Raw genomic sequence first — 41,604 nt, forward strand, 5'->3', positions numbered from 1 at the left:
AAGTTCGTAAGTACTAACAAAATTTTTAATATTATTTAAAATATTCTCTAAGGTTTTTCTAGAAACTTCAAGAGTTTCAACTTCTTTTGTAAGCACTAATTCTTTTTTAAAAATAAGTTTTATTAATAAATAATCAAAACGTTCAGTGTTAGTTGAAAAAAAATTGCACTGAATAGAAAAATCTTCTAATTCAGTTGATGGAAAATGAAAAATACCGCCTTTTTTTTCAATTTCTTTAATATTATTGTTTCGTAAAAAATAGTTTATATTATCAAGAGCATTTTTTATTGATACACGAGAAAAAGGTAGATTTTTTTCCAATTCCCAAAAATAAAAAGTCGAATTTTTTAGGAGATATTTAAAAAGTATAAATTCTTTTTCACCCCATGACTTGAACATAAAATCAATCCTTTCTTTAAAATATCTTTTAAATATTTTATCATAAAGCATTTAAATTAGTGTATTAGTAATTTTTTACAAATTAAAGTATATTATTTACTAATAACAACAAACTATTAATTTATAAAGTACATGAAATTGATAGTTTTCTTCTTTTTTATTCTCATGTGGACAAAATCTCTATTCAAAGTTGAAAAATGAGGTATACTATTAATATGCTTCATACGGGGAAAAAAATAAAAATTATTGAAATAGAGTGGACATTTAAGCTAAAAAATTTATTTGTTTTATATTATAATTTTTATTAGATAAACTAGTCAAAAGGCATGCTTAAATGAAAAAACTGTTATAATATTTTTATGTAAAACTTAGGAGGGATTAAATGAGACTTTTAACAATTTTTAAGGATTTGAATGAAAATTTTTTTAATCAAGCTTTAGATATTTTTTCTATTGAAGAGAATTTAGAAGATTTAGCAGCTAAAAAATTAGAAACAGCATATTATACAAATATGAAGCTAGTTTATAAGCAACTTCCTTTTGATGCTGATATTTTCTTAAAGAAAGTTTTAAAAGATGGTAGCATTAGAAAAGATGATATTTTATATGATAATATTGAACGTATTTCTAGATTTGGTTTAATCAAAGTATCTGAAGAGAATAAAAATTCTGATGTTACTAATATCTCTTTTGATAGAAATTTTATAGTACAATTTTTACAATTCTTAGAAGATAATCCAGAAATAAAGTTAAGAGATCAAGAGATTAAAGAGGTTATATTGGGAGCGTTATTAAGTCATGGTATGATGAAATCTACTGAGGTTACAAATGTTTTAGTTAAGACAAAACTCATTGCTCAAGGAGAAATGAAATGGTTGGAACTATTCCATTTTTATATGACTAAAATTAAAGAGAACGAGATTCAAATGTTTCAAAATAATACTGGAATAATGTATCTTGCTTCATCTCCAGTTTATAACTCATGGGAAGAACCATTTTATGTTAAACCTAAAGTATTTCACTCTAAAGAAATTTATAAATCTTTAGGTCGTATTTTAGAAGGTCCTGAAATAAATAATATTATAAAAGAAGTTGAAAATTTAGGAGTTAAAAATCACTCGTTAGATTTGGATATTGTTTCAAACTTAATTAAAGAAATTCCTTTTGAAAAAACTCTTGAACAAATTGAAAATAAAGTTGGACATCCAATAATAAATAATGCTCTTTTCAAGCATAATTTAGCTAAACTTTATAACAAAACTCCAATTATTTCAAAAGGTGGACTTATTAATCCTAATAGAGTTGCTTTATCTTGAAAAAATTAAAAAAATAAACATATGTGATAAAGTGCTCTTAATAGCATATTGAATTTATTTAATATAAAATATATGGAGGTATAGTGTTAGTAAAATTTTCTAGAATATGATTTAATATTTAAAGGATATTTTCATTTATTTTCGAATAGATGTCTAATTAAAATTAGTTGTCTTTTGGGGTATTTTTTATTCTTTATATTGGAATAGGAGGATGATAATGAAAAAATTATTCTTAATGTTTTTAATTGTATTCCCATTTGTTTTTGCTTCTGGCACTTCTGATGAAGAGACTCAAAAATATCAATGTGGTGTGTGTGGTTACACTTACAACCCTGCAAAAGGAGATCCTAAGGCTAATATTCCTCCTGGAACTTCTTTTAAAAACCTTCCAGATAATTGGAAATGTCCAAGATGTGGTGAATCTAAAAGTGGTTTTAAAAAGAAATAAAATATTGTAAATTAACTTCTTAGTTATCAAATTTTAAATGTTTAAATGGGCTATCTTAGATATTAAGATAGCTTTTTTATTGATTAAAAAAGGAATGAAGGAGAAATAGCGAAGTTAAGTATTAATTAATTTTAATATAATTTTTATTTATATAAGAAAGGTTGTGAATATGGAAAATGTTGAAACTATTTTTTATGGAAGTGAAAAAAATGACTATTTAATTGTTAAAATGAAAGGTGAGAAAAAACTTAGAGTTTTTTTAAAAAACAAAGAGATTTTTCTAGAAGAAACATTTATTTATAATGTCTATTCTTCTCAGATATCAAATCTAACTTTTAAACTATCAATAATTTCAAATTGTTTTTATTTTAAAAATATAAAAATGCAAAATATTTATTATAGTATGATTGCTTCGGTTATTTTTTTATGCTTAATTTTAAATAATTCTAGTCAAAATGAATTAAAAAGAGAGATAAACAATAAAATTAGTTATATTGATGAACAATTAACTGATGAAATAATTTCAAATAATAAATTAGCTTATCTATTTACTTATATTTTATATTTTGCTATTACCTTAATCATAATTTTAATTATTAGATTTAAATTTGGTAAATTTGATGATAATTTACTAAAAAATAATATTTATTTTCTTATGAGTATGAATATAATTATGGCTGGAATAGGAGGGTTAATTGCTCTTTATTATAGACTTACTAATACTGAAGCCTTTAAATACTCTTTTTTAGTACGAAATTATATAATTCTTTCTTTAGTAAGAGCATCTTATTCTACTTGTGTAGGAGTATTGGTTTATTACATTTACAATCCAGAATTACGTAACTCACATCTTCCTATGTTTATAATTGCAATGGTTTTAGGGTATAGTACAAAATATCTTCCTTCTATTTTTAATAATACTGTAAAAGATAAATTAGATAAAAAATAAAAATATAATTTAAAATTAATTAAAATTTTCTTAAATAAGAAAGGTTGGAAATATGGAAAATATTGAACATATTTTTTGTGGGAATGAAAAAAGTAGTTATATGATTCTTAAAATGAAAGATGAAGAAAAGCTTAGAATTTTTTCAAAAAATGAAGAGATTTTTTTAGAAAAGGAAGAGCATTCTTGTGTGTATTGTTCTGAAATTTCAGAAATTCTTTTTAAATTGACAATAGTTCTAAATTCTATACAATTTAGAAAAAAAGAAATCCAAAATATTTATTATAATTTGATTGCCTCAGTTATTTGTCTATGTTTAACTCTTAATAAATCAACTGATTCTAATTATGATGAATTGAAAAAAAATATAGATGATGAGCTTAATTATATTTCTGATAAATTAGATGATGAAATAATAGCAAATAATAAATTAATTTATTTTCGAACTTATATTATTTACTTGGTAATTTTTACATTAGTTTCAATAATAATTTCAAGAATATTTTTAGTATCAGATTCAAAATCAATTAGTTTAATTTTTAATGATCCAATATTTAGTGATTCAATATTTAGTGACTCAGTATTTTTTGATTCAAACTTAATTAAGATATTAAATTCAAAAAAAGCAGAACCAGGAATGGTAAAAATTATAAAAAGTATGTATATGTCTACTTTAGGAGGATTAATTGCACTTTATTTTAAAATGAGTGATAAGCAATTTTTTAAATCCACTTTTTTAACTAAAAATTATGTACTTTTTTCATTGATAAGAGGAATTTATTCAACTTGTGCGGGAATAGCTGGATATTATATATTTATAAATTTTTTAAGTTATCTAGATAATACTAAAACGATAGATGAATCACAATTGTATATTTTTGCTGCAGCTTTAGGGTATAGTACAAAATTTATTCCTTCTTTTTTTAATAAAATTTCAGAAGAAAAATTTGGTAAAAAGGATCAAAAGTAGTTTATTGAAGTTTTAAAATGGATTTTATGTCAAAGACATGATAAAAAAAGCTGGTTTCTATATTTTAAATATTATTATATAAAAAAAGATCCTATAATATGGAATTGTTTTTACATGTCCACCCTATAGGATCTATTTTATTATTTTAGAATAAAGGTTCTATCAACAAGGTTATCAACTTCAACCCTACCGGTAATTATACAACTAAACATATGATTAAAAAAAGCTTCTTCAACTAAATAATTGTGACCCATGAGATCTTTTTTATTGATTTTTTTAGTAGTATCATAGTCATAATTATTGATATTATCACAATCAATAGAAAAAACATTTTTTTTACATTTCTCAATATTCTCTGGACCAGTATGCCCTAATCTTCTAGAAGCAAGACCATTTGCTAAATTTGCAACCTTACTTCCCCTTAGTGCTAAATCATCAGCAGAAAAGTAAACTACTACGTTTCTAGAGAAATCTGATATATGTTGTCCTTGTTTACCGATTTCTAAAGATTCATTTTCTATATCAGCAGCAACAAGAAAAGTATTTCTTGAAACTAAAGGAACCCCTTGACGTTGATAATATTTTTGCCATTCAAATAAAGCTTGTCTAAGAACTCTATTTCCCATGGAATGAGCTAAAATATTTATTCTTTTTAAACAAGGAATATCTTGATTTTCATCTGTTTTCCCCCATTTTAAAAAATCATTTAAGGCATTTACTAGTGATGTAGCAGATCTATCAGCAGCAACTTGATCATCATAATAATCTTTAATTTTTCCTGGATCATTATCACAAGGCCAAATAAAAGGGACTACAAGAACCTCTTTATCTTTTTTCAAATCACATAAATTTTGTAATTTAATGGTTTGTTCGAAAATTTCTTCAGGAGTGTTACTGTAACCATGAATAAAAAATAATAAACTTTTATATGAAGAATTTTTAAGTTCCCTAAAAAAATCACTCCATTCAAGAAGAGAGTATTTCATGGCACTATTTTTCTTACAAAAGAAGATGATTTGACTTGGATCAACATCATCTAAGTTAAAAGTAAAATTTTTTAATTTTGGATTTTTAAAATCTTCGATTGGATAACGATTTGTTAAAAATAACATATTAAACCTCCGTTTAAAAAGAAATAACTACGTATGTACTTACTACTTTAGATAATCTTAATTTCTTTTTTTGAAATATTAAAATTTTTGTAACACATAGAAATAAAAAATTCTAGAGAGGACAAAATCTCTATTCAAAGTCAAAAAATGAGGTATACTATTAATATACTTCACACGGGGAAACAAAAATAAAAAATTCGGAGGTATCAAATGGGGATTTTAGAAAATTTGGAGAATTTAAAAAAAGAGGATTTAGAAAGAGTTATTGAGATATTTTGTATTGAAAAAAACAGAAATAATGAAAAAGTATTTCAGGAGATTGAAAAGGTATATTTAGAAAATTTGGGAAAATTATATCACTATCTTCCTATAGAAACTTATAATTTTTTAGAACTTTATTTTGAAAATAATGGAGTAGTGCCAGATTCAGAGAGTTTATTTGAATGTGTTATGGACTTTGAAAAACTTGGACTTTGTCCATTTGAAGAAGATGATGAAGATAGCGAATTTATAAAAATTGATTTAGATACTAAAATTGCAAAACCTTTATATGACTTTTTAAATAATAATAAAGAGTTAATATCTAAAGAGATTGAGTTGTATAATGTTGTATCTGGAATTTTAAATACTTATTTGGGATTAAAGTTTACAGATTTTTTAGAGATCTTAAAAACTTTAAATATATTTAAAGCTGAGCATGAGATAATGGATTTTCTTAAATATAAGATAGGTAGCGATATATATGATTTTTACTTTAGCCCTAATGATGAACTATTTATAGCTAATAGATATATTCATAATTCAGAGGATATAATTGAGAAAGTTCTTTCATACAGAGGGGAAAGAAAGATACACTCTTTAAATCAATATATAAATCTATCTTATGACAATATAATAGAGGATGAAATAGAAAATATTTTAAGTACGATTAATTCAGAAGATATAAGTGATTATGATGATGCTTATATAGGATTTTACTTAATGAAGAATGCTTTGTTTGATTTACCTTGTGAAGAATGCTTGAAAGATATTAAGAATATGGTACCTGCAATTGATACTGACAATTCTGTTGTAAAAGAGAATATTGCTAAGTTTTATAATAAGGTTCCATTAGCTTTTGAAGGTGGAGTTATAAAACCTAATAGAGTAACACTATAAAAAAATTAAGAACCCTTATAAACTAAGGGTTCTCTTTAATTAAAACGATAATTTATAAAAAGTAGGATTATTAATAGGCGATTGAACAAATCCTTTAACTTCTTCTCTAATACCAGCACTTGCAGGCATAAAGTAGATTGGTAGAATAGGAACTTCTTCATTCATGATATTTTGAGCTTGAGCATAAAGTTCAGATCTTTTTGTAGAATCTAATTCAACTTTTCCTTTATCTAAAAGAGCATCAAAAGTAGGATTATCAAAGAAACTTCTATTTCCAGAAGAACCTTTCATACTACTATGAAGAACAGAGCCTATACCGTAGTCAGCATCTCCAGATGAGTTAGACCATCCAAGCATAAAAAGATCACTTTTTCCTGTTCCAGTTGCACTTAGAAATGCAGCCCACTCTAAGATTTCAATTTTAACATCGATTCCAATCTCTTTTAATTGAGCTTGTATAATTTCAGACATCTGTTTTCTAAGTTCATTATTACTTGTAACTAAAGTTAGGCTTAAATCTTTATAACCAGAGTCTTCTAAAAGTTTTTTAGCTTCTTCAGGATTGTATTCAAATGGAGTAGTTTCTTTAGAATACCCAACTACTCCAGGACCTAAGATACTATTAGCTTTTTCAACAGCACCATTTAAAACAGATTCGATAATAATATCTCTATTAATTCCCATTGCAATTGCTTTTCTAACATTTTTATCTTGAAGAGCACCTTTCTCTGTATTAATCCCCAAGTATCCAACTCCAAGAGAACTAATCTCCTCAACTCTAATATCTTTTCTATCTCCAAGAATTTTTCTACCAATAGAATCAATATCACCTGTAATATGATGCTCACCAGTTTCAATAGCAATAACTCTACTGTTTTCTTCTGGAATTCCTCTAACTTCAACTATTTCAATAGCAGGTTTACCTCTAAAGTAATCATCATTTCTTTTTAATGTCATATATGATCCAGGTTTCCACTCTACTAAAGAGTATGCCCCAGTTCCCATAGGAGCATGGTTTACATCTTTTGTGTTTTCGTAATAATTTTTATTTAAAATAGAAGCTGTTATGTGTGTTAAATGGTGTATTAATGAACCTGATGGAGCTGATGTTTTAACAATAGCTGTATATTTATCAGGAGTTTCAACAGTATCAATAGCTGAGTAAAGAGTCCCAACTTTAGATGACTTTTTAGCATTTTCTAAAGTATACTTTACATCTTCAGAAGTTAATTCATCACCATTTTGAAATTTAACTCCTTTTCTTAAGTTAAATTTTAACTCAGTAGGTGATACTTGTTCCCAACTTTCGGCTAATCCAGGAACTATTTTTAAATTTTCATCTGTTTCAATAAGTCTATCAAAAATATTTGAAATTATTCTTCTAGAATACACATCTGTAGCTTCGTGAGGATGAAGGGTTACAGATTCACTACTTTGAGTATAAATTAATTTATTTTCTTTAGGTGTTGCTACTTGCTTTGTAGATTCTTTTTCTTTTCCACAACTAATAAAAAGTGTAACTAGTAGTAATAATTTAAATATTTTTTTCATAGAATTCCCCCTTATTATTTAATGATTATTTAAATAAGGGTATCAAAAAAAAAAAGCTATGTCAAATTTTATTTTCAATATTTATAAAAATAAAAATAAATTACCAAAAATGTATTAGAATATCATTAGTTGTTTCAAATAATTATGAATGAAAAAGAAAAAATGGAACGTTTAAATAAAAAAATATATATGGTATTATTTTTACAGCAAAGGACAATTGAAAATTTTTATAGCCTAGAGCCGAGTTTAATTTTACTTTTTTTACCGTTAAATAGTTAAGGGGGAGACTAATGGATGAAAGAGATGTGATGTTGGCAAAAAGTGGTGATGAAGAGGCCATGGAAAAAGTTTTTTTAAAATACAAAAGTGATATTTTAAGAAATAGTAAAAAATTTTTTATAAAAGGCGGAGATATTGATGATCTACTTCAAGAGGGGTATATAGGTCTTATGAAGGCAGTGAAGTCATTTGACGAAACAAGAGAAGTGTGTTTTAGTACTTTTGCAAATCTATGTATAAAAAGACAGATTATTACAGCAGTAAAATCGTCAAATTCAAATAGAAACCAAAAGTTAAATACATCAATAATTGGAGATAGTGATACTAATTTAGATGATTTAGTTCAATATGCAAAACCATCTGTAAACTTTTATTCTCCAGAAGATATTCTCATAGGGAAAGAATTGATAGAGATGTTAGGAGAGTTTTTAAATAAAAATCTAACAGCTTTAGAAAAGAAAGTACTTTTCTACACTTGTAAACAGTATAAATATAATGAGATTGCAGAGCTTTTAGAAGAACCTTCTAAGAAAATCGATAATGCAATTCAAAGAGCAAGAAAAAAAATTCTAGAATATTTATCAGAATACACTAGATATTAGTATAAGAATAAAGGGTGAAAGATAAACTTTCACCCTTTTTATTTATAAAATTAATAATATAAAAGAACTAAAAGCAAATATACAAATGAATTTGGGGAATTTTTTGATAAAGAAAAAAATAGCAGCCTAGGAAACTGCTATTTTTATCAATAAAGCTTTTAATAAGGGGCAATAGGTTTTCTTTGGGGAGAAACACTATCTTGCTTTATAGTTACGTATTATTTAAGAAAATTCCTTTTATTTTTTTCTAGTATAGAAAAAATCAAGTATCTCTTTAAATGGTTCTAAAGAAAGTTTCACATTTAAACGATTGAAACACCAAGATCTTTTTCTAGGAATACTAGTTACTCCTTTAAGAATAGCTAATCCAATGAGTGCTATAATACCAATTATTAAAGAAACAGCTCCTGTTATAAAGTTTATTATCAAATCCATATATTCTCCTTAATTTCCCTATATATATCTAGCTAAAAACTATACCAAGAAATATTATTGCTACTAAAAATGGAATTAAATATGTTAATAGAGCTCCAAATAATACAGCCACAGCTCCAAATAAGAAAAGTAATATAGGAACAAGTACTACTAATAAAATTATAAGCAGAATAATCATTAGATTCCTCCTCCTAATAGGTTTATAAGTATTAATATAAAAAATAGAACAGCGGAAGAAATAGTAAATACTTTTAGACCCCAAAAGCAAAGACATATAATAACTAGCATGATACTTAACTTTCCAATAAAAAATAGAATTACTCCAATAAGTCCCAATAGTGCCATTGTTATCATTTAAATCACTTCCTTATTTTAATAGATTGAAATTTTTTTGATTTGTTCTACTTAAGATATTATTACATCATTTTATAAATTATAACAATCTTTTTTCTTCAGAGAATTTGAATTTGTACCATAATTTTTTTGATTAAATCATATAAGTAAAGGATATTATTCATAGATTTGTAGAAAATTTTCTTAATCTTGAGATTAGAGACTGTTTAGCTATTGTGAGGCTTCAAAGTTGACTAAAAAGTTACTACAAAATTTAAAACTAAAAGCATTGATTTTAAAAGAAAACCTAGTAAAAATATAGAACAAATTAGGAAAATAGAGTTAAAAAAGTATTGATGAACGCTTTAAAATGTTGTAAAACTAAAGTCAATAGAACAAATTTAAAATCAAATTGGAGGAATAAAAGTATGAAAATATTAAAATTTAATGTAAAAATTCTTAAAACAGTTTTGATTATAAGTTTAGGTATAGCTTCAACTTTAGGTATGAGTAGTTTAATGATACATAATTTTACAGTTAATTATGGAGAGATTTTAAAAAGCATAGAGAAAAATATGGATGTTATTGAGAACAAATTAATAGATAGGGAAACTTCAATAGAAGATAAAAAAGAGTTAATAGCAGCAACAAATTTATATTTCTTAAGTAGAGAGTGCATGGAATATTATAAGATAGAGAGTATAGATAATTATATGATATTGCAAGAAAAAATGTACAAGATAGTTGATTTTAGAGAAAACTATGGAAGATATAGTGAAATGAAAGAAAAAAAATTAAAACTAAAAAAAATACTTGATTTTTAAAATATATTGGATAAATTTGATAAAAAATAAAACATAAATTGCAATAAAAATGCAATTGTTTACTTAAATTTAAAAAAAATATTGTAAAACTATGTAAAGTGTAGTAAAAAATATATAGATAGAACAAATTATAGAGGTGGAGAATGATAAAGTTAAGAGTCACAGTTCCAAAGAATATAGCTTTGATTTTAAAACGAGATCAGGAAGATTTTGAAATTAATGAAAATAAGCACTATAACATAATATACAAAAATATGAATTTTGATTATAGTGAAGATAAATCAAAATCAGTTTATAAAGAGGATACTGAACTTCTTCAATTTACTTTAAGTAAAGAAAACTTTATAAAATTTGATACTTTAGAAAATAAAAAACTAAAAAAAGCAGATTTTTTTCGACAATTGATAACAGAATATGCTATGAAAAGTTCTTATGAAAGAGAGTTAATAGTTTTTAAAGAGCATTTAGAGCGTATAAAGGTAGCAATAGAGAATAATAAAAGAATAGAGATTAAGTTTAAAAATCGAGATGATATTTTAGATCCATATTTTATAGCCTCTTTAGAGAAAGAGAATAGAAATTATTTAGTTAGCTATAGTTATTATAAGGAGAAGATAGTTAATTACAGGATAAAAAATATTAGTAATATTATTATAACTAACTTAAATCGAGAACCTTTTGATGAAAAGTACATTAAAGATTTAAGTGAAAATTTTAATCCTTTTCTTTCTTTTGGTAACGAAGTAAAAGTAAGATTTACACGAGAAGGTGAAAAATATTATAAGCAAGTTATAAGTAATAGACCTAAACTCAAAGGAACTGAAGGAGATATTTATATTTTTGAAGCTAACGATTACCAAGCAATGCTTTATTTTGCTGGATTTATGGAAATGGTGGAGATATTAGAACCTTTGAGTTTAAGAGAGAAGATGATTGAAAGAGCAAAAATGATGATTGAAAACTATTTAACTAATAAAAGTAAAAAAGGAGATTAAATGGCGTATTTATATGATAAAGATTTAGAATTTTTGAAAAATTCTACAAATAATGAACTTGATGCAATTGTTCAAATTATAACAAGTAATGGAAAAATTACAGAGCAACTATCAAAGAAAGAAAATTTTAGAAACCATTTTCCAAATCACGATAAATATATTGAGGATATCTTGGAAGAAATACAAAGTTTTGGAGGAAATTCTGTTTTAAATTTTATTAGAAAAAAAGGAGTTTTATATAAAGAGATTTTAATAGATATTTGCAAAAATAAAAAAATAAAAATAAATAAAGATTCAAGAACAAGAGATATAGAAAAAATTTTTCTTTTAAATATGATGCAAGAATTAATTGAAAATATGGATTTAAAAGAAAGAAAAGAACTTTTAGATACAGCTAAAATTAATAGTGTCGATCTTTCTTTAGTAGAAATAATGAAAGATTTGGAAAATACTTTAAATGAAAAAAATGTTCATTTAGAAATTTATTTACTTCAATTTATAAATTCAGTAGTTTTAAAGAAACTTCAAATTGAAACTACTATTAAGTTAGGAGCTCAACACTTAATAAAATCAGTAGTTCCATTTATTCATTTAAAAACAATAGCAGATATAACAGGTCCAGCTTACCGAGTTACTATTCCAACAGTACTTCAGATTTCTATGTTACGAAGAATTAAAGAATTTAATGAATTTTAGGAGTTGATATGGTCTCAAAAAGTAAAAATAAATTTGAAAAAGTATTCCAAGAAAAATATAAAAGATATAAAAATGAAAATAAGAAACCTAGAATATTACTAGTAGGTGCTACAGGAGTAGGAAAAAGTTCTTTAATTAATAATATTTTCAAAGAAAATTTAGCAGATTTTGGAGCAGGTATGCCTGTAACTAAGTCAAGTACCAGATATGAAAATGAAAATTTAATAATCATAGATAGTGAAGGCTACGAAATAGGAGAAAATAATGTACAATCATTTAAAACAAAAATTAAAGAGATTGTAGAAATTGAAGAAGTTCATGTTGTTTGGTATTGTATAGCTTCTTGTAATCATAGAATAACAGAAGTAGACTTAGATACTTTTAAAATGTTAGAACAATTAAATAAAAAAGTTATATTAATTTTGACTCAATCTGAGTTAGTAACTGAGAATGAAGCACTATTTATGAAACAAATAATTTCTAATGAGCTTAATACAAAACCTTTTGAAATGAGTAATAAACTTGCTTTGGATTCTGTAGAATTAATCTATAGAAATTTAGAGTGGCTTCCTGAAATAGTAAGAGATAATTTTATAAAAAAACAAAAAGTTAATCTTGATTTAAAAAAAGAAACTTCTAATAAAAAATGTTTACAGTTTGCTCTTGTATCAGGTGTACAAAGTGTAAGCATTGATATTTTAAATAAGTTTACAGAAGAAAAATTAGAGAATCAATCGCCTCAATTTAATTTTATTTTAAACATTTCCCAATCTATGATGATGGAAAAAATCTCAGAAAATGAATCATTAAAAAATATAACAGAACTTTTTAATCGTTATAATTTATTTAAACAGATTCTTGAAATTTATGAATTTGAAAATATACTAAACGGGAAAATAATAAATGAATTGTCATATAACAGCATAATTTCGATAATAATTAATTTGTTAAGTAAAGGACTAGATAAAATTTTAAAAACTTTTAAAATGTATATTCAACTTTTGAGTAAAGCTGCATTCTCAATAATAACAACGTATATTTCTGGATATATTTTTTCAAATATATTATATGAATTTGAAAAATCTTTTTACTCAGATGAAACGGAGAAACCTATAAGTATAATCGAACAATTAGAAAATAAATTAGATTATTTTTTAGAAAAAATTTCTGCTGAAATTCACCCAGCTCTTTCTTCAGTTCTTGTTAATTTTTTAGCTGAAGAAGGAGGAGAAAATTGCTATGTATAAGATAAATACGTTGATTTTAGGTAAAACTGGAGCTGGAAAAAGTAGTTTTATAAATTATTTTTATGAGGGAGTTATTTCTGCAGCTGGAGTTGGAAAACCAGTGACACCATTTGGGTTTCATAAATATGAAATACAAAAAAATTCATATATTCACTGTATTTTCGATAGTTCTGGTCTTGAAGCAAATAATTTTTTAAAATGGAAAAAAATGTTGGATGATAAATTTTTTTTAGCAGAAAAGGGACTAGATATTACAACTTGGATTCATAATGTTTTTTATTGTATTTCTTCAAAAGGAGCCAGAATAGAAAAAACTGATTTGGATATAATTTCTTATTTATTAACAAATAGCCAAAGTGTATGTATTCTTCTAACAAAGAGTGATATAGCAGAAGATTATGAAAAAGAAGCTTTGAAAAGAATACTATTACGAGAATTTCCAAAGATTAATATATTTGAAATTTGTAGTGAGGAAAAATTACTTAGAACAGGTGAAAAAAAATATCCTTTTGGAAAGGATAAAATATTAAAAGACCTTTCTCGAGATATCTCAAGAGAATTATATTCAAAATTAAATTTCAAAATCTTTAAAAATATAAAATCTAATTTAAAGGATTGGTTAGAAAATGAAATTGTTTTTTTGAATAAAGAGATAGGAGTTTTTACAAATCAAAAAAAATTAAAATATTTATTGGAAGAAAAATGGGAAATTGAAATTTTAGATATTAAGAAAATTTTAGAACATAAAATAAATAAAGGGGTTGCTATAATAACTCAATTAACTGAAAATCCACAAAATATAGATTATTTTGAAAATAGTTTTAAAGTTATTGAAGAAGAAACTCAAAATATATTTGAAATATTAAATAAAAATATAGACTTAAATATAAATAATATTAAATTTAAGAAAAAAGTTTTAGAAGAGCTAAAATTAAAATTAGAGGAGATGGTATAAAATGTCTAATAAAGCAACAGAAATTTTTTCAAATAATTTACAAAATAAATTAATTGAAGGTGGAATTCCTTTTTCTGCAGAAATATCTAAAGTATTTTCAGAAGTAGCTTTAGGGAGTGTTGAAAATATAACAAATATGATGGATAAATCAGATGAAAGAAGACATAAAGAAATACTAAAAAAAATAGAAAATGATTTTAAAGAAACAGAATTATTTTCTAATTTTAGTAAAGCTGGTCTTGATATAACTAAAGAAGTACTTCAACAATGTTTAAAATTTTATGAAAATGCTTTAGAATCTTGTAAAGATTTAGAAAAAGAATTATCGATTATAATAACTAATATTAATGAAGATAAGGATATTAGAATGAAGGCTATGGAAGAGAATACTAAGTTGAAGCAAACTAAAATAAATTCGACTAACGATTTGACTAAAACTGCAGTTAAAGCAGTTACTACTTTAACAGCGATAGTTGCTGCAACGTTTATTAGTAAAAAAGGTATCGACTCTTGGGAAAATAGCAAAAAACCATTTTGGAAAAGATAAGTATAAAAAAGTAAGAAAGTAAAGAGAAATTATCAAAAAATTTAAACAAATCTAACAATTCTTATATTTAGTTGAATAATTTTTTTAAATAAATTGATAAATAAAGATAAATTAGTTGTAAGATAAAAACTAATTTATCTTTATTTTATTATCTTGGATATTGTACAGTTTTATGTTATTATAAGCCTATATGATAAGGTGGTATTTTAGGGGGAGATAATGCTAATATCTAATAATAAAATGACAATGTATGAGACTTTGAAAAATTCTATAAATAGCTGTGAAGAGATAATAATGAATGTCTCTTTTATTCGCGATTCAGGATTAAAACTTTTAATTCCAGAGTTACAAAAAGCAAAGGCTGCTGGAAAAAATATAAAGATATTAACAAGCGATTATATGAAGGTAACAGAACCAAATGCACTTTATAGACTGCTTGATATTCCAGGAGTTAAAATATTTAATAACCCTTCTAACAGATCTTTTCATCCAAAAACATATATATTTAAAAATAAAAACAAGATTGAAATCTATGTTGGATCTTCCAATATTTCTTACTCTGCATTAGTTTCAGGAGTAGAGTGGAACTACTATTTTAGTGGAGATTCTAAGGAGGAGAATATAAATGATATTTTATTAGAGTTTGAAGAACTTTATGAAAGATGTAGTTTTAATCTAACTTTAGATTGGCTAAGAGATTATGAAAAGTCCTATGAGAAAAAGGATTTTGAAAAACTAATAGATCCTCAACCACCAATAGAGATTACAAAAAAATTGGAACCTATAAAGTTTCAAGTACCGGCTCTTTATGAACTTTCTAAAACTAGAGAGGAGGGCTATAAAAAAGCTATGGTTGTTGTTGGGACAGGACTTGGTAAAACATACCTTTCAGCTTTTGATAGTATGAGTTTTAATAAGATATTGTTTGTGGCTCATAGAGATGAGATATTAAGAGATGCTAAAAAAACATTTGAAACTGTATATAAAGACAGTAAAAGTTATGGCTTTTTCAATGGTTACAAGAAAGAGGTAGCCAAAGATATAACATTTGCAACAGTGACAACACTTTCAAAGGATGAGTATTTAATAGATGACTATTTTTCAAAAGAATACTTTGACTATATAGTGATAGATGAGTTTCATCATGGTAGTGCTCCAAGTTATTTGAAACTTTTAGATTATTTTAAACCTAAGTTTTTGCTAGGGCTCACTGCAACGCCAGACCGTGCTGACAATGGAGATGTGTATAGACTATGTGACTATAATATCGCCTATGAGTGTGACTTTAGAGTTGGTATCAATAATGGGTGGCTTACTCCTTTTGAATATTTTGGAATCTATGATGATACAGATTATTCTCTAATACCTTGGAGAAGTGGAAAATATGATTTAGAAGCTTTGGAAAATAGTTTGATTGTTGAAAAAAGATTGGAACTTGTTCATAAAAAATATATGGAGTTTAGAAAAACCTCCACTGTTGCTTTTTGTGCCAGTGTTAAGCACTGTAAAGTTATGCATAAATATTTTAATGATAAAAATATAAAAAGTGAGATAGTTATTGGGGATACATCGGTGGAGAAAAGGCAGGAGATAATTTCTAAATTTAAAGAGGGAAAATTAGATATTATATTTACTGTGGATGTATTTAATGAAGGGGTAGATATCCCATGTATAGATACAATTTTATTTTTAAGACCAACAAACTCCTATACAATATTTATTCAGCAATTGGGGAGAGGACTTAGAACTTTTGAGGGAAAAGAAAAGCTTCGAGTTTTAGATTTTGTAGGAAACTTTAAAGGGGCAGAGTTAAGACCAGCTTTTTTATCGGGAAGTTTTAAGGGAGAAAGAAAGCCAATATCTCCTTTAGATTCAAACTTTGTTTTGCCAAGTGGATGTAGTGCAAACTTTGATTTTAAAATAATAGAGTACTTTGAACAAAGTAAAGATAAAAGGGATAATTTAAAGGAGAAATTGTATCAAGATTTTTTAAGAGTTAAAGAGATTTTAGGGAAAAATCCAAGTATTATGGATGTCTATACCTTTGGAGAGTTCCCAGTTCATACATATTTGCAAAAATATAAAAGCTGGTATCAATTTTTAAAAGAGGTTGATGAATTAACAGAGGAAGAAAAGGTATTTTCAGAAAGAGCTATTAAATTTTTGGAGTTTTTAGAAAAAACTGCAATGACCAAATCCTATAAAATACCTCTGTTACTGCCTTTGTTTAAAGATGGATTAAAAGAAGAGGTGGCCTTAAAAGAGATTGGGGAGTTTTATAAAAAGTTTTATAGTGATGATTTACATGGGAAGGATTTAAATAACAAAAAGCATGATGATTGGAAAAGTTGGGATTTAAAAAAGTTTGAAGCTTTGGCCAAAGATAATCCAATACATTTTTTAACTAAAGATGAAAAAAACAAAGAGTTTTTCAGCTTTGTAGATGATAAGTTTAAACTAAATGATGAACTATTTAAAGAAGTTATAGAAAATAAAGAGTTACTAGAGAATATTTTAAGTAGATTAGAGTATAGAAATATAAATTATTTTAGAAGGAAATATATGGAGGGATAATGTCAGTAGAGTTTTATAATAATAATGCAGAGGAGTTTTTTAATAATACTGTTAATGCAGATATGAGTGCAACATACAGTTTGTTTGAGGAAAATCTTTCAGATATAGATGGAGAGATTTTAGATTTAGGGTGCGGAAGTGGAAGAGATGCTAAATATTTTATCGATAAAGGATATAAGGTGACAGCTTTAGATTTGTCTCCAGTGTTAGCAGAAAAAGCAAGTAAATATATTGGACAACAGGTTATAATAGGAGATATGAAAGATTTAGATTATAAGGACAGATTCATTGGAATTTGGGCGTGTGCGTCACTGTTGCACCTAACAGAGGATGAAGTTTTTGAAACTATAAAAAGGTGTCATAAGGCTTTAAAAAAGGATGGTGTTCTTTATGCATCTTTTAAATATGGAGAAAACAATTACGAGAAGGATGGAAGAAGTTTTACTTGTTTTACTAAAGATAAATTTTTAAATCTAATAGAGGGATTAGATTTTTATTACCGTGCAACTTTTGAAACTGGTGATGTTAGGCCAGGAAGGGGGAACGAAAAATGGCTCAATGTGATTCTGAAAAAGGGATAGTAAAGCGTACTAGCCATAAGGAACTCTTAAAGTTAGAGGATAAAGAGCTTCTAAAAGCTATCCGTAAAGTTATGATGGAGAATAAGGCATTTACATCTGTGGCTTATAAAAAAGCTAAATTTATCCCATTTCCTACTTTAAAAAGAAGATTTAAGGATATTGAGGTATGGCAGGATTTAATTAACTATTTACATTTAAATAAAGAGTATCAAATAGCAACAATGAAAGCTAAGAAAAAAATTATAACTCCAGCTTTTATAAAAAATAGTGTAAAAGAAAGTAACGAAGAACTTTTAGAGATGTATAAAGAGTTTTCAGAGAGAATTGGAGCATATAATGGTGCTTCTATGCTTCAACTTAAAAAGTATGGCTTTAAATACTCTGAAACAGTTCTTTTAAGACGTTTTGGTAGCTGGAAAAATGTTAAAGAGTCATGTGGTTATACATTTAATTTAGGGACTATGTACTCTAAGGAGGAGATTGTAAAACTTTTAATGGTGGCTAGAGAGAAATATGGAAGAAGACTTTCTCAAAAAGAGATAAATCAAGATCCAGATTTGCCAACATTAGAAACAGTTTTAAAGTTTTTTAAGACTACTAAAATCTCGAGTATTTGGGATGAGTTGGAAAAAGGTATGGAGAAAACCACTACAGATGGGAAAATCTATACTTTAGAAGAGATTAAAGAGTTACTGTATAAAGAGTATCTAGAAAAAGGTGCTCCTTTAACTATAGTTGAAATTATGGAAAAAACTAAAGAGGGAAAACTCCCTGGGAAAACAACAATATACAGACATTTTAAAACACAAAAGATTAAAGATATTTGGAATATTGTTTTGGAGGAGAAAGAAAATGGATAAAATTAAGAAAATTTTTTATAAGCATTGGGATAAAGAGAAAAGTGACAAGTTTTATGAGAGTTTAGAAAGTTCAGTTTTAAGCTATAAGGTTGAGTGTTTAGAAAAGTTTATAGAGGATATATTTCAAGAGAATCCAAATGTAAAAAGAGATGAGATATTAAGATATGCTAAAAATATGGATGCTTTTACTGATGCAGAGGAGTTTTTAATAGATTTCTTTAAATCTACTAGAACACCTGAGGGTGATGCTGTTGCTGCAAGATTAGAGGATAATCCAGAAGAGGTTGAAAGACTTTTAAATGGACTTTTGGCTTCAAAGAGAATAAGAGTTAAAGAGAATGAGAATGAGTTTATAGTTTGGTATATTTAAGAAAGTTTTAAATAAAACATTTATATAATTAAGTATAAGATAAAATTTAATAATGAGTTAAAAAAGTAGTAATTTAAAGGATTACTACTTTTTTATTTAGAAAAAATTAGTAAATATGAAGAGTGATTTAGGAGGAGTAAGTTTAATTATATAAATTAATCATAAAAATGTAATTATTTTGTAAAAATGTACTATATTATATACACTCTTGAAGAAAATTTAAAAAAAAATAAAAAAATTTCAAATAGATAAATTCTAGAATATGAACTATTATATAATAAACGTAAATTTTATAAAATATGTAAAAAATATCGACTAACAGAACTCAATAGATAAATTTTATAATAAAATAGATAATCTCAATTATAATATTTTAAAAAATGTCAGATGTAGAGTCTGACGTTTTTTTATAAAATCATTTTTTATTTTTAATAAGTAGAAAAACAAGTCTAAAAGTAGTATAATGAGTCAATATAGTCATATAAAAAACAATAAAAAATGTAGGGTATAGGGGGAGGAATTATGAAACGAATTTTATGTATATTTTTGTTATTTTTTGAGATAGTTTTAAGCAAAAATATATATGTGGTATACGATGATTCTTTATCAATGAAAAAAGAAAGTCGAGACATTTATGCTAACTATGCATTGCAAACTTTAGCATCACTTTTGAGTGAAGATGATAATTTAACAATTACTAGAATGAGTGATATTAAGGAGGATTTTAGAAATAAAACTATAGTAAATTTAAAGGATATTAATAGTGAATTAAAATATTTTGAAAAAAACTTAGTAGCAAAATCACAAGTAACACCTTATAGAAGTATAGAAACAATAGTAGATTATATGGATAAAACATCTTCAAAAGATGAATCAAATTGGTTAATAGTAATAACTGATGGTGAATTTGAAGATGGAAAGCCAATTTCTAATATAGAAAATGTAAAAAATGCTATTTCAAAATCAGTTCAAAAAATTAATTTAAAACCAATTTTTTTATTAATCGGATCAAATCAAAAAGAATTAGAAAAATATGAAAATCAAGAAGGAATAAGAGTCTGGAAAGAAATTTTTGGAGAAGGAGAGTTTCCAAAAATATTTAAAGCCTCAAATCAAAAAGATATTATAACAAAAATGAGAGAGATTGCTCAACTTTTAACATCAAAATCATCTAAAAGTTTAGACGATATCTATAGTGTTAATAACAACAAATTAGAATTCAATAGTTTGTTCCCTTTATCTAAAATAATATTTTTAGATCAAGCAGAGGGTGAAGAGAAACTAAATACCTTGGAGAAAATCTATATTGATGGAAAAGAAATAAATATCGATAAGCAATATAAGCCATTAAAAAATGAAAGAAAAATATTATTAGCAGCTAATGTAATTCATATTGAAGGAAACAATAATAAAATTATATTGGAGTTTAAAGAAAATGTAACTAAAAATATTAAGGTTTTACCAGAAGTATCAGCTAAATTTAAGGTAAGCTTATTAGATGAAGAAGGTAAAGAATTAAAAAATGGTTTATTAGAAATACCATCTGAAGAAAAGTTTAACGTAACTGCTAAATTATTAAAAGGCGATTCAAATGAATTGTTGGATTATGTAGATGGAACTGAAGTTATCTTAAATTATGGTAATAAAAAAATTCCATTGAAATATAATAAAGAAAAAAATATTTATGAAGGAGTTTTAGAAATAGAAAAAGGTAGAAAATCTATTGATGGAACAGCAGAGTTTCCAGGATATTTCTACTATCAATCAGATATCTATATTATAGAGGGGACTTCTCCAAAGCCAAAAGTTATAAAAAAAATAGAAGAACCAAAACCAGAACCACCAAAGCCGGAGCCACCAAAACCTTACATTATGTCGGTTGATATATTTTCTGAAATAAATGATTTTTTAACACAAGAAGATTTAGTTAAAAAGCAATTTTATATTATTCCTAAAATTAATGGAAATAATTTATCAGAGGAAGATATTTCTAAAATTGAGATAAAACTAAAAAGTGATATGAGTGGAAAACTATCTGAAAAAAAATACATAGATTTAGTTAATTCATATGGATGGGAATATACTCCAGATTTATATTCAGGAGTTTTAAATTTTAAAAATCCTCAAGGAGAAAAAAAAGTTGAAGTAACTTTGGAAAATAAAGAAAAAAATAAGATTTTTAAAGATCAAAGAGTATTAGTTTTAGAAAAAATTAGTTTTTGGTCTGCTTTTGGAAATTTAATATTAAAAGGAATATTACTATTGACTGGTTTAATTCTTATAATTGGGTATATTAAGAAAAATAGATTTAAAAAGGAAGAAAAAATTATAATAGAGGAGATTCAAGATAATTTTAAAAAACCTGTTATAAGAAAGGTATTAAAATCTACTTTTTTAAATACTATAACACCATATAAGGATGATGAATGTAATATTGATGGATTTATCTTTGTAGCAAATAAAGGATTTGTTGGAATAACTGCAGAAAGTTTTGCTAAATTATTTAATAGAAGCTCTGTAAATAAAGTTTACATTAACGGAGATTATATTGATAAGGATGAGTTAAAAACTGGAAAAAAAGAGATCTATAGATTATATAATGAGGACAATATCGAGTTTGTCTTTGATAATTCTGGAAGAAAAAAATATATATATAAAATAGAAAAATAAGGAGTGGGATGAAAATGGCTAATAAACCAGCACTTATAATAGGTTTAGGGGGAATAGGAAGTAAAATTGTAACGGATGTTTACAATGCAATTCCTGAAGATGAAAGAAAAAAAGTGATAGTACATGTTTTCGATACTGATGTAAACGCTGCTAAAAAATTAGGATTAAAGGAAAAAGATATTACTATTACAAGTTCTGACTTAACTGTTAGAAAATGTTTAGCAAAGGATGAAATTCATAAATCTAATGCAACAGAGTGGTTTCCAACAGATTCGCCAACAATTTTAAATACTCAATTTTTAACAGGAGCTGGACAGGTAAGAGCAATATCAAGATTAGCTTATATGGACTCTATTGGGAGTGGAAGACTAAAAGATTTAGAAGCAAAGTTATCTGCATTTTCTCAGTTAAATGGAGAAAGTCATGCTGAAGAAATTAGAATTATGATTGTAAGTTCTTTAGCGGGGGGAACTGGATCTGGAATATTTTTACAAACAGCTTTATATTTAAGAGATTATTTCCAAAAAGAGGGAAAATCTGTGACAATAAGAGGTTCATTTATACTACCTGATATTTTAATAAAAAATAATGTTTTAAATGGGACACATATAAGAAATATAAGAGCAAATGGTTATGCTTGTTTAAAAGAGTTAGATGCAATTATAAGATCTACAATGTCTTCAGGAACTGATCACAGTGTAAATATTCAATTAGCATATAAACCAGGAATGAAGGATGATGAAAAAGTAACTAAAAATCCATATGATTTTATATTCCTTTATGACTATGAAAATACTGATGGAAAAAGTTTAGGAAGTTATAGCCATTATCTAGATCATGTGGCAAAAACAGTTTATCTTCAACTGTTTAGTGATATAGCAGGAGAAGCATCATCAGACGAAATTAATATGCTTGTAAATGTAATTGAAAATAATGGAAGAGCAAGATATGCTAGTGCGGGAGTAGCATCACTAATATACCCATATAATGATTTAATAGATTATAATGCATATAGATTAGCAAATGAAAGTCTAAATCAAAAATGGTTAAAACTAGATACTCTTTTTGAAAATGAACTTGATGAGTATGAAAATTATAAAAAGCAGGGTATTCATCGTGAAGTTCCTAAAAAATATATAAGAATGAATGAATTATTTGATAATGAAGTTAAAAATGGAGATGTTTTCTTTAAAAATTTAAATAGATCATTACATGTTATTTTAAAAGATAATGAGTTAGGTCCTAAGAAAACTCAAGAATTTTTAAATAGTATTGAGCAAAGAATCCAGGGAGATATTGAATCTGCAAAAGAGTATAAAGAGTATACGAATTATAAAGCTCCTATTCAAACAAATTTAAATGGTAAAAGTGATGAACTTAGAAATGAAGTGGAAAGTTTTGAAAGTCATTTAGCGAGATACAAAAAAAGCGTTATGAATTCTATTGATGATAAAAAGAATATGATTGTTACAGATATGTTACCATTAATCTTAATTGAAGAAAATGATATTAGCAAGTTTCCTCATCAATTAGGATACTGGCTTTCTGGTAAAAGTGATGGAGAAGCTTTAAGTCCCATAGCTAGTAGATATTTCTTATATGAGTTGAAAAATATTTTACTTGAAAAAGTTAGAGGTTTAGAAGAGGAAGTTACTACTTTATATAAGGGTTCTGAAAAATATATGAGTGATTTTGGAGATAGCAAAAGTGCAAAGGAAGCTTTAGATGAAGCGATTTCAAAATCATCAGGTTTATTTGGTGTATTTAATAGAGCTCAAAAAACTTTTGCAACTGAATATGCAGACAAAGCAACAAAACAATTTAGAAGAGTAGGTAATTATTGCCAGAAGAAGATTGAGTTAGGTGTTTATACAGATCTTTTAAAAGCTATAGATGAAATGATTGAACATAATGAAGAAGGATTTTTTAGAGCTTTAAAAGAGATTATGACAGATTTTTCAATTAAGTATCACAATTTAGAAAAAAATCATGATGAAAAGAATGACGTTAGTAAAGTATACGTACTTTCTGAAAAAGAAACTAAAAATAAGTTGTATGAAGGTCTAATAAAAAATATAGATACAGAAAATATTATAAAAGATAGTTATAATGAAATCTTTAAAGAGAAGTATGCTAGATTTATAGCTAGAAGAAAAAATGAAAATCATAAATTATCTCGTCAAATGAAAGATATATTTGGAGATAAAATAAAGGATAGCTACGTTAGTAAGATAAAAGCAAGTGAAGTATTGGATATGGATATAATAACTGCAATTAGAAAAGAATGTGATTTGAAAGGTATCTATAGTGAAGAACAAAATAATGCAATAGATAATTATATTAGAAATATAAAAAATAGAGCTAAGCCATTTTCACAAAAGAAAGGAGTTAATTTCTTAGATTTATGGGGAATAAATCCAACTGTTTTAGAAAATTTATCAGAACAACAGCAGCAAGATTTATTTTCGAATAATGGTGGAAATAAAAACACTGTAGAAAGTAATGGTTTTTCTAAGTATGAAATAGTAAAATATCTTTCAATGCACGGGTTAAGAGCACAAGACTTTGATAAATTTGCACCAGGAAATGTACAAAAAGAAACAGAGGATGGAGTTTATTATTCTGCGTACAAAGAGGTAATTGAAAAGTTAAATAGAAACGAATTAACAGTAACACCACACTTGGATAAAAGATGGCATTTAATAAATTATATGCCAGATATAAACGATGAGCAAGCTGACATAGATAAAAAAGCTGTAGCAAAAGGTTTTATAAATGGACTTTTATATGATATTATCCAACAAAGAAAAGATGATGGTAAATCAATTTGGACATTCAAAGAAAGAGAGGGAAGTTCAAAGACAATAGAGATAGGAAATACACCGATAAAAACTTTATACCCTAATTTATTAGAAGGATTAGGATATGCTCCATACTTTGTAGATGATATTAATACAAGAGTAAAAGATAAAAAGAATGAAGATTTTGAGCTTCAAAGACACAGTTTAGAAAATCATAAGTATATTTCTTTAGCAAATTCAACGAATAATAGAAATATTATAGATATTTTAATAGGATATGTAAATGATAGCGAACCATCTAAAAGAAAAGAATCAGAAATAAAAATAATGGAACTATTAAATATATTTATGGAACAAACACAAGATTATATGATTGAATTTTTTGGAGAGTACAGAAAAACAACAGCCTCAGAAATATCAGCTTCTTATATAGCCTCAGCTTTAAATGAATCTTCAAAATATACTGAAAGTGATAAGGGAGTAGGTTTTATAATGGATTTAAAAGATAAAATTCACGCTAGAGTAGAATCAACTCTAAAAGAGGTTGGTTCTAGCCTAGGAATTGAAAAACTGAAAGAATCAACATATGGGGATTTAAAGGAATTGATTCAAGACAAAGCTAGAGGATAGGTGAAATAAGTGATAACATTTTTAGTTAATTTTGATAAAGATATAGATAATATAGAGCTGACAAAGCTCTATTTTTATCCATATTTAAAAGAACAAAAAATAAAAATTATAAACTCTTCAACTAAGAATAATGAGGATATATTTAATGAAATAAAATACTATATATATAACAGTAGTCATTTAAAAAAATCAAAAAAAGAGTTTCAATTACTATTCCTTGTACCTATTTGTGATAATAAAAATATTTGCTTTAATAAGAATCTGACTAATAGAGTTTTAAATATAAAAGAGGAACTTTTAAATAAATTATCAGAAGAGAGATTAGAAGCTGATTATATAAACTTTATTACAATAGACGATTTAGAAAGAGACTTTGTTTCAACTCCATTTAATGTAAATGCAGCGATAGCTGAAGAGTTAGACAAAAAAGGATATACTCTTGCTCCTATAATATATTTTGAAGAGTTAGTAGAAATTGAAAATGAATGGAAAAAATTAGTAAAAAACATAGAGAATGTAGAATTTTCAAGTAATAACTATGAAAGATTGTCTGATTCAGAAAAGGATAAAGTAGATTCTTTAAAAGAGATTTTTTATTCTATTGATAGTCTTATAAAAATAAAAAGAGAGGCTATAGATGAAAATATTATAGGATCTATAGATGATTCTGCAGTAAGAAGTCATATAAAAAAATATGAACTTTTTAAGAAAAAATTAAGAAATGATTTAGAACATGATTTTAAGATGAGAGTAGATTCTATTAAAAAATTAGATATAAAAAATGTAATGTTATCTACTTTAAAAATGGATGGTTATTATTATGAGTATTTATTTAATAAAAATGACATTTTAAGATTAGAGGAGTTTTGGGTTAAAAACAATCCATCTCTTTCAGGAGAAGAGTTATTTAACTTAAGTAGTTCTTATATAGAAAAGTTAAAGATTATAAGAGTTGAAATTGAAAAAATAATTGATGAAATAATCGAAAAGAAATTAGAAGGTCTTAAATCTTTAAATTTAAAAGCTGATGAGCAAGCAAATAATATATATGTTAATAGAAGAACTATAAAACAAGTTGGGGAGAGATTTAAAGATAGATTTATAAAAAAGAAATTAGAAATTGTTATAAGTGAAAAATCTTTAAGAGAGGGAAAACTTATAAATCCAGGAGAAGTATTAAAGGATTTATTAAAAGAGAATTATAGTTTAGAAAGAGCAACAAGACAGAACAATTATAAGATTTTTAGAGTACCTTTTGAAAAAAAGAATACATTAGAATTTAATCAAAATCTTCTTAAATTATCTTACTTTATTCTATTTTTAGTTGAATATGCAGAGAAAAAAGAAAGTTATATATATAATGGAAGATATTTCCATTTAGAAAATATAGACTACAAAAAAAATTATAATAATATGATTTTTGATAGATATATTGAAATTCTTTGTAGAGAAAAAAGTAGAATAGAAGCTGAAAAGAAAAGTCTAAAATCTAATTTGCAGATTGAATATTATACTCCAACAAATGAATCATTTAACAATTTAGGAGTATTAAAAAACATATCTAAAATTGATACTCCGAATTTTGGAAAAATGTTTAAATCAAATGATATTGATTTTTATTTTGAATGGATTAATGATGTTGAAAGAGGATTTTCTGATTATTTAGATAAGTCAAGTGAAGCTTTATTTGAATATCAAAGTAATAAAAATAGATTTTTAACAACTCCAAGAGGAAAAAAAGAAGTAGAAATAACAATAGAACAGGAAGTAGCAGAAAAAAAATCAAGATTAGATGAATTAAGAAAAGAGATTGGTGTTATAGAGGAAAAAATTGAAATTGATATAAAAAACAATTGGAGAAAAAAGATTGAAAAAAGTTTAGATTCAAACGATTTGAAAAGTCTACTTCAAAAACGTCCAACAAGCGGAGATTTAGTAAAATTAATGTCATTATCATTTATTCAAATTTTTATCTATGGATATTATAAAAATATAGAAAGTATTTTAGCTATAGGAGCAAATGTAGTTATGACAGCAGTTATAATATCTGCAATTATTTTAATACTATTGAGTATGTTAAAAACTAAAATAAATAATTTTTTAAATATTGCAACTAGAGAAAGAAATGACTATAGTAATATTTTAACTAGAAAAATGGAATTAAAAAAAGAACATATAGATAAAGAGATAGAGATTAGAATTGCAGAAAAAAATTATCAGTTGGCTAAAAGAAAAGAGGAAGAATTAAATGAGCAACAAGAACTTTTAGAATACTATAAGAATCAAATAGATTTACATTGTCAAAATGCTAGTGAATTAAAAAGAATAGTTAGTAATATTGCTAAGAGGGGAACTGATGAACAAGATTATTTAAACGAAACATTTAATATAAAACTCCCAGAGTTAGATTATAAAAAAGCTCCTTTTGAAAATAGTAGATTTAATCCTTGTAAATACATAGAGATTGCTCAATATAAAGATCTTATTATTTACATAAATCAACAAGAAAATCTAATAAGTCCTCAATATTTATTTGGTTGTCATTCGATTTCATTAAGTGAAGATAAGATATATAGTGAGGCGGTGGTTTAAAATGGATTCTATAATAAATTTTATAAAAGATAATGTATTTTTAAGTTTGCTATCAATCTATTCAGTTGTTTTATTTATTCTAAGTTTATTAAATTTAGATAAAAGAAAAAGATATAAGCAGATTAGCAATGTAGGATTTTTAGTAATAGCAATTTTAACAACTTTTGGAGGCTCAATTTATTTTTCTAGTAAAATTAACTATGATAGCTTTTTTGAAGTTGAAAATAAAGAAATAATTATTTATTATTTACTATACTTTGTTCCAGTGGCTATAACTCTATCAATATTAATTTTAAAGAAATTTATATTAAAAGTTTTTTCAAGTAAATCTGATGAAAAAAGAGATTTGAGTCCTAATAGTCCTTACGAAAGATTAGAGGATGGATATTATTTAAAAGATCACTACAGATTTTTTAGAGATGGAGTAAAGATTTTAATCTTTATTTTTGGAGCTTTAAGCATAGTTTCAAATTATATGACAATATACAAGATAAACTTATTAAAGCCTCATAAAGAGGTATTAGGAGTGCCATATCTTCCTTTATTTTTGATACTTGGGTTTATTTTTACATTTGAATTATATAATTATCTAAATGGTAATGAGAATAAATCAACAGTTAAAAATTATCAAAAGAAAAATAGTGAAAATATAGCAGAAGAAGAAACAAAAAGTTTCAATGAATTGTACCATGATTATAAAAAAACTTGGCCTGCTAATGTTATGGCCAATGTTTTTAAAGAAAACAAAGTTATAAATGAGAATACTCAAATTGTAGAAGAAAATATAAAAAATAAAGATGTTGAAGAGGTTTATTTTAGTTTAAAGAAAAATTTTGAGATAAAACCTAAATATCTAGCTATTTTAGAGGATCTATTTCAAGGTAAGGATACTATAATAACAGATTCTAATTATGAGGAGATTTCACCATTTATTTTCTCCTACTTGGAAAAAAGTATTATAAAGGGTAAAAAAATATTAGTTCTAGCTGAAACGGATCTTTATACAAATTCAGAAAATAGAGAGTTAATAAAAGGTTGGTTTGAAAATTGTTTTAAGAAGCTTTATAAAAAAAGCATTAGAAAAATAGTAACATTTGATGATTGGAGAAATCACAGTAATTGGGATATTTTAATAGGAACTCAAAGTGAAATAATAAAATATCAACAAGATTTTATAGAAAAAATTCAAGAGGAACAAAATGAATTAAAAGATTTGGTTATTTTTGTAATAAATGAAAAGTTAGATGAAATAGCTGAAAATATACTAACGCTAAGTATTTTAAGTAATATACTAAACACTCACTTTAAAGTTAATAAAAACGAAGATGAGGGAGCACAGTATATAATACTATCCAATGGAACAGCTAATTTAGATGTAGCTATAAATAAAAATCTAGGAATAAATGCTAAAGAGCATAATATAGGTGTCACTAATCCTAAAGATTTTTATGGAATAATATGGAAAGCAGATCCTAAGAAAGAATATTATACTGAAATAATGGATGGAGTTCCTAAAGTTGAATTAGGTATAGCTAGTACACTCTCTTATTTAGCGTGGAATTATGGATTTAAACATCTAAACTTGGTTGAGCAAGGAAATTTACCGTACTCAAGTTATGAAGCCAATGTAGAGATTGCAAAGGATCATTTAAAGGATAGGCCTATAAAAAAATCTAATTTAAACGATTTATACAGAAATATAATTATTAATAATCCTATAACATCTTTAATAAAAAAGAGAGATAAAAATATTTTATTTGTAGAAGATAAGATATATAATGCTCCAGCATTACTAAAGAAATTCTCTTCGTTAGGAAATTCAGAAGTGTTTATTAATATAATATCTGAGAATTATTTATTAAGGGATTATTTTATAGATAATATAGACTATTTTTCACACTCTCCTCATTACGGTTACACACCGAAAATAGAGAGTAATAGTTATAAAGTTGCAGCTTATTTAAAAGAGCTATTAACAAATACACAAATTAAGGTATCTGAAGAGGATATTAAAATTGAGATGATGTCTATTGAAAGTAATATTAAAAACGTTGAAGAGGAGTTAGTGAAATTATTTTTAAATGTTTATAATATTGATCTTTTAAAAAGAGATTATTTAACTGTAGAAACACAAAGAGTTTATAATGTGGAAAAGAATGACTTTGAAGAAGTAAAGTTCTATAAGTTAAGTGGAGATATATCAGATAATGTTAATTTTAAATGGTTTGAAAGCTTTGAAATTATTGATTCTGGAAGAAGAGTATATGGAATAGTTCCTCATGAGCACGTATACCAAAACTATTTAAAAGGACAAGTTCATTGTTTCAATGGAAAATCTTATACAGTTGAAAATATCGATTTGATAAATAAAAAAATAAACATTGTTCCTTCTGAAAAAGTAAAAAGAATAATTTATAGAAATAACGATAAGATAAAAATTGATAAGGTAGATTCAAAATTAAAAAACACATTTGCAACTGTAGAAAATGGAAATTATATTTTAGAAAAAAAGACTTTATCAGCTAACTACGATATAGAGACAACTGGATATTATGAATTTTTAGGTGGAGTAAGTCTAAAAAATCAAGATTATAAGTATAACTCTTTGGAGTCTTTAGGTGAAAGATTTGAAAGAGATTATAACAACGGACAGATTTTATCGATTAACTTAAAAACTAAAGATTTAAAAATTTCAAACTTTAACAATGTTGCAACAACTTTGGCAGTTTTATTTAATGAAATTTTTAGAACAGTATTTCCTGAAAATTATAAATATGTAAAAATATTTACTTTTGTATCAGAGGATTTCTATAATATTGAAAGCAATTTAGAGTATTTTGAAGAAGGATTTACAACTCCAGAGTATTTAGCTCATATTTTACCAGCTAAAGTAACGATACCAAAAACTGAGTTTAAAAATATTTTTGAAGAAAATAATGAAAATCAACTTAATTTATATTTTGTAGAGGATTCTCATAAAGATATTGGATTGATAAGAGCTATAAGCGATAATTTTGAAGATATTTTAGGATTGATTCAAGATTATCTAAATTGGTTAAACGATGGAGAGATTCCCAAAAAAATATGGAATAGAAGTGAATTTAAAAATAGTGAAAAGTTAGAGTATTTAAAATATGGTTTAGACTCTTTACCTAAAGAGTTAGATATAAAAGAGTTAACACATGTTTTAAATAAAATATTAGGGGATAATAAGTTTACAGATGCTAGAAAAAGATATTATGAAAAGATAACTAATGATAGCGAAAAAGAGGATGATTTTGATAAAGAGTATGCTTATTTAAAGTCAAAAATATAAGAAAAGGATGAGGAAATGAATATAATGGGGAATTTGAGTGAATATACACAAACTATAAACATAATATTATGTGTATTAATAATAGGGTATGCAGTAAAATCTTTTGTAGATTTACTTCCAACTAGAGAATTGGCAACAGAGTTAAAGGATTATCTAAATATTTTAGATTTAGTTAAAAATCAAAAAAATGAATTGGAAGAAGTAGAGTTGAAAAAACTTTATGAAGAGTATGAGGAGTATTTATTATCAAGAAAACAGTTTAAATATCTTGATGAAAATATAAAAGACTATAATAAAATGCTAAAAAGTAAAGACTACCAGGATGTAAAAAGTGAGTATTACTTTAATGAAATAAGCTTAATAGATAAAAACTTTAATTTACACTCTTTAAATCAGAAGGGGCCTACATTAGTAGGTCTTGGAGTTTTGGGAACATTTTTAGGTTTATTTTTAAGTCTTAGTCAAATAGATTTTAACTCAACAACGAGTCAACAGCTAAATATAATAGATAAAATAATTCCTGGAATGAGCTTAGCCTTTTTAACAAGTCTTGTTGGAATGGGAACCTCTATTCTTTATACAAGATGCCAAAAAAATTGGATAGGAAAATCTGTAAGCGAAATTGGTAAAATTGAGTATAACTTGGATGTAATATTTCCTGCTACTACTACTTCAGATATTTTAATGAATATAGAGGGAAATATAAAAAAACTAAGCGAAACATTAACAAGAGAGTTAGGTGACTCAGTAGCAACGGCAATAGATAAAAATAAAGATGCATTATTTGGAACGTTTGCAAAAAGTATGGATAGAAATATGACTAATATGAGCCAAGATATAAGTAAAAGAGTTTCAAGTTCATTAAATCAAATATTTAATCAAGATTTAATAAATACTTTTAAAGAGCTTCAAAACTCTTTAACAGAAACAAAAAATGGATTGGAAGCAAATAATAATATATTTGAAGGAGTTATAAAAGAGCTTCCAAAAGTAGTTAATAGATTCAAAACTATGAATGAAGTAAGCAGCTCTATATTTGAAAATGCTCAAAAATCAATGCAAGAATATGATAGATATATGAAGGGAACTGAGAATTTCTTGCTTTCATTAAATAGAATGGGAGATTTACAAAAAGAGATTGAGCAGAGTATAAGTGTTTTAACAACTACAACATCTAAAAATTATACAGCTCTTGAAGAAACTACAAATAAAAATTGCCTAGCACTAAATACAACGACTGTAAATTTAATAGAGCAGTACAAAAATATAAATTCAACACTAAAAGAAAGTTTGATAGATGTATTTACTAAAAATGAAAATCTTTTAAATATGACAAATGAATTACTTGATAAAAATTCAGGAAACATAGTTGAATTAGATAAAACTATGGAAAGCAATATAAAGTTAATTGTAGACGGTATGGAAGATAGAAGAAAAGATTTTGAAGCTCAACATATTAAAATTACTAAAAACCAAGAGAAATTAGAAAGTGAAATAGGAAAAGCATTAAATGAGTATGATACAACAGTTTCTAATGTAACTGGTCAGATAAAAGATATAATAATAAATATGAAAGAGATGTTAACTCCAAAGGATGAATAGAAGGGAATTGTATAAATGAAAAAAAGAATAAAATTTAATGATAACAATCAATTCTTTTTATCTATAAGTGATTTAATAATGGGAGTTCTTTTAATATTTGTATTATTATATGTAAAAGAACATTTAAGATCAGATCCAGAAAGATTAAAAAGATTAGAAGTTGAAAATAGAGAGCTGAAAATAGAGAATAAATTTTTAAAGCTTAAAGTGGAAGAATTGACTCAAAAATTAAAAGAATATGAAGAGATTATAAAAAGATTAAAATTAGAATTGGAAAAATCTAAAAATCAAATAAGAATTTTAGAAAGAAAAGAAGCAACGATAGAGGAATTACATCAGAGAATTAATCAAAAATTATTAGAGTCATTTAAAGATGATAAAGATATAAAAATAGACACGATAAATCAAGAGCTAATACTAGATGATAGTGTTCTTTTTGGTATTAATGAATGGCAGTTAAAAGAGATTGGTAAGGAGAAATTACAAAAGATTTTACCTAAATTTTTCTCTACCTTTGTAGATGATGAAACAGTTGTAAATTTCTTAGAGCAGCTAACAATAGAAGGTCATACAGATGATTTAGGTTCTAAAGATCCTCAAAGAAACTACCTATATAATCTGGATTTATCACAAAAAAGAGCTTATGAAGTGGCTAGATTTATATATAGCGATCCATACTTAATAGAAACATTAGGTGAAGAGAGATTGAAAAAACTAAAAATATATTTATCATCTAATGGAAAAAGTAATGCTAATCTAGTATATCAAGATTCTAATAAGAAGATTGTAGATAGAAATAAAAGTAGAAGAGTTACTATTAAATATAGACTAGATATTCAAAAAATGTTAAAAAATTCTTCGGGAGATATTTAGGTTATGATAAAAATACCAAATGCATCACAAAAAGAGTTGGAAAAATTATTGAAAGTTAGAGAACAAATAGAAACTTTTCAAAATGAGAGTGAACTAAATACATATTTGAATAATATAGATAAGAGATTTATAAAGGAGAGGAATATCCACACAATATTTTCTAATTTAAAAAATAATAAATTATTTAAATATGGAAGTGCTGATATAAAAAAGAATATAAAGGAGATTCTTTTTGCTGCAACACCTTTAAGGGTTCTTACAAAAGGAGATGCTTTTAAACTTTATTTATATCTTTATGAAGATGAGCTAGAGGATGAAAAAATCCAGAAATTAATTGAAGGGTATTCAAGAGATAACTTAGCAGTAACAAAAGAAAGCTTTATAGAGTTTATAATAAAAGAGTCTAAAAATTTATATACAGAGTGGAGTTTTCCAATAGAGATAAAAATAGAATATAAAATCTATGAAGATGTTGTAAAAAAATTGGAAAATCCTGAAATATTAAATAAGTTAGCTCCTATTATTTTGGAGTTATCAAGATATATTGATATGAAAGCTTTCGATGAAAAGTTAAGAGAAGCTGTAAAAGAGAAGATGCTTGAAGCGCTGCCTAATAAAGCTAGAAATTTTTTTAAAAAATACAAGAGGGTACGTTTTAATAAAATAGAAAAAATTGATAATATAATATTTATTTTTTTAGAAGGGAAAAATATAATATCACTAACTATAAGAAAAGATAAAAGTATGAGAATAGAACTTTTAGATAAGAATAGATATAATAGAATAGTTGAATCTGAAATAGGTACATCTCAGCAAAGATTAAAAGAAAAAACGTCAACATATGAGGTTAAAAACTTTAAAGAGCTGGCTAAAAAACTTAGACATTATGGTTATGATATAAAATGGATAGAGATAGACACTATACCTAAAATACTTGGTATTTTAGTAGCTGCATCTGGAATAATTTCAGGAGTGGCAGCCATTGGATATTATTTTTGGAAATTTTAAATTAAATAAATGGAAAGGATTAAAATTAGAATGATAGATGCTCAAAATGAAATAACAGAAAAATGCTATCTCATAAAAAATGATATTTCTGTAAAAAATGAGATAACAGCAAAAATAGCAGCGGATTTTGCAGTGACTTATTATAAAGTTTTTAGAGAAAATTATGATGAAAAGACTTTTGTGTATATTATAAAAAAAGTTATGGAGTTTTTTAATAAAGCAGTAATTGATATTCCAAAAAGAAAGTTGGAAACAGATGCTAAAAAACTTACTAATGATATTGATTCTTTAAAAGAAGAAGTACATAAATTTTCAAAAATTTTATTTAATAAAAATTTTGAAAGTAGTATAACTGGAGATTTCTCTAAAGAAGATTTGGAGCTTTATGAAAGTGATTTTAAAGAAATAAAAAAAGAGCTAAAAACTTTAGAGTTAAATAAACCATTTTTTCTTTTAAGATGGAGTTGGAAAAAAAAGATAAAAAAAGAGCTCTCTAAATTAGAATTATTAGAAAAAAATTCTTATAATCTTTATGAATCATTTTATGAGAACAATAAAGAAAAAAATAGGATTTTGGAAGAGATATATCTAGATATTAGAAAGCATTTAAAAAGCTTTATGTCAGATGTAAAGCCTAACATAGGAGAAGAGCTTGCAGATATTCCTTATGAATATGTCATAGAAGGAATAGATGAATTAAAAAGCTTTGTATTTGATGTTGTTATAAGTAATTTTTATCAATATTATACTTTAAAAATTGAAAAATAATAAAGCAAGAGGTTGATTTTTTAATCAATCTCTTTTTATTTATATTGACGATAAAAAACTTTAGATAGGATTTTTCTTGTAAAAAATAAAAGGAATTGTTTTAAATTCATGTAGTTATATAAAAATGATGTAAATTAAGGGGGAGGTTATGTTAAAAGGATCAATAAATAGGTTGCTTTTAGTAGTTATAATGCTATTAGCTTTAGGGTGTGGGTATAAAACTCCAAAGGTTGTAAAAAACGATTATACAAAAATACAATCAGTAAAAATAGGACAAGGTAGGACTGTAAACATAGTATCTTTTACCAGTTCATATGATAATGAGAAAAATTTAGAAAAAACATTTGGAAAAAGTTTGTTAACTATAGCCCAAAGTGAGTTTAGTAATAGTGGATTTAATGTTGTTGAAAGAAATGAAATGGAAAGTGTAGTAGAGGAACATATATTTTCTAAACAGATGACGAATGTACCTTTAAAAACTAAAATGATTCCTGCTAAATATAATGTATATATAAAAATAGTTAATATGCAAATTAGTAGTGGTGGAATATGGATTCCAATAATATATACAGATGCAGATTTTTATGTTGAAACTTCTTTAGAAGTAAAACTTGTAGATAATGAAACAGGAGTAATTAAAATAAAAAATGGAAATGCAGTAACTAGTAAAAATGAAAAAAACTTTCTTTTGCTATTTGGAGATTTGGGAGTTAATATAAATAATGCTGTTGAGTTTTCTTTGAGAAATGCAATTAGAGATGCATTAAGTCAGTTTTAATATAATATAATTTAAGAAATTAAAAATACTCTCCTTTTGTGGTAGACAGATAAAATACAAGTCTGTTTATTTCAAAGGGAGTTTTTTATTTTAAATTTTCTACTAAGTGAAATAGTATTATTATAAATTGACTACTAGCTAAAAAAATATCTCAAGATAATAAAGTTGACAAAAGGAGAGTCATTGAATCTTTAGGAATATTTGTTTATTGCTTAAGGAATTACTCTTTATGGAACTCAAATATTATTGTTATAATTTTTCTCGTAAATTATTTAGTCTTAAAATATTAGTCTTTTTTTCCAAAAATTTAATATAGAAGAAAATTTAAAAAAAATAAAAAAATTTTCAAATAGATAAAATATAACTTTGAGAGTATAATTTATAGTTAGTAAACGAAAACAAGAGAATAAATACAGGGGGAATAAATGAACAAAGTTTTTAAAATAGCTAATAGGGAAATTATTTTTACTCAAGATGATATAGATTATATCGAAATTAGAAAAGTATTTCATGCGGAAGCTTTAAGGCTGGGTCAAAAATATTTAAATTTATATAACTCTTATGGAAGTATTGAAAAGTTTTCTGAAATTGGATTAGAGGATGGAGCAAGTATTATCGTAGAAGCAATGGAGTATGCTGTAGATATTTTAATAAAGAATGATATATCAATGTATGATTCAGAATATTTTCTAGAAAAATTTGGAGAAAGAATAATCTCAGATTGGCAAAATTCATTTGACGAAGTTAATGAGCAATACTTACAAATTATTTTAAACACAGAGCAATTAGATAATTATAGAAGAAGTAGACGTCAAAATCGTTCACGTTGGATAGGGGTAGGATTTGGTATAAGAGGAGCACTTAAGAGTGCAACAAAAGCGGGGACTTTAAATCTAGCAACAGGAGCTGTTCATGGAACTATTAATGGTATTGCAAAAATTGGTTCTAGTGTAGTTGAAGCTGGAAAAAAAGGACTTTTATATTCAAATAAAGAAAATAAAGAAATTCTTGTTGCTGGAATTGAAAATTCAGTATTTTATATTCATGAAGTTTTAACAGAACTATTAGGAATAAAGAGAAAAATTAGTGTAAGTGATGAAAAACAAGCAAATGCAATTTGTAATAATCTTCCTAAATTTAATGAAACCACTAGAGAAGAAAATATAGTTAAAATATTTACTCTAGACCCTTATAATTATGGTGTATATGAATACATTTTAAAACATTATGGAGATAAAAATAAAGAATTATCTAAGCTTACTACTTGGCTTAATTTTGATATAATTCCAGATATTGTTGCAAGTTTATCAGAAGAGATTTGGAAAGGATATAAAAGCTCATCAACAAAAGAGGAGCTGTTAATATTAAAGGAAAAAATATTGAATTTTTATTCTGAACTAGGTATTGATTTAGAATTGAATAAGCTTAAACAGCAATTGGATCAACTTAATTTAAGCATATTTAAAAAACAAGTTAAAGACTTAGATTTGACAACAGAAGAAGCTTGTATAAATTCTAAACAACAATTAAAAATATACAGAGATGAATTAAAAATTTCTCTTGATGAAAGTTTATATACTAAAACATTAAAAGAAATAGAGGATAAAATTGTTAGTTTTGATAAAGAATATAGAACTTTAAAAGAATTTGATTTTATATTTGATACAAAAGAAGAGATAAATAAAGTAAAAAATGAGTATTCAGAAGAGATAAAAAAAATGGGAGAAATTAATTTAGTTTTAAAAAAGACTTCTTCTTTGAAAGAGATAAATGATATTTATCAAACAGTTATTAATTTTTTAATTGAAGAAAAAATAAAAAATAAAAAATTAGAAGAAATAAAAAAGTTGAAAGAAAAAATTGAAAAAGATTTTAAAAAAGTAGGATCTAGCAATAAAATTTTATCAAGAGTAAAATCTGGAATACTTTATTTTATTAGTTTTTGTTTATTATTTTTAGTTCCAATAGGAACTATTGTAGGAATAATAATTTTTATATATAATTTCAAAAAATCTAAAAAGAATAATAGAATAAGGGCAGAGCTAGGTATTTAAATTATATAAGAGAAATATATTTTAGAAAGTATAATACATATTTAATAAATAAAAATGATTTACGTAAGGGGAAAAAATGAGAAAAAAATTACTAGGAATTTGTTTATTAGCTTTTTTAATAGGTTGTAAAGGCGAGGAAAGTAAAACACAAGAGTTAAAGCAAGAAAATAAAGTAAATCAAGTTTCGGAAACAAAAGTATCAAAGACTATTTTTAATGAAAAATCTTTAAATGAATTAAAAAAAGTTCAAGAAAGATTAAAATTACTATACAATTATTCAACCGAGTTAAGATATGAGTTTTTATATGATAATACGGCAATAGGAATAAGTGAAGAAAATAGTTATTGGTTTAGAACTTTAAGTAAAAAAAATAGTTTATTTTCTGTAATATCAATAGATTTGAATAATATAAAACCATATATATATCTTAGTACACCATATAATAGTATAGAGATAGAGTATGAGCAGTATTTAAAAATTATTGAAAAGTTTGTTGAAATAAGGGATTCTCTATATGCGTTTGAACCAATAAGAGATATGGAAGTAGTTATATTTGATAATATTTTAGTGAATTCTAAAGAAACAAAGATAACTTTATTTCTACCTAAAAAAGGTGGCAATTTAATTCAATTTATAAATAAAGAGGATGAAAAAGAGATTTTTAATATTAAGTTAGAAGATACTTATGACTTAGAAAAAAATAATAATTTAGAGTCGGTAAATAATATAGTTTTAAATTATACACCTAAGTTTTTAGAGGATGTAATTAATTTATCTCAACTTTATAAAAAATTAGATTATATAGTTAAAAATTCAAAAGAGATATCAACTCCCCAAAAAGAGTCAAGCCAATATTCGACTATAGATTTAGATTGGGTTAATTCAGAGGAAAGTGGAGTAACTTATTATGCTAGTGGAAGAGTAAAAACTTTAGGTTTAATTACTGGTGGTTATGAATTTGAAGACAAAAGTAACATTCCTATGATAAAAGAGAATATGAATTTATTAAAAGAAACATTGAAGGAAAATAATATAGAAGAAAATATTAAAATGATAGTAGGATTAGAAAATCTAATAACTGTAAGTTTAAATGTAGATGAATCAAATCTGAATATAACACCTGAAGAAAAAAAAGAGTTAAAAAAATTAAGACAGGAAGCAACAGAGTTATCTAAAGAGGTTGAAAAGAAACTAAAAAGTATAAATTAGATATTTATTCCCTTTATATTAGACAGATAAAAAACAAAAATCTGTTTATTATAAAGGGATTTTTCGATTTTAAAAGTAGATAAATAACAAAATATAAAATAAATAAGATTTAAATAATTAAAAGGAGACTATCATGAAAAAATGGCATTTCAATAATACAGATATTTGTTCAAATTATAAGTTTAATCAATCTATGTCTGATTTTGATAAACATGGAATAGCTGGAGTTATTAGAGAGAATATACAAAATTCATGTGATGCAAAACTAGATGATGAAAATCCTGTAAAAATTGATGTAGATTTAAAGGAGATATACACAAGAGATCTTCCAGGAATTGAGTGTTTAAAAGTAAGAATCGATTCGTTAAAAGGAGAAAATCAATATTCAAGACAAACAATAGCAAATATGCAAGACGTTGTTAAAAATGAAAAATGCAATGTAATGATAGTAGAGGATTCAAATACAAAAGGTTTGTCAGGTGCAACGAAAGAAAAATCTCCATATGTAGCATATGCATATAGTAAAGGTTTTCATGCAGAGGATGAGGATGAAGAGAAAGAAGCTCAAAGAGGTGGATCCCACGGAATAGGAAAAATAGCATCAAATGCAGCTTCAGATATTGCAACAATGTATTTTGCAACTAAGGATGATTTAGAAGAGATGTATTTAGGTGGAACTTGTGAGCTTATAGATCATTCTTATGACGGAAGAAATTTTTTGGGAACTGGCTATTTTGCAAATTTTAAAGTGGATAGATTTGAAGCTTATAAAAATGAAGATGTTCACTCAATTTTTTCTAAAGAAACTAGAGGGTTAAAAGTTGTAATTCCCTTTGTAAAAGATGAATTTTTTGATGCTAATGAGATTACAAAAAGTGTTTGTGATAGTTTTTTCATTAGTATATTAAATAAAGAGTTGGAAGTGAATGTTTCTAATCAAAAAATAGATAGTGAAAGCTTGGAAGATATTATCTTAAATGAGATGTATTATGAACAAAACTTAAAAGATTTTAATAGAAATTCAAATTTAAGTCCTTTATATTTTAAGACTTTTAAAAATCAAGATAAAACAGAGTTGAAAATTTTTGATAAAAATGGAAAAGAGCATTTTTTTGATATGTATTTAGATATTGTAGATGGATTGAAGGTAGCTAGATATTGTGTTTTTAGAACCAATGGGATGAAGGTGGCTGAAAAATCAATAAAAGGTTATTCATCTTCAGCTTTTAATATTGTATTAGTCTCTAAAAGCATAGAAGAAGATATATTCTTAAAATCATTAGAGAATGAAGCACATACTCAACTTTCATCTGAACATATAAAAGATAAGGTATTTAAACAAAATGCAGTTAGATTTTTAAATAATTTAGATAGTGAAATAGGTAAAGTTGTTTCTAAAAAATTAGAAGAGTTAAATCCTGCTGATGGAAAAATTGATACTTCAGATATTATTTATGAAATGAACTATAATTTTAAAAAAATTGATAAAGAAAATAAATCAATAATTAAAATATCAGAAAAAGGAGATAGAAATAGTAGTAAAATAGATGAAGAGGATGAAATAGAGGAGCTAATTTTAACTAAAACTTCAACGGGAGATTTTGAAATATCTTCAGATGGTAGCATAGTAGCTAAATCAACTCCTTCAAAAACTAAAGAAAGTTCAAATAAACCGATAACTAGTTCTTCTGACTATGAAGACCAAAGAGTGGAAGAAAAAATTCCTAGTAAAAGAACAATTAATAAAGAAGTAAACGGTAAAGAGAGAAAGTTTGTAAAATTAGCAAGTGGAAGTGCAAAAAGAAAAATTTCAAAAGATAAAGAGAAGTTACTTTTAGATTTAACTGGAGTAGAGGAGATAAAAAAATATTCAAAGTGTTCCTTAAAGATTTCTGCTATTGATGGAGAAGGAAAGGAAACCGATGATTTTTTAATTACTGATAATTATAAAAATATTAAAGAGAATGGAATAGAATTGAATCTATCTTTTGATAAAAAAGAGATAGAAGAGGTGGCTATAATAGGTAATAAAATTAATTTAGTATTAGAATTGGCAGAAGATTATAATAAAAATTTAAAATTTATATATGAAGTGGTGATATAAA

At 25.3% G+C, this 41,604-nt stretch carries 33 protein-coding genes (1 of these 33 running past the window's edge); 28 read left to right on the forward strand and 5 right to left on the reverse strand.

Annotation, left to right across the window (positions count from 1 at the left end; genetic code table 11):
- Window positions 1–399, reverse strand: partial view of a hypothetical protein gene (locus NON08_RS12655; protein WP_256691977.1) — the 5' end (the start) only. 1,068 nt of this gene lie to the left of the window's left edge; the window shows 399 of its 1,467 coding nt (coding positions 1–399); its start codon is at window positions 397–399; the stop codon falls past the left edge of the window.
- 382 nt (window positions 400–781) lie between these two features.
- Here NON08_RS12655 and NON08_RS12660 point away from each other — a divergent pair, with 382 nt between their 5' ends.
- From NON08_RS12660 to NON08_RS12675, 4 genes are all read left to right on the forward strand, one after another.
- On the forward strand, window positions 782–1,714 hold the full coding sequence (locus tag NON08_RS12660) for a hypothetical protein (protein ID WP_256691978.1): 933 nt from the start codon (window positions 782–784) through the stop codon (window positions 1,712–1,714).
- Between the two features lie 217 nt (window positions 1,715–1,931).
- Window positions 1,932–2,162, forward strand: coding sequence for a rubredoxin (locus NON08_RS12665; RefSeq protein ID WP_256691979.1), 231 nt, complete (start codon window positions 1,932–1,934; stop codon window positions 2,160–2,162).
- A gap of 169 nt (window positions 2,163–2,331) precedes the next feature.
- The gene (locus tag NON08_RS12670) at window positions 2,332–3,111 is read left to right on the forward strand and encodes a hypothetical protein (protein ID WP_256691980.1); all 780 of its coding nucleotides are present in this window, start codon (window positions 2,332–2,334) and stop codon (window positions 3,109–3,111) included.
- A 52-nt stretch (window positions 3,112–3,163) separates the two neighbouring features.
- The gene (locus tag NON08_RS12675) at window positions 3,164–4,078 is read left to right on the forward strand and encodes a hypothetical protein (protein ID WP_256691981.1); all 915 of its coding nucleotides are present in this window, start codon (window positions 3,164–3,166) and stop codon (window positions 4,076–4,078) included.
- A 140-nt stretch (window positions 4,079–4,218) separates the two neighbouring features.
- Here the strand turns inward: NON08_RS12675 and NON08_RS12680 are convergent, their stop codons facing one another.
- Window positions 4,219–5,190, reverse strand: coding sequence for an alpha/beta hydrolase (locus tag NON08_RS12680; RefSeq protein WP_256691982.1), 972 nt, complete (start codon window positions 5,188–5,190; stop codon window positions 4,219–4,221).
- A gap of 210 nt (window positions 5,191–5,400) precedes the next feature.
- Between NON08_RS12680 and NON08_RS12685 the strand changes: the two genes are divergently transcribed.
- Window positions 5,401–6,348, forward strand: a complete 948-nt coding sequence (locus tag NON08_RS12685; protein ID WP_256691983.1) for a hypothetical protein — start codon at window positions 5,401–5,403, stop codon at window positions 6,346–6,348.
- Between the two features lie 39 nt (window positions 6,349–6,387).
- Here the strand turns inward: NON08_RS12685 and NON08_RS12690 are convergent, their stop codons facing one another.
- Window positions 6,388–7,899, reverse strand: coding sequence for an ABC transporter substrate-binding protein (locus tag NON08_RS12690; RefSeq protein WP_256691984.1), 1,512 nt, complete (start codon window positions 7,897–7,899; stop codon window positions 6,388–6,390).
- Between the two features lie 290 nt (window positions 7,900–8,189).
- Here NON08_RS12690 and NON08_RS12695 point away from each other — a divergent pair, with 290 nt between their 5' ends.
- On the forward strand, window positions 8,190–8,780 hold the full coding sequence (locus NON08_RS12695) for a sigma-70 family RNA polymerase sigma factor (RefSeq protein WP_256691986.1): 591 nt from the start codon (window positions 8,190–8,192) through the stop codon (window positions 8,778–8,780).
- Between the two features lie 237 nt (window positions 8,781–9,017).
- On the opposite strand, the gene NON08_RS12700 is transcribed toward NON08_RS12695, so the two are convergent.
- Entirely contained in the window at window positions 9,018–9,215 is a 198-nt protein-coding gene (locus NON08_RS12700) for a hypothetical protein (protein ID WP_256691987.1), read from the reverse strand.
- A gap of 28 nt (window positions 9,216–9,243) precedes the next feature.
- Window positions 9,244–9,393: a hypothetical protein gene (locus NON08_RS12705; RefSeq protein ID WP_256691988.1), complete on the reverse strand. Its 150-nt coding sequence runs from the start codon at window positions 9,391–9,393 to the stop codon at window positions 9,244–9,246.
- Between the two features lie 583 nt (window positions 9,394–9,976).
- On the opposite strand from NON08_RS12705, the gene NON08_RS12710 reads away from it, so the two are divergent.
- The 22 genes from NON08_RS12710 (at window position 9,977) to NON08_RS12815 (ending at window position 41,603) form a co-directional block, all read left to right on the forward strand.
- Window positions 9,977–10,372, forward strand: coding sequence for a hypothetical protein (locus NON08_RS12710; protein ID WP_256691989.1), 396 nt, complete (start codon window positions 9,977–9,979; stop codon window positions 10,370–10,372).
- Between the two features lie 143 nt (window positions 10,373–10,515).
- Window positions 10,516–11,367, forward strand: coding sequence for a WYL domain-containing protein (locus NON08_RS12715; protein ID WP_256691990.1), 852 nt, complete (start codon window positions 10,516–10,518; stop codon window positions 11,365–11,367).
- A complete protein-coding gene (locus tag NON08_RS12720; RefSeq protein WP_256691991.1) occupies window positions 11,368–12,063 on the forward strand; it encodes a DUF3944 domain-containing protein in 696 nt (231 codons plus the stop codon).
- 8 nt (window positions 12,064–12,071) lie between these two features.
- A complete protein-coding gene (locus NON08_RS12725) occupies window positions 12,072–13,310 on the forward strand; it encodes a GTPase family protein (RefSeq protein ID WP_256691993.1) in 1,239 nt (412 codons plus the stop codon).
- Window positions 13,303–14,265: a GTPase domain-containing protein gene (locus NON08_RS12730; protein WP_256691994.1), complete on the forward strand. Its 963-nt coding sequence runs from the start codon at window positions 13,303–13,305 to the stop codon at window positions 14,263–14,265. The genes NON08_RS12725 and NON08_RS12730 overlap by 8 nt, the downstream gene beginning before the upstream one ends.
- A gap of 1 nt (window position 14,266) precedes the next feature.
- Window positions 14,267–14,812, forward strand: coding sequence for a hypothetical protein (locus NON08_RS12735; protein WP_256691995.1), 546 nt, complete (start codon window positions 14,267–14,269; stop codon window positions 14,810–14,812).
- A 219-nt stretch (window positions 14,813–15,031) separates the two neighbouring features.
- Window positions 15,032–17,386, forward strand: coding sequence for a DEAD/DEAH box helicase family protein (locus tag NON08_RS12740; protein WP_256691996.1), 2,355 nt, complete (start codon window positions 15,032–15,034; stop codon window positions 17,384–17,386).
- Window positions 17,386–17,967 (forward strand): class I SAM-dependent methyltransferase, encoded by a 582-nt coding sequence (locus NON08_RS12745; protein ID WP_256691998.1) that lies wholly within the window; start codon window positions 17,386–17,388, stop codon window positions 17,965–17,967. The genes NON08_RS12740 and NON08_RS12745 overlap by 1 nt, the downstream gene beginning before the upstream one ends.
- Complete coding sequence (locus NON08_RS12750; RefSeq protein WP_256691999.1) at window positions 17,937–18,827, forward strand: hypothetical protein; 891 nt, start codon at window positions 17,937–17,939, stop codon at window positions 18,825–18,827. The genes NON08_RS12745 and NON08_RS12750 overlap by 31 nt, the downstream gene beginning before the upstream one ends.
- Window positions 18,820–19,197 carry a hypothetical protein gene (locus NON08_RS12755; protein ID WP_256692000.1) on the forward strand — a complete coding sequence of 126 codons (378 nt, stop codon included), beginning with the start codon at window positions 18,820–18,822 and terminating at the stop codon, window positions 19,195–19,197. The genes NON08_RS12750 and NON08_RS12755 overlap by 8 nt, the downstream gene beginning before the upstream one ends.
- A 522-nt stretch (window positions 19,198–19,719) precedes the next feature.
- Window positions 19,720–21,867 (forward strand): hypothetical protein, encoded by a 2,148-nt coding sequence (locus tag NON08_RS12760; protein WP_256692001.1) that lies wholly within the window; start codon window positions 19,720–19,722, stop codon window positions 21,865–21,867.
- A 14-nt stretch (window positions 21,868–21,881) separates the two neighbouring features.
- The gene (locus NON08_RS12765) at window positions 21,882–25,298 is read left to right on the forward strand and encodes a tubulin-like doman-containing protein (protein ID WP_256692002.1); all 3,417 of its coding nucleotides are present in this window, start codon (window positions 21,882–21,884) and stop codon (window positions 25,296–25,298) included.
- A gap of 9 nt (window positions 25,299–25,307) precedes the next feature.
- Complete coding sequence (locus tag NON08_RS12770) at window positions 25,308–27,890, forward strand: hypothetical protein (RefSeq protein WP_256692003.1); 2,583 nt, start codon at window positions 25,308–25,310, stop codon at window positions 27,888–27,890.
- 1 nt (window position 27,891) lies between these two features.
- Complete coding sequence (locus NON08_RS12775) at window positions 27,892–31,206, forward strand: hypothetical protein (protein WP_256692005.1); 3,315 nt, start codon at window positions 27,892–27,894, stop codon at window positions 31,204–31,206.
- Window positions 31,207–31,221: 15 nt separating this feature from the next.
- Window positions 31,222–32,808, forward strand: coding sequence for a MotA/TolQ/ExbB proton channel family protein (locus NON08_RS12780; RefSeq protein WP_256692006.1), 1,587 nt, complete (start codon window positions 31,222–31,224; stop codon window positions 32,806–32,808).
- Between the two features lie 15 nt (window positions 32,809–32,823).
- A complete protein-coding gene (locus NON08_RS12785; RefSeq protein ID WP_256692007.1) occupies window positions 32,824–33,681 on the forward strand; it encodes an OmpA family protein in 858 nt (285 codons plus the stop codon).
- Between the two features lie 3 nt (window positions 33,682–33,684).
- Window positions 33,685–34,689, forward strand: coding sequence for a hypothetical protein (locus NON08_RS12790; protein ID WP_256692008.1), 1,005 nt, complete (start codon window positions 33,685–33,687; stop codon window positions 34,687–34,689).
- 9 nt (window positions 34,690–34,698) lie between these two features.
- The gene (locus NON08_RS12795) at window positions 34,699–35,457 is read left to right on the forward strand and encodes a hypothetical protein (RefSeq protein WP_256692009.1); all 759 of its coding nucleotides are present in this window, start codon (window positions 34,699–34,701) and stop codon (window positions 35,455–35,457) included.
- 148 nt (window positions 35,458–35,605) lie between these two features.
- Window positions 35,606–36,235 (forward strand): hypothetical protein, encoded by a 630-nt coding sequence (locus NON08_RS12800; protein ID WP_256692010.1) that lies wholly within the window; start codon window positions 35,606–35,608, stop codon window positions 36,233–36,235.
- Window positions 36,236–36,660: 425 nt separating this feature from the next.
- A complete protein-coding gene (locus tag NON08_RS12805) occupies window positions 36,661–38,289 on the forward strand; it encodes a hypothetical protein (RefSeq protein WP_256692011.1) in 1,629 nt (542 codons plus the stop codon).
- A 76-nt stretch (window positions 38,290–38,365) separates the two neighbouring features.
- The gene (locus NON08_RS12810; RefSeq protein ID WP_256692012.1) at window positions 38,366–39,499 is read left to right on the forward strand and encodes a hypothetical protein; all 1,134 of its coding nucleotides are present in this window, start codon (window positions 38,366–38,368) and stop codon (window positions 39,497–39,499) included.
- Window positions 39,500–39,632: 133 nt separating this feature from the next.
- On the forward strand, window positions 39,633–41,603 hold the full coding sequence (locus tag NON08_RS12815; RefSeq protein WP_256692013.1) for a hypothetical protein: 1,971 nt from the start codon (window positions 39,633–39,635) through the stop codon (window positions 41,601–41,603).
- Window position 41,604 lies beyond the last annotated feature (1 nt).

Source organism: Cetobacterium sp. NK01 (assembly GCF_024506395.1).
Taxonomy (GTDB): Bacteria; Fusobacteriota; Fusobacteriia; order Fusobacteriales; family Fusobacteriaceae; genus Cetobacterium_A; species Cetobacterium_A somerae_A.

Bases quoted from the DNA above. Each gene is read 5' to 3' on its own strand.
- NON08_RS12790 (WP_256692008.1), top strand. From the start codon at position 33,685: ATGATAAAAATACCAAATGCATCACAAAAAGAGTTGGAAAAATTATTG.
- NON08_RS12705 (WP_256691988.1), bottom strand. From the start codon at position 9,393: ATGATTATTCTGCTTATAATTTTATTAGTAGTACTTGTTCCTATATTA.
- NON08_RS12810 (WP_256692012.1), top strand. From the start codon at position 38,366: ATGAGAAAAAAATTACTAGGAATTTGTTTATTAGCTTTTTTAATAGGT.
- NON08_RS12730 (WP_256691994.1), top strand. From the start codon at position 13,303: ATGTATAAGATAAATACGTTGATTTTAGGTAAAACTGGAGCTGGAAAA.
- NON08_RS12665 (WP_256691979.1), top strand. From the start codon at position 1,932: ATGAAAAAATTATTCTTAATGTTTTTAATTGTATTCCCATTTGTTTTT.
- NON08_RS12735 (WP_256691995.1), top strand. From the start codon at position 14,267: ATGTCTAATAAAGCAACAGAAATTTTTTCAAATAATTTACAAAATAAA.
- NON08_RS12700 (WP_256691987.1), bottom strand. From the start codon at position 9,215: ATGGATTTGATAATAAACTTTATAACAGGAGCTGTTTCTTTAATAATT.
- NON08_RS12720 (WP_256691991.1), top strand. From the start codon at position 11,368: ATGGCGTATTTATATGATAAAGATTTAGAATTTTTGAAAAATTCTACA.
- NON08_RS12725 (WP_256691993.1), top strand. From the start codon at position 12,072: ATGGTCTCAAAAAGTAAAAATAAATTTGAAAAAGTATTCCAAGAAAAA.
- NON08_RS12800 (WP_256692010.1), top strand. From the start codon at position 35,606: ATGTTAAAAGGATCAATAAATAGGTTGCTTTTAGTAGTTATAATGCTA.
- NON08_RS12750 (WP_256691999.1), top strand. From the start codon at position 17,937: ATGGCTCAATGTGATTCTGAAAAAGGGATAGTAAAGCGTACTAGCCAT.
- NON08_RS12675 (WP_256691981.1), top strand. From the start codon at position 3,164: ATGGAAAATATTGAACATATTTTTTGTGGGAATGAAAAAAGTAGTTAT.
- NON08_RS12805 (WP_256692011.1), top strand. From the start codon at position 36,661: ATGAACAAAGTTTTTAAAATAGCTAATAGGGAAATTATTTTTACTCAA.
- NON08_RS12740 (WP_256691996.1), top strand. From the start codon at position 15,032: ATGCTAATATCTAATAATAAAATGACAATGTATGAGACTTTGAAAAAT.
- NON08_RS12685 (WP_256691983.1), top strand. From the start codon at position 5,401: ATGGGGATTTTAGAAAATTTGGAGAATTTAAAAAAAGAGGATTTAGAA.
- NON08_RS12755 (WP_256692000.1), top strand. From the start codon at position 18,820: ATGGATAAAATTAAGAAAATTTTTTATAAGCATTGGGATAAAGAGAAA.
- NON08_RS12660 (WP_256691978.1), top strand. From the start codon at position 782: ATGAGACTTTTAACAATTTTTAAGGATTTGAATGAAAATTTTTTTAAT.
- NON08_RS12715 (WP_256691990.1), top strand. From the start codon at position 10,516: ATGATAAAGTTAAGAGTCACAGTTCCAAAGAATATAGCTTTGATTTTA.
- NON08_RS12690 (WP_256691984.1), bottom strand. From the start codon at position 7,899: ATGAAAAAAATATTTAAATTATTACTACTAGTTACACTTTTTATTAGT.
- NON08_RS12695 (WP_256691986.1), top strand. From the start codon at position 8,190: ATGGATGAAAGAGATGTGATGTTGGCAAAAAGTGGTGATGAAGAGGCC.
- NON08_RS12765 (WP_256692002.1), top strand. From the start codon at position 21,882: ATGGCTAATAAACCAGCACTTATAATAGGTTTAGGGGGAATAGGAAGT.
- NON08_RS12815 (WP_256692013.1), top strand. From the start codon at position 39,633: ATGAAAAAATGGCATTTCAATAATACAGATATTTGTTCAAATTATAAG.
- NON08_RS12710 (WP_256691989.1), top strand. From the start codon at position 9,977: ATGAAAATATTAAAATTTAATGTAAAAATTCTTAAAACAGTTTTGATT.
- NON08_RS12785 (WP_256692007.1), top strand. From the start codon at position 32,824: ATGAAAAAAAGAATAAAATTTAATGATAACAATCAATTCTTTTTATCT.
- NON08_RS12745 (WP_256691998.1), top strand. From the start codon at position 17,386: ATGTCAGTAGAGTTTTATAATAATAATGCAGAGGAGTTTTTTAATAAT.
- NON08_RS12775 (WP_256692005.1), top strand. From the start codon at position 27,892: ATGGATTCTATAATAAATTTTATAAAAGATAATGTATTTTTAAGTTTG.
- NON08_RS12760 (WP_256692001.1), top strand. From the start codon at position 19,720: ATGAAACGAATTTTATGTATATTTTTGTTATTTTTTGAGATAGTTTTA.
- NON08_RS12795 (WP_256692009.1), top strand. From the start codon at position 34,699: ATGGAAAGGATTAAAATTAGAATGATAGATGCTCAAAATGAAATAACA.
- NON08_RS12680 (WP_256691982.1), bottom strand. From the start codon at position 5,190: ATGTTATTTTTAACAAATCGTTATCCAATCGAAGATTTTAAAAATCCA.
- NON08_RS12670 (WP_256691980.1), top strand. From the start codon at position 2,332: ATGGAAAATGTTGAAACTATTTTTTATGGAAGTGAAAAAAATGACTAT.
- NON08_RS12780 (WP_256692006.1), top strand. From the start codon at position 31,222: ATGAATATAATGGGGAATTTGAGTGAATATACACAAACTATAAACATA.